General features: G+C 67.8%; 44 protein-coding genes and 3 pseudogenes. 13 read left to right on the plus strand and 34 right to left on the minus strand.

What is annotated here, in order from left to right; translation table 11 throughout:
• From ACZ418_RS29505 to ACZ418_RS29520, 4 genes are all read right to left on the minus strand, one after another.
• A partial coding sequence (locus ACZ418_RS29505; protein ID WP_468368849.1) for a hypothetical protein occupies positions 1–1,212 on the minus strand: 1,212 nt, incomplete at its 3' end.
• Positions 1,209–1,853 (minus strand): WhiB family transcriptional regulator, encoded by a 645-nt coding sequence (locus ACZ418_RS29510; protein ID WP_208898239.1) that lies wholly within the window; start codon positions 1,851–1,853, stop codon positions 1,209–1,211. The genes ACZ418_RS29510 and ACZ418_RS29505, both read right to left, overlap by 4 nt.
• 158 nt (positions 1,854–2,011) lie before the next feature.
• Complete coding sequence (locus tag ACZ418_RS29515) at positions 2,012–2,695, minus strand: zinc finger domain-containing protein (protein ID WP_364031843.1); 684 nt, start codon at positions 2,693–2,695, stop codon at positions 2,012–2,014.
• A gap of 3 nt (positions 2,696–2,698) precedes the next feature.
• A complete protein-coding gene (locus ACZ418_RS29520; protein WP_468368853.1) occupies positions 2,699–3,610 on the minus strand; it encodes a helix-turn-helix domain-containing protein in 912 nt (303 codons plus the stop codon).
• A 1,440-nt stretch (positions 3,611–5,050) separates the two neighbouring features.
• Here ACZ418_RS29520 and ACZ418_RS29525 point away from each other — a divergent pair.
• Together ACZ418_RS29525 and ACZ418_RS29530 are read left to right on the plus strand one after the other, a co-directional pair.
• The gene (locus ACZ418_RS29525) at positions 5,051–6,346 is read left to right on the plus strand and encodes a helix-turn-helix transcriptional regulator (RefSeq protein ID WP_468368960.1); all 1,296 of its coding nucleotides are present in this window, start codon (positions 5,051–5,053) and stop codon (positions 6,344–6,346) included.
• A 93-nt stretch (positions 6,347–6,439) separates the two neighbouring features.
• Positions 6,440–6,847, plus strand: coding sequence for an acyl-CoA thioesterase (locus ACZ418_RS29530; RefSeq protein ID WP_364031834.1), 408 nt, complete (start codon positions 6,440–6,442; stop codon positions 6,845–6,847).
• 139 nt (positions 6,848–6,986) lie between these two features.
• Here the strand turns inward: ACZ418_RS29530 and ACZ418_RS29535 are convergent, their stop codons facing one another.
• From ACZ418_RS29535 to ACZ418_RS29630, 20 genes and pseudogenes are all read right to left on the minus strand, one after another.
• Complete coding sequence (locus ACZ418_RS29535) at positions 6,987–7,823, minus strand: GNAT family N-acetyltransferase (protein ID WP_468368856.1); 837 nt, start codon at positions 7,821–7,823, stop codon at positions 6,987–6,989.
• A gap of 68 nt (positions 7,824–7,891) precedes the next feature.
• Positions 7,892–8,326, minus strand: a complete 435-nt coding sequence (locus tag ACZ418_RS29540; RefSeq protein WP_468368859.1) for an NUDIX domain-containing protein — start codon at positions 8,324–8,326, stop codon at positions 7,892–7,894.
• Positions 8,327–8,529: 203 nt separating this feature from the next.
• A pseudogene (locus ACZ418_RS29545) lies at positions 8,530–9,114 on the minus strand (class I SAM-dependent methyltransferase); the annotation flags it as partial.
• Positions 9,098–11,026, minus strand: coding sequence for a methyltransferase, FxLD system (fxlM, locus tag ACZ418_RS29550; RefSeq protein WP_468368862.1), 1,929 nt, complete (start codon positions 11,024–11,026; stop codon positions 9,098–9,100). The gene fxlM and the pseudogene ACZ418_RS29545, both read right to left, overlap by 17 nt.
• Positions 11,023–12,984 (minus strand): ABC transporter ATP-binding protein, encoded by a 1,962-nt coding sequence (locus ACZ418_RS29555; RefSeq protein ID WP_468368962.1) that lies wholly within the window; start codon positions 12,982–12,984, stop codon positions 11,023–11,025. Before ACZ418_RS29555 ends, fxlM begins: the two co-directional genes overlap by 4 nt.
• A gap of 490 nt (positions 12,985–13,474) precedes the next feature.
• The gene (locus ACZ418_RS29560) at positions 13,475–14,263 is read right to left on the minus strand and encodes a 3-deoxy-manno-octulosonate cytidylyltransferase (RefSeq protein WP_364031820.1); all 789 of its coding nucleotides are present in this window, start codon (positions 14,261–14,263) and stop codon (positions 13,475–13,477) included.
• Between the two features lie 22 nt (positions 14,264–14,285).
• Positions 14,286–14,852: an NUDIX hydrolase gene (locus tag ACZ418_RS29565; protein WP_468368865.1), complete on the minus strand. Its 567-nt coding sequence runs from the start codon at positions 14,850–14,852 to the stop codon at positions 14,286–14,288.
• 4 nt (positions 14,853–14,856) lie between these two features.
• On the minus strand, positions 14,857–15,978 hold the full coding sequence (locus ACZ418_RS29570; protein WP_468368868.1) for an adenosylhomocysteinase: 1,122 nt from the start codon (positions 15,976–15,978) through the stop codon (positions 14,857–14,859).
• A gap of 26 nt (positions 15,979–16,004) precedes the next feature.
• On the minus strand, positions 16,005–16,985 hold the full coding sequence (locus tag ACZ418_RS29575) for an NAD-dependent epimerase/dehydratase family protein (RefSeq protein WP_468368871.1): 981 nt from the start codon (positions 16,983–16,985) through the stop codon (positions 16,005–16,007).
• Between the two features lie 54 nt (positions 16,986–17,039).
• Positions 17,040–17,876 (minus strand): aminoglycoside phosphotransferase/kinase family protein, encoded by an 837-nt coding sequence (locus ACZ418_RS29580; protein WP_364031808.1) that lies wholly within the window; start codon positions 17,874–17,876, stop codon positions 17,040–17,042.
• Positions 17,873–18,529, minus strand: coding sequence for a histidine phosphatase family protein (locus tag ACZ418_RS29585; RefSeq protein ID WP_364031805.1), 657 nt, complete (start codon positions 18,527–18,529; stop codon positions 17,873–17,875). The genes ACZ418_RS29580 and ACZ418_RS29585 overlap by 4 nt, the downstream gene beginning before the upstream one ends.
• Entirely contained in the window at positions 18,526–19,287 is a 762-nt protein-coding gene (locus ACZ418_RS29590) for a phosphotransferase (RefSeq protein ID WP_364031802.1), read from the minus strand. Before ACZ418_RS29590 ends, ACZ418_RS29585 begins: the two co-directional genes overlap by 4 nt.
• The gene (locus ACZ418_RS29595) at positions 19,284–20,129 is read right to left on the minus strand and encodes a class I SAM-dependent methyltransferase (protein ID WP_364031799.1); all 846 of its coding nucleotides are present in this window, start codon (positions 20,127–20,129) and stop codon (positions 19,284–19,286) included. The genes ACZ418_RS29590 and ACZ418_RS29595 overlap by 4 nt, the downstream gene beginning before the upstream one ends.
• 31 nt (positions 20,130–20,160) lie before the next feature.
• Positions 20,161–20,673 carry a P-loop NTPase family protein gene (locus ACZ418_RS29600; RefSeq protein WP_344016702.1) on the minus strand — a complete coding sequence of 171 codons (513 nt, stop codon included), beginning with the start codon at positions 20,671–20,673 and terminating at the stop codon, positions 20,161–20,163.
• Positions 20,674–20,769: 96 nt separating this feature from the next.
• Complete coding sequence (locus ACZ418_RS29605; RefSeq protein ID WP_468368877.1) at positions 20,770–21,834, minus strand: glycosyltransferase family protein; 1,065 nt, start codon at positions 21,832–21,834, stop codon at positions 20,770–20,772.
• Positions 21,819–23,537, minus strand: coding sequence for a carbamoyltransferase family protein (locus ACZ418_RS29610; RefSeq protein ID WP_468368964.1), 1,719 nt, complete (start codon positions 23,535–23,537; stop codon positions 21,819–21,821). The genes ACZ418_RS29605 and ACZ418_RS29610 overlap by 16 nt, the downstream gene beginning before the upstream one ends.
• An 8-nt stretch (positions 23,538–23,545) precedes the next feature.
• Positions 23,546–24,502 (minus strand): thymidylate synthase, encoded by a 957-nt coding sequence (locus ACZ418_RS29615; RefSeq protein ID WP_364031792.1) that lies wholly within the window; start codon positions 24,500–24,502, stop codon positions 23,546–23,548.
• Positions 24,499–26,352: a hypothetical protein gene (locus ACZ418_RS29620; RefSeq protein WP_468368880.1), complete on the minus strand. Its 1,854-nt coding sequence runs from the start codon at positions 26,350–26,352 to the stop codon at positions 24,499–24,501. The genes ACZ418_RS29615 and ACZ418_RS29620 overlap by 4 nt, the downstream gene beginning before the upstream one ends.
• Positions 26,349–26,978 (minus strand): HAD family hydrolase, encoded by a 630-nt coding sequence (locus tag ACZ418_RS29625; RefSeq protein ID WP_468368883.1) that lies wholly within the window; start codon positions 26,976–26,978, stop codon positions 26,349–26,351. Before ACZ418_RS29625 ends, ACZ418_RS29620 begins: the two co-directional genes overlap by 4 nt.
• A 100-nt stretch (positions 26,979–27,078) precedes the next feature.
• The gene (locus tag ACZ418_RS29630; RefSeq protein WP_468368885.1) at positions 27,079–27,567 is read right to left on the minus strand and encodes an ATP-binding protein; all 489 of its coding nucleotides are present in this window, start codon (positions 27,565–27,567) and stop codon (positions 27,079–27,081) included.
• A gap of 343 nt (positions 27,568–27,910) precedes the next feature.
• On the opposite strand from ACZ418_RS29630, the gene ACZ418_RS29635 reads away from it, so the two are divergent.
• Positions 27,911–29,299 carry a Tat pathway signal protein gene (locus ACZ418_RS29635; RefSeq protein ID WP_468368888.1) on the plus strand — a complete coding sequence of 463 codons (1,389 nt, stop codon included), beginning with the start codon at positions 27,911–27,913 and terminating at the stop codon, positions 29,297–29,299.
• Between the two features lie 75 nt (positions 29,300–29,374).
• The gene (locus tag ACZ418_RS29640; RefSeq protein WP_100829610.1) at positions 29,375–29,860 is read left to right on the plus strand and encodes a TrmO family methyltransferase domain-containing protein; all 486 of its coding nucleotides are present in this window, start codon (positions 29,375–29,377) and stop codon (positions 29,858–29,860) included.
• Between the two features lie 101 nt (positions 29,861–29,961).
• Here ACZ418_RS29640 and ACZ418_RS29645 read toward each other — a convergent pair whose 3' ends face one another.
• The gene (locus ACZ418_RS29645) at positions 29,962–30,357 is read right to left on the minus strand and encodes a hypothetical protein (RefSeq protein WP_468368890.1); all 396 of its coding nucleotides are present in this window, start codon (positions 30,355–30,357) and stop codon (positions 29,962–29,964) included.
• Between the two features lie 148 nt (positions 30,358–30,505).
• Here ACZ418_RS29645 and ACZ418_RS29650 point away from each other — a divergent pair, with 148 nt between their 5' ends.
• From ACZ418_RS29650 to ACZ418_RS29680, 7 genes are all read left to right on the plus strand, one after another.
• On the plus strand, positions 30,506–31,612 hold the full coding sequence (locus ACZ418_RS29650) for a helix-turn-helix domain-containing protein (protein WP_466386183.1): 1,107 nt from the start codon (positions 30,506–30,508) through the stop codon (positions 31,610–31,612).
• 16 nt (positions 31,613–31,628) lie between these two features.
• Positions 31,629–32,297 (plus strand): YdcF family protein, encoded by a 669-nt coding sequence (locus ACZ418_RS29655; protein ID WP_468368895.1) that lies wholly within the window; start codon positions 31,629–31,631, stop codon positions 32,295–32,297.
• Positions 32,239–33,027, plus strand: a complete 789-nt coding sequence (locus tag ACZ418_RS29660) for a WbqC family protein (protein WP_468368898.1) — start codon at positions 32,239–32,241, stop codon at positions 33,025–33,027. The genes ACZ418_RS29655 and ACZ418_RS29660 overlap by 59 nt, the downstream gene beginning before the upstream one ends.
• Before the next feature lie 954 nt (positions 33,028–33,981).
• Complete coding sequence (locus tag ACZ418_RS29665; RefSeq protein ID WP_442687975.1) at positions 33,982–34,188, plus strand: helix-turn-helix domain-containing protein; 207 nt, start codon at positions 33,982–33,984, stop codon at positions 34,186–34,188.
• Between the two features lie 168 nt (positions 34,189–34,356).
• Positions 34,357–35,343, plus strand: a complete 987-nt coding sequence (locus ACZ418_RS29670; protein ID WP_468368900.1) for a tyrosine-type recombinase/integrase — start codon at positions 34,357–34,359, stop codon at positions 35,341–35,343.
• Between the two features lie 184 nt (positions 35,344–35,527).
• On the plus strand, positions 35,528–36,244 hold the full coding sequence (locus tag ACZ418_RS29675) for a DUF4839 domain-containing protein (RefSeq protein ID WP_345576801.1): 717 nt from the start codon (positions 35,528–35,530) through the stop codon (positions 36,242–36,244).
• A gap of 365 nt (positions 36,245–36,609) precedes the next feature.
• Positions 36,610–36,975, plus strand: a complete 366-nt coding sequence (locus tag ACZ418_RS29680) for an HhH-GDP family DNA glycosylase (RefSeq protein ID WP_345576799.1) — start codon at positions 36,610–36,612, stop codon at positions 36,973–36,975.
• 65 nt (positions 36,976–37,040) lie between these two features.
• Here ACZ418_RS29680 and ACZ418_RS29685 read toward each other — a convergent pair whose 3' ends face one another.
• The gene (locus tag ACZ418_RS29685) at positions 37,041–38,165 is read right to left on the minus strand and encodes a DUF4062 domain-containing protein (protein ID WP_468368903.1); all 1,125 of its coding nucleotides are present in this window, start codon (positions 38,163–38,165) and stop codon (positions 37,041–37,043) included.
• Between the two features lie 78 nt (positions 38,166–38,243).
• Between ACZ418_RS29685 and ACZ418_RS29690 the strand changes: the two genes are divergently transcribed.
• Positions 38,244–38,696: a hypothetical protein gene (locus ACZ418_RS29690; RefSeq protein ID WP_345576795.1), complete on the plus strand. Its 453-nt coding sequence runs from the start codon at positions 38,244–38,246 to the stop codon at positions 38,694–38,696.
• 294 nt (positions 38,697–38,990) lie between these two features.
• Here ACZ418_RS29690 and ACZ418_RS29695 read toward each other — a convergent pair whose 3' ends face one another.
• Positions 38,991–42,245: a type I restriction-modification system subunit M gene (locus ACZ418_RS29695; protein WP_468368906.1), complete on the minus strand. Its 3,255-nt coding sequence runs from the start codon at positions 42,243–42,245 to the stop codon at positions 38,991–38,993.
• Between the two features lie 27 nt (positions 42,246–42,272).
• Here ACZ418_RS29695 and ACZ418_RS29700 point away from each other — a divergent pair, with 27 nt between their 5' ends.
• Entirely contained in the window at positions 42,273–42,443 is a 171-nt protein-coding gene (locus ACZ418_RS29700) for a hypothetical protein (RefSeq protein WP_345576792.1), read from the plus strand.
• Positions 42,444–42,551: 108 nt separating this feature from the next.
• Here ACZ418_RS29700 and ACZ418_RS29705 read toward each other — a convergent pair whose 3' ends face one another.
• The 7 genes and pseudogenes from ACZ418_RS29705 to ACZ418_RS29735 all read right to left on the minus strand — a co-directional run.
• Positions 42,552–43,499 carry a hypothetical protein gene (locus tag ACZ418_RS29705; RefSeq protein WP_345576790.1) on the minus strand — a complete coding sequence of 316 codons (948 nt, stop codon included), beginning with the start codon at positions 43,497–43,499 and terminating at the stop codon, positions 42,552–42,554.
• Positions 43,500–43,590: 91 nt separating this feature from the next.
• Positions 43,591–44,538 (minus strand): hypothetical protein, encoded by a 948-nt coding sequence (locus ACZ418_RS29710; protein WP_345576788.1) that lies wholly within the window; start codon positions 44,536–44,538, stop codon positions 43,591–43,593.
• A 55-nt stretch (positions 44,539–44,593) separates the two neighbouring features.
• Positions 44,594–45,148: a hypothetical protein gene (locus tag ACZ418_RS29715; RefSeq protein ID WP_345576786.1), complete on the minus strand. Its 555-nt coding sequence runs from the start codon at positions 45,146–45,148 to the stop codon at positions 44,594–44,596.
• A gap of 1,007 nt (positions 45,149–46,155) precedes the next feature.
• A pseudogene (locus ACZ418_RS29720) lies at positions 46,156–46,548 on the minus strand (KUP/HAK/KT family potassium transporter); the annotation flags it as partial.
• Between the two features lie 24 nt (positions 46,549–46,572).
• Complete coding sequence (locus ACZ418_RS29725) at positions 46,573–47,091, minus strand: hypothetical protein (protein ID WP_468368909.1); 519 nt, start codon at positions 47,089–47,091, stop codon at positions 46,573–46,575.
• A gap of 112 nt (positions 47,092–47,203) precedes the next feature.
• Positions 47,204–49,162 carry an APC family permease gene (locus ACZ418_RS29730; protein WP_468368912.1) on the minus strand — a complete coding sequence of 653 codons (1,959 nt, stop codon included), beginning with the start codon at positions 49,160–49,162 and terminating at the stop codon, positions 47,204–47,206.
• A 489-nt stretch (positions 49,163–49,651) separates the two neighbouring features.
• Positions 49,652–50,706 (minus strand): annotated as a pseudogene (locus ACZ418_RS29735) (P-type ATPase actuator domain-containing protein); the annotation flags it as partial.
• Between the last annotated feature and the right edge of the window lie 149 nt (positions 50,707–50,855).

Here is a 50,855-nt window from a genome sequence, read left to right on the forward strand (position 1 = left end):
GTCGGTCACCGACTCGTCGGTCCCCGGTCCCCGGTGCCATTCAGGGCGTTGTGCAGGCACTTCATCGACCAGGAGGCCGGTCCCCGAGCGGCTCTCGTGCTCCTCACCGGGCTCCGCGTTCACTGCCTTGGTCCCCGGCTCGTGGGTCCCGTGAATCGAGTCTCGGTCCTCGGTCCCCGCCTCGGTCCCCGCTGCCCGGTCCTTGGTCCCGGGGTGCTGCTTGGCGTTCTCGGTGTCTGGTCCCCGGTGAGGTTGCAGTCCCCGGTCCCCGTTCCGAGTGACGACGATGTGGGGACCGTCGTTGGCCGAGCTGCTCTCGGTGCTAGCGGCGGGGACCGTGGTCGCCATCTCGCCGGAGCGCGGTGGGGACCATGGGGAGGGCAGCGGGACGGTGGCGAGCGCGAGCGCGTGTCGGCGGGCGGCAAGCTGGGCCAGCAGCTCGGCTCGCTGGGCGGGGACGGTGGCGACCGAGGCCCGGCCGATCGCTATCGACAGCCGCCGGGTCAGGCGCCGCCCCCGTCGACTCTGCCGCTGCTCGGCTGTGAGTTCGGCAAGCCGGGTGGCCAGGGCCACGGCGCGGGCGGTGGCGCGGTCACGGGTGATCTGCGCAGCGTCGCGGTCCCGGGCGGCGATGCCAAGTCGGGACAGCAGGCGCTCGCGTGCTTCTCGCCCGAGAGTGGCGATCAGGCCGTGGGAGGCGGCACCAGGGGTGCGCAGGCGCAGCTCGATGCCCATGGCCAGGTGCCAGAGCATCGCCGCCATCACCGGTCCGACGAAGGCGCGGACAGTGCCTCCTACGGGACCGCTCTCGGCGTAAGCGGGGATCACCTGCACTCCGGTGATGAGCCACACCAAGGTGCCCGGCAGTCCAGGAGCGCCCTGGGTGTTCAGGTTCTGCCGGGCCATCAGGGCGGTGGCGAACAGGCCCAGTTCCGCGGCAGCGAACATGCTGGCGCGTTCGGCCGTGCCGGCGATGTTGAGATAGTCGGCGGCGAAGCGCCAGCTGGTGTCGGCGCTGTAGGCGGTGCAGCCGAGCGCGGCCAGGGCGGCGACCACGACCGCGGCATTGCCGAGTCGTTTCTGCGGGTTCTGTGCCCGTCGCCGGAACGCCCAGCCGACCAGAGCCAGGGCTAGCGCGGCGGCGGGGACGCCGAGGGCGAGCAGGTGGGAGAGGTCGGGGCTCGCACCGAGGGACAGGGAAGGGTGGGTCATGCGGCCTTTCCGAGAGGGGCGTGCGCCGAGGCCGGCGCCACCGGGCGGGTGACGGGCTGCTGTCTGGCGGGCCGGGCGGACGTAGGTCGGCTGGTCTTGCCGGGTACGGCCTTCCTCTTTGCGTCCTTGCGCCGAGGTACGCCAAGGGTGCGATCGCGGTCGAAGACCTTGTTGGCCGCCTGCCGCAGCAGGTCCCGGGCGTGCTTGGTGCCGATCTGCAGGGCGACGGCAAGCCGGTCGGGTCGCCATCCGCGGACATAGGCGTGGTCGATGACGACCTGCCGCTCGGCCTCGGTGAGGTGGACGTCGCGGCCGTTGAAGAAGGCGATCACGCGGCTGTAGTCGAGGCGATGGGGCAGTCCCTTGTGCCAGGGTTCGCGTTCTTCAGCGGTCAGCCCGCCCCAGACGCCCTCCTTGAGGTCGTTCTCCAAGGCGTAGTTGAGGCAGTCGCGGCGCACGGGGCACATGGCGCAGAGTTCCTTCGCGTCGGCGATGGCCTCGTAGTCCCGGGGCAGGGGAAAGAAGGTGGCGTCGGCGTCGTCGGGGTCCATGCCGTGGCAGGCGCCGTGGGGCTGCCAGCTGGTGTCGCCGATGCCGCGCAGGCCGGTGGCCGGCGTGGTGTGGGTGGTGATGTGGCGCAAGGTGGTCTCCGGTGTGCTGCCGCGCCGGCCGACAGCAGGTCGGCGTGGGTGGACGCGGCGTCGGGCGCCTGCTGCGGCGCGGGACAGGGGCGCGGCAGCAGGGGCGGGACGGTGGTGTTGCGCGGGTGCACCGGACGGTGCACCGTCGTGCGAGTCGGTCAGGCCAAGGCCGCGTGCTGGGCGGCGGCGAGGTCCAGTCGGCAGTGATGCGGGGTGGCCCGCGGGGCGCTACCGCGTGCGAAACCGTCGGGGTCGACGCGTCGGCGACGGCACGGCTCGCCGACCGGTGCCTCGCACCAATCGCAGCGCACCGAGAGAGCGTCGGGCTGGCCCTGGGCGAGGGCTGCCTCGCGGGCGGCGCGGGCGCGACGGAAGGGCGCGAGGGCAGCCCTGGCCTCCGGCGGAATGCAGGAGCCGACTTCCTTCAGCCGGGCTTCCAGCCTCGGGCTGACACGGCTTGCGGCCAGCTGCCGGTACATCACCGGCTGGGCGGAGCCGGTGGCGACCGCACGGCGGGTGCCGACCAGCTCAGCGGTCCATGCCGCCTGGTCGTCGGGGTCGGCCGACGGGGTGGGGTCGGTGTGCCGGTGCAGGCGGTCGCGCTTGTAGCTCTCCCACGGGCGGGCGATGTCCGCGGGCAGGATCTGGTATGGCGAGACGCGGATGTGGCGGCGGGCGACGACGCAGGCGTCCCAGCCGTGCGGCGTGGCCAGCGGTACCTCGTCCAGCAGCTCGTGCCACTGGGCGAGCTGGTCGCGGGCTTCGCCCTGGTCGGTGCGGATGGTGCGGGGATCGAGTCGGCCGATGTAGGCCAGCAGGGCGGCAGTTTCGCGGCGGTCCATGGGCTACTCCGTTCCGGTCGGCGTCGGCTCGTTGAGGGCGGCGAGGAGAGCGGCGGTGTGGGCCTCGGCGCGGGTCATGCCGCCCGTCGGGGCGTGTCCGTTGCCGGGTATGGCGTAGAGCTTCGGGCGGGCCGGAGCGTGCTCCCGGGCGATCCAGGAGCGCCAGTCGGCAGCCCAGGCAGCGGGCGGTCGGGGGGTGTGCCCGGCGCGGTGGGCGCGCCACTTCGCGTCGGCTGTTCGCAGGCCCTCCTCGCCGAGGCGGTCGAGGTGGCCTTGCTGGCGGGCCCAGGTGTGGCTGGCTGGGTCGACCTGCCAGTCGGCAGCCGAGGTGACGGCAGCACCACTACTGCTGCCATTCCGGTTCAACTTAGGTTCTCTACGGTTCTGTGTGTCGGATTCCGTACCGTGCTGGGGTCGGATTCCGGCACGTCGGGGGGTCGGATTCCGACGCGAGGGGCCGGATTCCGTACCGGCCGGATTCCGGCGGGAGGGGCCAGATTTCGCACCCTTCTTGGGCCAGATCCCGTACCGCCGCAGGCCCTTCTCGGCCTCCTCGTCCAGCTTGGGCACCGGATCGGAGTCGGTCGGTGGGTCGACGTACGCCTCCGGGTCCTCGCGTCGAGCGTCGGCGACCTTCGCAAGCCACGCGGCAGCCCGGGGCAGCCGGTACACCGTGGTCCGTTGCGGGCCCTCCAGGTGCCCCAGCACCCTCAGCTCGCCGCTCTTGTCGAGCGCGACCAGCGCGTCCCTCACTGCCGTCCGGCTGGCGTTCGTTCTCTGCACCAGACTCGTCAGCGAGGCCCAGGCGACGCACCTGTCGTCGGCGACCCGGTCGGCGATCGACAGCAATACCAGCCGCGCGGTGCCCCGGCTGGAGCTGTGCTCCCACACCCACTCGCGTGCGTTGACGCTCATCGGACACCCCCGGCCGCGACGCACGGCCGGCTGTTCACCGACGCCGGGCTGGCGTGCAGCGTGCCCAAGCGATGCGACGCCAGGGCGAGAGTCGATGCCGCGCAGGCCGGATGACGGGGCCTTTTGCGTATGGCGGGAGGCATGGAAGAATCCCCTTTGCAGTGTTGCCACGCTGAAGCGCCCGTCGGAAAGGGATCAGCGTGGTGATGGTGGGCAATCTCCGCCCTCTCTGGCCTAGCCGGGCCGGATCGGGGCGGTACGTGCCGCTACGCGTTCGGCGTCCAGGAGTAGCCGCTCCTGGGCGCCGTCGCTGTATACGGACCTGCGCGAGTCGTTGGGTTCCTGCCCTCCTCCTCACGCTCGATGGGCACCAGGCGGGGTGCCCGGGGGACGACGAACATACGCACCGACCCGTGTCAAGATCCAGAGTTGGCTCTAAAACTCTGTACTTGTTGCAGAGAGTGACGAGGTCGCACGTCCGGTCGACTGGTGGCGATCGACCATGTACTGCTGAGCCGCTGCGGGGCGACTGCCGCGATTACCGGCAGTACTCATAGACACGAAGCCGTAATTCGAGGCGCTAAAATCTGCGCAGAAAATATGAGGTGGTCAATTCCGGCGCTTGTCGTCGCCCTCATAGCACCGAATGGCGAATCAATAACCGTCGCGCTGCGCGTACCGCTATCCGGCTTCGGGTTGTTGTTTCAGTGGGCCGGCTCGACGGATGTTCCGGGTCGTCGTCGACGTCGACAAGCAACCGGCTAAGCGGTGGACACAGACCGAAGGACCCGAGCGTCTTGGACATGATCCTCACTGCGACCCCCTTGTGTCTCATGCCACATTGATGGGCGGAACTGCTGGCCAGAGCGATTTAAGTCAAGCCCGTCCGACCCCGTCAACGGCGATCATTTGTCCAGTTTGTGGGGGTAGGTGGCCAGGGTCTTGCAGTAGTTGGTGCGTACCTACGACGCCGTAACTCACGTATCAGGTAAGGGAAATGCCAGCAGCGGTGCCAACCGAATGTCCGCTAAGAAGTGTGGTCTAGACCGTTCATCGCTCCGCTCAGCGAAAAGCGGCAACGTTTTGCCGATTTGCCGGCCACCTCAAGGAGTGGATCTTGAGGCATGTCCGTTTAGGGCGTGAACGTGCCACCATGTCGCGCCTCATTTGTTCGACGTTGAACCATGTGGCCGCCTTTCGCGGGCGACCCACCCGGTTCAAGATCGTTAAGGATTGCGTATGGTTCTTCCGGGAGGCGAAGGGCGGGTCCAGCGCATTCGCTGCCGCTGGGCCCTTATGTGCGCCCAGAACGTTGCGTCTCCTGAGAGTCAAAGGCAGGATTTTCGTGGTCACGCAGGAACAAAAGCCCAGCGGGAATGACGCTACGGGCGGGCAGATTTCGGAGCGCGACGGCAGCGGACAGCAGTGGCCGGCCACTACATGGGCTTCGGTGCCCTCCTGCGCAGGTGGCGCAAAGCGGCAGGGGTAACGCAGTACCGGACGGCCAGGGCTCTGGGCATGAGTGAGCGCACGTATCGCAAGATCGAACGTGGCGCGACGCCACCCCGGCTGTCCCGCACGCAGTGCGAGGCCCTCTCCGAGCTACTTCGGCTGGACCGCGACGAGCGCCACGCGCTGCTGCTCTACAACGTCGGCTCGATGCTCGTTCCGCCGAGCGGGTCCGGCCAGCCGGAGCTGCAACAGGCTTTGCGTCTGCTCATCGACCGGCAGATGCCCAGCCCCGCGTACTTGTGTGACCAGCACTGGAACATTCTGGCCTTCAACACGGCCATGGCGGAGTGGTGGCCGTGGGTGATGGAGCCGGGCGCGAATCTCATCCGGTGGGCTCTGACGACGCCGGAGGCCCGCGCTCAGTACCAGGACTGGGACAAACACGCCTCGGCGTATGTGAAGATCCTCAAGTTCGCCCAGGCCACCAGGCCGAATGATGCCGAGCTGCGCCGGCTGATCGAGGACGTCAAGAAGGACCCCGACGTGCGGCACGTCTGGGAGACCGAGCACGACATGGGGGAGACCCGCGATGGCCATGTCTTCCGGATGAACGTGCCGACGCTGGACTGGGAGACGATCGAGGTCGTCAGCCACGTCCTCTATCCGGCGTCGATGCCCGACTGTCGCTTCGTCGTGATCACCTGGATCGAAGGCCACGGCGACGACGAGCGCGACGCGCTCGGCGGCGTCCGCGACGCTTGGGCAACCATGACCGCGAACGAAAACGACGTGGCGACGGCACAGCGGCACGCGCAGAACCGTGCGGCCGAGGACGCCGCCACCCGTTGGCGAAGGGAAGCGGCAACCCTCGCGGCCCGCATGGTTGTCGCCACTGCAGAGGAAGCAGCAGCACTAGCGGGGGACAACGGCGTCCCCCTGCCGGCCATCAGCGGGACCGTGGGTTCCGACGTCCACCTGACGCTTGCGCCGGACAAGCGCACCGTGGTCTGGGCCACCGAAGAGACGACCGGTAGTTGGTCCGTCACCCATGTCTCGCCAGCCACCGTTATCGCTCGCGTGCCCAGGCACGCGGTAGAGGGCGCGTGCCTCCTTGAGATGCGTCAGCTGGTGCGCGCTGCGCTGCCGGCCGATCCTGCGGCGGCAAGCGTTCGCATCGGGCAGCTCCTCGACGAGTGCGACACCGAGCAGCGTGTGCTCCGCGATGTCCTGCAGCAGGTTCAGGAAGGCAATGCCGAGTCGCCGAAGAGCTGCATGGCAGGCTGAGGGACCGCGATGGACGGCCTTGCTCAGAGCCGCCCGCCGACAGCATCAGTGGCCCCCATGCCATCCGCCCCCACACACAGGAAGACCTTTCTCGTGAAGAAGTACACCTATGCCCTCCCGTTGCGCTGGGCCGACGCGGACGCGTACGGGCACGTCAATAACGCACTCTTCCCCCGATACATGGAGGAGGCGAGGACCCGGATGTTCCAGGAGATGCTGCCCACCGACGAAACCGGCCGCCGCCAGCACGCATTCGTGGTCAGCCGCTCCATCGTGGACTACCGCGCTCCCCTGTCCTACCGCGAGGAGCCCGTTGACGTGCACGTCAGGGTCGTCACCTGCCGGGGGGCGAGGCTGGAACTAGCCTACGAAATCCGTGACGCGGACCATCTGTATGCCGAAGCCACGACCTTGATGGCCGCGTACAACCTGGAGACCGGCAGGCCGCGACGGATCTCTCAAGCCGAGCTGGACTTCCTCGCTCGCTACACCGAGTCCTGAACCGCTGCGCTGTCTCTGCATGCATGCAGGCCCCGGCTGACGACGTCCAGCCGGGGCCCATGCGTCTCTGGCCGCATCCGTCACTGCCGGGAGAGGCGGTTGAGCACGTCGAGAAGCGGGAGCACGTGGCAGGGCTACGTCAGCGAAGCAGCTCGTCGCCGGAATCCTGTGGCGGAAGGAACTTCGCGGCTTTTCGGGCCAGGACGGCAGTGAAGTATTCACGTGCGTCGGGACGCAGTCGTGCGAGGGCGACCATGCCAGTGATGACAGCGTCGGCCACCTCGTCTTGGACGTCTGTCCACGTGTGGCTGTGCCCTTTTCTCGGGTTGGTGCCCCGGGCTCCGATGACGGCCTGCGCAGCCTCGCCAACCTCTTCCGCGAGCTTGAGCACTTGCAGGGTCCATTGCTCCTCTGGCGCGAGTCCGTTCTCGGCATCGAGACGGCTGAACGTGTCGGCCAGACGCTGGATCGTGTCCCAGTCGTCGGTCAGAGCGCCGCACCTGTGCTGACCGCGGGATTGCGGAGGTAGTGCGGTTCTGCGCATCAGTGCTGGATCGCTGACGAATCCGAGCCCCTCGTACAGAGACCTGGATTCGTCACTGGCGTGCAGTTCGAAAAGGGTGATGTCTTCCTGCTCCAGGTCGTTGAGGAGCGCGGTGAGGGCGGCTTTGGCGTAGCCGCGACGTCGGTACCCGGGCCGGGTGGCCACGGCTTGGATGCGTGCGGCCAGTCCCTTGGGATACCGGGGTGCGGGCAGTACGGGGCTGACGAGTGCCAGGGCGCAGGTGACGAGTCCTCCCTCGGGTGCTTCGACAACGTAGGCCCGGGCATCGCCGTGAGCCTGGAGGCGTTCGGTCAGTTGGTCTCGGCACAGGGCCAGCCAGTCAGGGGTGAGCGGCTGGGAGAGGATCAGCTCGGACCGCAGGCGGGTGATGCCTTCGGCATCGGCGGGCGTGGCACGGCGTGGAGTGGTCACGGGATCGGTCCTGTTGATTCGGCGATGGGTGAGGCGGTAGGGGGTTCACCGGGCGAGGCCCGCCTCAGTCAGGGCTGGGATGACGCGGAGACGGTCGTGTGCGGGTCGGTGATGGGCGAGAAGCGGGCGGGGGCGTGGTCGATGGGGAGGTCCGGGCGCCAGGTTGTGAGGATCTGGGCGCTGCACTCGAACAGGTCCGGCGGCAGGGCATCCAGCGGCCACCAGCGCCAGTCTCCGACACTCTCGCCAGGCTGGTCGGCCGGCTCGCCTTGCCAGTGGGTGACGAGCGCGCCGAAGGTGATGCGGACGACGTCGCCGACCTGGTCGAGGAACATGCCGAGAAGACGGACGTCGGCCGGGTCGGCGCACAGACCGGTCTCCTCGGCGAGTTCGCGCACGACTGCCTCGTGCAGTGACTCGCCCGGCTCCACGGTCCCGCCGGGCAGCTCCCGTGTGCCCAGCCGGTGTCGGCCGAGGAGGAGGCCCTCGGGTCCGAGGAGCACTGCCCCGACGCCGACGGCCGCATGGGCGACGGGTGGCTTCGCGGTGGGGGACGGGCGGTGATCCGGGCCGGCCGGTGGACCTGGAACAGTCGGTAGGAGGCGTGGTTGTTCTTCTCCGGCGCGTCGAGGACGGTGATGCCCTGCACGCGGAACCCGTAGTGCACGAGCAGGTCTCCCCACAACTCGGGTGTGAGCACCCACATGTGCACCGTGAGATCGTCGCCGCCGGCCATGCGCAGGATCTCCGGGCGTGGGGTGACGGTCGAGGCGGGGCCATCGCCGGCGGAGTTGGTGTGCAGCACGGTGAAGTACAGCCGTCCGCCCGGCTTGACAGCGGCCGACAGGGCGGGCAGGAGCCGGTGCGGGTCGATGAAGTGGAAGGTGCTGAGGGAGTAGATCACGTCGTACGGGGCTGTCGTGCCGAGGTACTCGACGGCGTCGGCGTGCACCAGCCGCAGGTCCGGTACATCGGGGTAGCGGGCACGCGCTCGCTCGATCTGGCTGAGGGAAGCATCGACGCCGTCCACCTGCGCTCCGTAGGTGCGGGCCAGGTGGGCGGCGTGCCGACCAGGGCCGCAGCCGATGTCCAGGACCCGCAGGCCCTCGACGTCCCCGAGGAGGGCGTCCCCCGGCCCGCTCGCTGCAGGGCCCCAGCTGATCCGTTCCACTTCCGGCAGGGGAGTGGCGCGCTCCAGGTGGTGCTTTCCATAGGTGTCCCAGGCGAGGCGGGTCTGATGCTCGATGTCCAACACGTCGACCTCCGTGCTCAGTTCAGGGATGGAGTGCATAGCAGCGCAGCACGTCGAGATCGGCGGTGCGTACGACCGACCAGCCCGCGGTGAGGATTTCGGCCTCGGCGGGTGTGATCCCGAGGTGCCTGTACGGATCGTCCTCCTTACGGCGGCCGGCGAGTTCGGTGACGACCCAGAAGGTCCCGCCGGGCGCCAGGACCTGTCGGACGCGGTCGAGGAAGGCCGCCTTGTCGTCGATCCACCGGTAGACCAGGCGGCAGGTGATGACCGCATACGCGGCATCCGGCAGGGCGCTGAGGTCGTCGGAGACGAAGTCCATCAGATGCCAGGCCGGCCCGTCGCCCCGTTGGGTGTTGCGGGCCGCGGCGATGGCGCTGGGCGCGAAATCGATGCCGATGGTGCGGTATCCGAGCTGGTAAAGGTGGCGGGCGAGGGAACCCTCGCCGGTGCCGATGTCGAGTGCCGGGCGTCCGTGGCCCGGTCCGACATGGTCGGCCAGCATCGCTGCCTCGGTGCGGGTGACCTCGCGATACCGGCGTCCGCCGGCCCAGAGCGGCTCCCAGTAGTCGGCGGCGGGCGGCACGGTCGCCCCTCGGCCGCTTTGCGAGCGGGCAGGACAGCAGGGCTCATGGTCTTGGGCGTCGGCAAGGGCTGCAGGCGCTGCTTCGCCGGGAATGACGGGCCAGTCGATCTTGATCCGCGTGTGTTTCTTATGGAACACGTGCAGGCCGTCGGTGTAGGCGCCGGTCGGTCCGGTGGCGTCCTTGGGCTGGACCGTGATGTGCGGGCAGGGTGCGGCGCGGTGGTTGCGCTGCCAGTGCCGGACGTGCTCGGCCATTTCTGTGGCCGCCAGGTGACCGGCCGGTCCGTAGCCGTGGATGACGAACTCGTATAGACCTTCGCCGTTTTCGCCGTCTCCGATCCGCTCGTGTGCCAGACGGGCGAGTGACCTCCCACGCACCATGGCCGCGCCGGGCCAGTGCGGGGGTGGGGGACTGACGAGGCCGGTGTCGTGGTCCGGGTCGACGGACAGGCGGCAGAAGCCGGGGAGAGCCCCGGCCAGATAGAGGGTGAGGGAGTCGAAGGGTTCCTCACCCCCGACGGTGACGTGCGTACGGACCGTTGAGGGCGCCATACCGAAGGCCGGGGCCAGCTGGTCGACGGGCATGGGCGTTCCGTCCTCGAAGGCAAGGCGGATGCCGCAGCCTGGGATGGTGCGTAGATTCGGTTCCCATGCGCCGGCGCCCTGCATGGGGACGAAGCCGCACACGGTGAGCGGCTCCTCACTGACGAGCGCACCGTCGCGTTTCGTGAACCCAATGGACCAAACGTACTGGTGGAGGCGTAGCGGGGCGACGAGGCGTCCGCCCTCCGCGACCATGGTGATCCACGGCAGATCCCAGGTGTCGACCGTGACGATCACCGCGTCGAATCCGCCTTCGGGGACGGCATCGGCGGGCAGATACTCGGCGTCCGCGGTCAGGACACGGACACGGTCGTATCCGGCGGCGGCGAGGAAGCGGGCGGCGCGGTCGGTGACGCCTGGGTCGATGTCGACGGTGGTGACCTGGCCGGTCCGGCCGACCAGTTCGGCGATCAAGGCGGCGTTGTAACCGCCAGAGCCGACCTCCAGGACACGGTCGTCCGGCTGGATGCGGGCCGCTTCGAGCATCACGGCCTGCAGCCATGGTGCGCTGACGGAGCTGCTGATCCGGCCGTCGGGCGTGTGACGGGTGGGGATGATGTCATCGGCGTACGCGGTCTGCACGGGCACGTCCGGTGCGAAAGCATGGCGGGGAACCCTGCGCAGGGCGGCCTCGACACTGGCGGTGCGGACGTGGCCGGCCGCGAGGAGCTGATCGACGAGCCGGTGCCGCAGTGCACTGGGATCGTGTTCCTGCGCGGTAGTGGGGGGAGCCGTCACCCTGGGGCCTTTCGAACGGGTCATGCGGGATCTGCGACGGTGGGGGAGCCGGGGCGGGGGATGGTGCCCGCGGGGGCGTACTGGGCGGCTTGCGCGTCGAACATCGAGGCGTAGCGCCCTTGGGCGGCCATGAGTTCGTCGTGGCTGCCGTGCTCGACGAGGCGTCCGTGGTGCAGGACGTAGATGCGGTCGGCGTGGCGGACGCCGGACATGCGGTGGGTGACCAGGACGACGGCCCGGTTCGGGGCGGCGAGCCGGCGGATGCGGTCGAAGGCGGCGATCTCCGCTTCCGGGTCGAGGGCGGAGGTGGGCTCGTCCACGATGAGCACGCCGTCGGCATCCGAGGTGGCGCTGCGCCAGTGGGTCCGGGCGAGCCCGATCTTCTGCCACTCGCCGCCGGACAGTTCGCTCGCGCCGCGGAACATCCGGGCCAGCAGGGTGCGCAGCCCGTCGGGAAGCTTTGCGATGACGGGACCGGCACCCGCGTAGTCCACCGAAGGCTGCAGGTGCTCGGGATCGGCCGGCCGGGCGGGCCGGCCGATCCGGATGTTCAACGCCGCTGTCACGGGCCAACGTTGGAAGTCCTGGGTGAGCAGTGAGACGCGGTCGAATACCTCGCAGCGGTCCAGGGAAGCGATGTCCGCTTCTCCCCACCACACGGTCCCGCTCTGCGGCAGCAACAGGCCCGACAACACCTTCATCAGAGTGCTCTTGCCGGAGCCGTTCTCGCCGACCACGGCGGTGACCGAGCCCATGGGCAGCGTGAGGGAGACCTCGTCCAGGGCGGGGACTTCCCGGTCCGGGTAGCGGTAGCTCACTTTTTCCAGAACGACCTGCCTCACCCGTGCCGGGACGGGCTCACCCCCGCTGGGGATGGTGCGCCGTGCCGCCTCGTCCAGGAACCGGGCGTGGTCGCGGACGTAGAGGGACTCCTCGTGCAACTGGTTCACATTCATCACCAGCGCGCCCAGGCTCGCCGAGCCGGACCGGACGGCGATGACGGCGGTCCCGGCCACGGCCAGACTCATGTGCCCGCTCATGATCAGCCAGAACATGGCCGCGTACGTCGCCGCCATGGCGAGTCCGGACAGCGCGGCGGCCACCCACTCGGTGACGGCTTTGCCGGTGGCCAGCCGCTCCTGCTCGGCCTCGGCGCTCTCGGCCATCCGCTCGTAGCGGCTGAGCAGGAACGGCCCGACGGCATGGATGCGCACCTCCTGTGCGGCGGTGCGCTCGGTGAGCAGGTTGCCGATGAGGCGGCTGGCCCGCACATGCTCGACCCAGCTCATCACCGACACGTACCGTTCCTGCGCCACCCGCATCGCGCCCCAGCCGCGCGGCGCCGCGATGAGAATCAGCATCGGCAGGAGGACCGGGTGGAGGATGGTGAGCACGCCGGCCGTGGAGATCAGGGAGATGGTCCCGTTCAGCGCGGCCACGCAGGCACTGATCATGCGGCGGGCGGATCCGGCGCCGTACTGGGCGACGTCGATCAACCGCCGGAACTCCGGGTCCTCGATGGCCTCCAGTTCGACCGACGCGGCGGCGGCCAGGTACTGGGTCGTCGCGATCCGCTCCACCAGCGGCTCCAGCCGGCCCGCCCGCGAGGTGGACCATCCGGCCAGGCCCGAGTTGACCACGGCTGCTCCGGCGGCGGCGAGCAGTCCGGGCAGAACCGCGTGCAGCCGCTGCCCGGGGGTGCCGGAGCCGAGCAGCGCGTGCATGACGGCGTTGACCGCGAGCAGCCCGATGGCTGCGGCGAGACCCTGCGCGACCTCGCTGATCGCGACCGTGAGCAGCGCGCGGCGGTCTGCCTGCCACGCCATCCGCAAGGTCGCCCCGACCAGCCTGGGCATGGAGCGCAGAGCCGACATCATCGTCAAGTCCAGCCGGGCACGCTCGTGTTCCGACCAACCCAAGTCGTAGCGCAGAGGACCGCCGAAGAGTTCCTCCTCGGCGTCGGAGACCTCCGGCTCCGCCATCCGCACGCGTCCGAAGAACCTCTTCACCGCGCGCCTCCTGGCCCCGGCCGGCTCAGCGACCGGAGAGCCGGCGTCGGCAGCCACCGCGCCATGGTGGCGACCGTGATCATCCGCACAGGGGCCACGCCGCTGGACTCGTCGCGGTACGAGTACCCATCCCCTCGTGCCACGTTATGAGGAGTCGCATGTGTTGGTGTTCTGGCCGAAGTCAACGTGGTCCCCCTTGACGGTTGTGCGGCTGGTTCGTGTGGCTCAACGAGCCGGCCGGAATTTCGAACACATGTGTTTCGGTCGTGTTGGTAACCCTGGGATTCAGCGTGCGCCGGAGCTTGCGGGTGGCATCGACCCTTGCGGCCCCTGGGTCAGGGGTCGGAGCGGCGGTGGCCAAAACGCCGAGCATGCTGCTGCGGCGCCGGGGACGGGCGCGGTCTCGTCGAAGCGTGTGAGCAGAGCGCCGGATCATCCAGGGAGCGGCGGTCGACCGCGGTCATCAGGAGAAGCGGGCGATCGCCCGCCCGGTGTGAGTCCGCAACAAGGTGCCGGCCCTCGCGAGGTCCTCGGGAGTGTCGACCGCCAACCCATCGTCCGCGACGCCGAGCATCCGTACGTCGTGGCCATGCTCGATGAAGCGCAGCATCTCCACGCCTTCGGTACGTTCCAGCGGCCCCTGAGGGAGACGCCGGAACGTGTCGAGGGCCGTTCGGGTGAAGCCGTAGAGACCGAGCTGACGCAGGTACCTCGGCCGGTCACCGCGCGGGTAGGGGATCGGCTGCCGGGAGAACATGAGGGCGTTGTGCTCGGCGTCGACGACGACCTTGACGACGTTGTGGTCCAGGACGGCACCGGCGTCGTCCAGCTCCGTGTATGCGTTCACTGCCAGGGCTCTGGGTGCCAGGTGCTCCATGGCTTGGGAGACAGCGTCAATCGCGGTGGGGGAGATGAACGGCTCGTCCCCCTGGACGTTGATGTAGGCGTCTGCGGGCAGGCGTTCTGCGCACTCCGCGACGCGGTCCGTGCCGGTGAGGTGTTCTCCGGTCCGCATGCACTCGATGCCCAGGCGGTGGCACACCTCCTCGATGCGCTCGTCATCGGTGGCGACCACCACCCCGTCGAGGCGCTCTGCCTCCAGGCAGCGCTGGTGGACGTGCCACAGCAGCGGCTTGTCCCCGAGCTGCGCAAGGGGCTTTCCTGGAAATCGGGAGGCTCCCCAGCGGCACGGGATAACCGCTATGTGGTGGCGGCGCGCGGTGCTCGGCGGTGCGGCGGTGGTGGCTGCCACGGCGTACTCCCGTCGGTGAGTGTCAGGAATGGGTGGGGCGGGGGAGGAGGGCCAGCTTGGCGCGGACAGTCGGCGAGGCAGAGTCCTCGAAGGACCGCCACTCGTATCCGCTGGCCTCTTCGGTTTGAAGCGTCACGGCGTGTTCGGCCCGGAGGAGGAAGGCCCAGCGGAAGTCGACGTGCTGGTGTGCCGGCTCGCCCTTCGCGGGGTTCGCGGCGATGTCGTGTACGTCGATGTCCAGCGGCACGGTCTCAAAGCCGGGGAGGGGGACGACGGCATCGCGAGGAATGCCGGCTTCCTCGCCGAGTTCACGAAGGGCGGCACCGGGAAGGTCTTTGTCCCCTGGCTCGTTGTGGCCACCGGGCGCGAGAGCCTTGCCCGTGGCGTTGTGCTGAATGTGGAGCACCCGGTCGCTGCTGTCGATGACGATGGCGCTGCACGTGACGTGCGTGGGAAAGGTCTTGCGGCTGGTCGGATCGTCCCCGCCGGCAAGGGCGACGAAGAGCGCAGCCAGGGCGTCCCGCTCGGACGGGTGGCGGGTGAGGTACCCCTCAACGGTGGCACGGATGTGGTCGGGTGAAGGCGGCATGGAATCACCTGTCGAAGTAGTCGAACCAGATCCTGGCGATGGCCTGGCGGTCGGGTGCGGGCATTTCATGGAGACCGGACTGGAAGCGGCCGTGGCTGAGGGCCGCGGTGGCGGCGAGTATCTCGGCCTGAACGAGATGGATGTATGAGCCGACGGCGGCGCCGTGCACGAAGTTGACGGCGCCGCCGTCAGCGAGGACGTAGAAGTAGTGGCCCGTGATCTCGTAGCGCGTCAGATGCTCGCTGACCGGGGTGCGCTTGTAGAGGCCATGGAGGCTGCCGAGTTCAAGTTCGTCCTCTGAGGACGTTACCGAGGCGAGGTACGCCCCGTTGCGCAGGGCGGAGAAATCGCCCTGGCGGAGGGCGAGGTTGCCGGTGGCACACAGGACGAGTTCCGCCTCCCGCAGCGCCTCAGCCGTCGACGCGCTCGTACGGAAGCCATGGGAATGCGCCTGCACTCTCTTGACTGGATCGGTGTCGTGGACGGTGACGCGTAGGTCTTGGGCGCGCAGCGTCTGAGCGATGGCCCGGCCGACCTTGCCGAACCCGATGACGCAGGCATTTCGGCTGGTCAGGATGTCGCCGCGGGCGCGTACGAGGGCGTCGGTCGAGAAGACGATGGACCGGCCCACTAGGTGGTCCTCGCAGTCCTTCAGCGGGGAGCGGGCCACCGAGACGACCGGGCAGGGCAGGCGGTCGAGTGCCGCGTACCGCTGGTGTCCGTTCTCGGTGTCCTCGACGACGCCGAGGACGCGACCGGAGAACTTCTCTACCAGGGTGTCGAGGCACGGCGCGAAGTAGCCGCCGATGTCTATCAGGATGACGTTCCGGCCGCCTGCTGTGTCCTCCAGGTACTCCAACGCCCAGGTCGAGTCGGCAAACAGTTCCCGGTTCAGGTCATGGATGGTGAAGGCACGTCGGACCTTCTCCAGCGTCGGCTGGTCGACGGACCTGGGCTTGGGCAGTACAGCACCGACCGTGGACGTCGCGGCCATCGCGCGGAGGAACGCAGGCCGCTCGGAGAGCAGGTGCGTGATGATCAGCGTGGTGACGTGCTCGCCAGCGGGGAACCGTGTTGTGATCTGCCGGAAGAAGGCTTCCAGTCGGGCCCTTTCAGGACTCTCCACTGCAACTCCTCCTGGTGTCCCGCTGGTTATGCCGCGCGGCCGTACGCGGCGGTCTCGGCGGCCAGCGCCTGCATGTGGGCTCGCATGCCGTTGTGAAGGTCGACCTGGGGCTGCCAGCCCAAGACCTCATGGGCGCGGCCGGGGTCGGCGCGGGTGGTGAGGACGTCGCCGCTGCGGGGGTTTTCCTGGTGAACCTGGATCTCGCGACCGGAGAGGCTGTTCGCAATGTTGATCACTTCCAGCAGTGAGGCGCTCGAACCACCCCCGACGTTGATCACTCCGCTGGCGGTCGGGATCGTGGCCGCGGCGATGGTGGCGGCGACTGCGTCGTCGATGTACGTGAAGTCCCTGCGCTGGTGACCGTCTCCGTACAGACGCAGTGACTGGCCGGTCAGGGCGGCCGTGAGGGCGCGGTGCGTGAACATGTCGGGACGCTGCCGGGGGCCGTAAACGGTGAAGTACCGCAGAGCGACGACGCTGGTGGGGCAATGGGCCTGGGCGGAGTGCGCGAGGCAGAGCTGCTCCTCGGCGAGTTTCGTGACCGCGTACGGGGATGCCGGCTGTGGCCGGTCGGTTTCTACGCTCGGACCGCCCTCGGTGGGGCCGTAGACGCTGGAGGACGAGGCCACCACCAGCCGGGGAACACCCATACGGGTGACGGCGTCCATGACGCGGTGGGTGGCGAGGATGTTGGAGGCGACGTACTCGCTGAACTTCGGCCCCCAGGAGGGGCGTACCCCGGGGATGCCGGCCAGGTGAAAGACGGCGTTCGCGTCCACGAGCAGCGGCTCGATCGCGCAGTTGAGGAGGTCAGCGGTGACGTGCATGTACCCCGGGAGCCTCTGCAGGGCGGCCAGGTTGGCTGCGGCCGTGGGGTCGGTGGCAGGGTCACGACGGTCGACGCCGATGACGACGGCGCCGGCCTGGACGAGGGCCTGCGCGAGGTGGGAGCCGATAAAGCCGGCGTCGCCGGTCACCACAGCCCGGCGGGGCACGGTGGTGGTCATGTGGGATGCGTGCTGTGACACGGAGTTCTCCAGGAATCCGAGGAGGGTTGTGGTTCAGGCGAGCCGGGCGAGAACGGTGCGGCCGTGGCTGCTGAGGGCGAGATCGTCCTGCTCGTGTCCGCGGACCAGGGCGGTGACGGCCTCGATCGCACCGAAGGACTCCAGCAGTCGCTGTTCGGTGTCGTTCAGCGGCGTTCCGTATCCGGCGAAGAAAGCCGTGCGTAGGTGGGGAGCGGCCTGCCAGCGGCGGAATTCCAGCCGGGCGAAGTCGCGGATGCGGGCGTCCCGGCGCATGTGCTCGAAGTCGCACATTCCGAAGGCGTCCCCAAGGAGCCAGTTCCGCGGCTGGTAGTCGAGGTGGCACACCGCGCTGTCCATGAGCGTGTTCGCCAAGACGTCCGCGCTGTGGCTCATGCGGTCGCGTTCGGCCGTGGAGATGAGGCCGGCCCCATCTGCACGGGCGATCCAGTCGCGTAGCCGCTGGGCGAGTTCCGTGCCGACGGCGCCGGTACGCGGTACCGAGGTGGCGTGGTGCAGCTTGCCCAGGACGCGCCCGGCCTCGTAGTGAGCCTGTTCCTCCTCCGGCGACCCGGGGGCGACCGCATCCGCCCGTACGCCGCGCACCGCGGTGAGCAGCAGGGTGCATGTTCTGTCCTGTCGGCCCACCACTCGGGGGACGTGCCCGATCAGGTGAGCTCCCCAGGCGAGATAGGCATGGAGTTCTCGGATGTATCGGTCGCGTTCGCTGTGCTGCTTGGCGAAGAACTCATTGCCGTCGGCGTCGACAAGACGCAGGACTCGGGGCGGGAGAGTCGGATCGTGCACGATCCGGACCGCTCCCAGCGCGCCGCGTGCCAGGCTCAGCCGCGGATCATCGGACAGCGTGATCACGCGACAGCCTCCTGCGATAAGGCGGCCAGGTGCTCGGTGTCGTTGTGGCGGTCGAGCATCCACCGTCTCTGCCCAAGCCGGTTGAGGTGGTGTTGCCACCGGGTGATGGACCCGTGAGAGACCGTGAACCCGGCCGGAGATCCGAGCGGGATTCCCAGGAGCAGCGTGTGGGCGACGATCACGGTCTCGCCGTGCGCGGCGAACAGGATGCGCTCACCCTCGTGATGGGCGATGAGTTCCCGTAGGAGGCGGCCTGCCCGCTCCAGGTAGCCGTTCCACGTGTCGGATCCAGCAGCCCACGGCCTGTCCGGGTGGGCGTGCGGCCCGCCGTCGGCGGCGGTTTTCACCTCGGCCCAGGGTCTGCCGTCGGCGGCACCGTGGACCGGACCGTCGAGGCGGTCGTCGGTGAACATGGGGAGGTTGAGGGCCTGGCTGATGATCTCGCCGGTCTGGCGCAGGCGGAGGCGCGGGCCGGCGTATAGGGCGTCGAACGGCTTGTTGTGGTGCTCGGTGGCGAGGCGAAGCGCGACTCGTTCGGTCTGGGCGTATCCGCGGTTGGTAAGTCCGGTGCAGGTGCGCGGGCCGCCTACCAGGCCGTCGACGTTGCACTGGGCTTCGCCGTGGCGGACGAAGACGAGTTCGGTGGTGATCATGCGGATCCTCGGGGGCAGGGTCGGGGCGACCAGCTGTAGCGGTAGCCGTTGCGCCCGGCGTACGGAGCGGTCAGCACGGCGTGCAGGGCGAGGAAGTCGTCGAGCCGCTCGCGATCCGTGATGCCAAGATCGGGGTCGTGGCGTACGGCGGCCTCGTTGTAGGCGCGCAGGGCCGAGTCAATGGTTGGAGCCGGCAAAGGCCCGTACGTCAGGACCAGCGTCGCGATCAGTTTCGCCAGGTCGTAACCCATCGGCGCCAGCGTCAGATCGTCGGTGTCGACCGTGTAGATCTCGCCGGCCTCGGTGATGATGAAGTTTCGCGGGTTGCTGTCCTTGTAGAAGGCGGTCGGCCCCTCGGCGGTCTTCTCCAGCAGCGTCAGCAATGCGTGCAATGCCCCGCGGTCCGGCAGGTACCCCTGTTCCAGCCTTCTTCGCAGGGCAGCCTGCCGGGGACCGATGTAGTCGCCGAACGCGATGCCGTCACGGAAACGGTGGGGCCTGTTGAGCGCGGCCGGCCGGAGGTCGGTGGTCCAGGCGGCCCCGTGGACATCGCCCAGCAACCCAGCCAGGGCCGGCAGGTCCGCGGTCCGGGCAGGACGGCCGTCGATCCACTCGTATGTCAGGCTCGTCGGCCCCACCACCGTCAGCGCCGGAAGCCGCAGCGGCGGTGCGTGCTCGACGAGCCAGGCGTGATGGCGGGCTGCCGAGGCCACCCGGCCGGGGGTCTCGTAGTGCTTGGTGAACTGGCGAACGCTCATGACCGTCCTCCCCCTGACTGGGCCACCACGAAGGTGACGAGGGACTTGGTGGTGAGGGGCCGGTCCGGCAGGAACTCATGCAGTGTTGCCGCGAGCGCGCCAGGATTGCCGTAAAGGCCCGGGGCGAGGTCGTACTTCGGGTTGGTGGCCAGGTACTCCGCCACGTGGTCGTGTCCGTCGAAGGTGAAGCGGTGTTCCTCGTGCTCCACAGCGAGTACGTCGAGCGACACGGCGGCCAGGTGGGCGAGGTTGTCGCTGTGCGCCGAGATGTACAGGCTCTCGTGCTGCTCGGCCCGCGGGTCGAGGCCGGCGGCAGCGACCAGCTGGTCCATCTCCCGGTAGCTGTCGAGCCCCTTCGTGACGAGCACGGCCAGCCCTCCCGGAGCCAGCACCCGCTTCATCTCCGCGACCACCGTCTGAGGCTGCGGTGAGTGGTAAAGGCAGAAGGCTGCGACAGCGACGTCGAATGACTGGGCAGGAAGCGGCAGTTGGTGGAAGTTGCCCATGAGGAAGCTGACTGGGACGTCGGGGAGCCGTTGAGCGCGGTGTAGGGCCTGTTCGATCAAGGCCGGAGCCGCGTCGAGACCGAGTACCCGCTGCGGCCGGAGTTGCTGGGCCAGGGCCAGACTGCTTGTACCGCGACCACAGCCGACGTCCAAGACCAGGGCGAGCTTGTCTACCCGCTCGTGGTGGGCGCGCACCAGGCGCACGATCGTGTCTGGTACCGGGCGTCCGGAGGTTTTCGCCCGCATCAGGGCATTGGACCGGCCGGCCAGCCGCGAGGCGTGCCCATACAGCTCCGCTTGCCGCGCGGGGTCCAGGAAGGGGTTGGCGCCGCTCATGCCGCACCCTCCCCTCGGGGGCGCGGAGCGCTCAGCGGTGCTCGGCGGCGACCTTGCGCAGCCAGCGGTGCGTCTGTCGCCGGTTGCGCAGCAGTACCACCTCGGCACGGCCCGAGGCGAATTCCTCGATCTTGGCCATGACGCGCGGGCGCATCTTGCGGCGGTACGTCGCCACGTACTTGATCACGCCCCAGTGGATGCGGTTGTGCACCCCGTTGCCCTTGTGCCCTGCCCCGTGCCGGACCTGACGGGAGAAGATCCCGTACAGCGCGGCCACGGTCGAGACGTCCATGAGGACCACCGTGTCGCAGGCTTCGAGCCGGATCTGCAAGGTGGAGTTGTAGTTGCCGTCGATCACCCACTTCGGCTGCGCGACCAGGTCCCGCTGCAGGGCGGCGAACTTCTCCATGGGCAGCGCGTTCCACGCGTCGTCGTAGAACGCGGCGTCCAGGTGCGTGACCGGGGCGTCGAGGATCCTGCCCAGCTCGCGTGCCAGGTAGGACTTGCCGCTGCCTCCGCAGCCGACGATGGCGACCTTCTTCATGGTGCTCCAGCGTAGAGGCGCTCGGGTGCCCGGTCGGACCGGCCGGTCGGACACGTTCGGATGATCCAGGTGCCATGGTCTGGGAAGTCAGCTGCATCACGCCGCTCCCCGCTCCACATTTACGGGGCTGGCGGCCGTGTCCAGTACGGCTTCCAACGCGTCTACCTGCCGACTCAGGCGGAACAGGCCCAGGCGGTCCAGGCAGGTCGCGATCAGGTCCGCGTGCTGCTGGGAGCCGGCGATCCGCTGGAGGTGGGCGAGCCGCTCGATCACCTCGCTGCCGGAGCTGACGATCAGTTCCTTGGGCACGAAGCGGTCCGCGTGCAGGATGTCGGCAGGGGTGAGCGGCAGGCAGCCGGCGAGGACGGCCTCGAAGATCCGCTGCGTCATCTGCCCGACGACGGCGTATCGCTCCGGCAGCATCAGCACGGTTGCCAGAGACCTGCCATACACGGCGTGGACCGCCTCGAAGGGCAGCCTGCCGAGGAACCGGACGTGCGGCCAGCGATCGGTCTTGGTCCACTTGCCCCCGACCAGGTGATCGAAGCGGGTGGCGGCCGACGCGAAGAAGCGGTCGAAATGCTCGTCGCGGTCGTACTGGTTGCCGACGTACCCGAGGACGAGATCCCTGGGCTTCTTGGCGAGCACGATCGGATCCGCCTCGTCGAGGAGACGGTCGTCGACCGGGAAGAGCAGGCGGTGGGCGCCCGCCGTAGGTTCGAGAGCGGCCTCGCACACAGTGGTCTGGCGGATACGCCGCCACACGCTGTCCGGCCGGAGCTGGCGGTCCTTATCCCAGATCACGGTCGGGGTTCCGAGCCGAACTGTGTACCAGGTGACCAGCTCTGTCTGGCGGTGCAGGTCGCAGGTGTGCCCCTCGGTGCCGCACGGGGTGGTGTTGCGCCCGTCGATTGCCCAGCGCCACTCCAGGAACAGGACGTCGATGTCCGGGGTGCCGCTGTGGAAGGCGTAGGCGTTGCCGAGGTCGTCGCCGGCCTCGATCAGGTCGCGGTCGGCCTGTAGGAAGACGATCTCGTGGCCGCGGCCGAGGAGGGCGTCGATCAGGGGGCGGCGGTGGCTGCGGCCCCCGTCCGGGGTGTCGGTGATTCCGTTGCCGAGGAATCCCCAGAAGCTGTATCCGATCTTCACTTTGTGATCCACCGACCTTCCAGCAGAAGGGCGTCCAGTCCGGAGTTGGCCAGGCAGTCCAGCGCCATCTCCGGTGTTCCGCAGATCGGCTTGCCCTTGACGTTGAGGGAGGTGTTGATCAGCACCGGCACCCCTGTACGGCGGGCGAAGGCGCTCAGCACGTCGTGCATGAACGCGTTCTGCGACCGGGTGACGGTCTGGAGGCGGGAGGTGCCGTTGGCGTGCACGATGGCCGGCACGCGCTCGCGCGCCTCGTCGGTTACGCCGGACGCCATCGACATGTACGGCGCCTCTTGGCCGAGGGTGAAGAACTCCGCGGCGCGTTCGGCCAGGACCATGGGGGCGAATGGGCGGAACGGCTCCCGGAACTTCACGGTGGCGTTCAGGCGCTCGACGACCCCGGGCTCCAATGGAGAGGCGAGGATCGAGCGATTCCCAAGGGCGCGGGGGCCGGCTTCGACTCGTCCCTGGAAGAGCCCGACGATCATGCCGTGGGCAAGCTGGTCGGCGAGGAACTCGGCGGACTCCACGCCCAGCGTCTTCTGCTGGAGCCCGGGCCATGGCGTGAGGTCAAGGGCCTGGTGCTGGTACGACGGGCCGAGATAGCAGGCCCGGGCGACGCCGGACACGGGCCGCCGGCTGCGGCTGCCGGTGTGTGCGGCGATGGCGGCCCCGATCGCGGTGCCGGCGTCGCCCGGGGCGGGCGGGACGAAGACTTCGTCGAAAATTCCGGCCTCGATGATCCGTCCGATGCTCACGCAGTTCGTGGCGACTCCACCGCCGACACACAGGCGGCGCGATCTGGTGATCGTCCGGGCCCTGCGGGCCAGATGCAGCATCACCTGCTCGGTGCGCTCCTGGAGGGCGGCGGCCAAATCCCGGTGGACGTCCTGGATCGGCTCGCTCGGGTGGCGCTCGGGGCACGTCTCGTCCATGAAGCGGCGAGAGGTCCTCGGGTAGCCCGAGGTCAGCACGCGCGGCGGGAAGTAGGCGGGGTCGACCGAGAAGCCCGTGGGAGTTGTGCGCAGGGCCCGGGCAAAAAGTGGGCGGAACCGCTCCGGATCGCCGAGGGCGGCGAGCGCCATCACGGTGCCCTCCTCGTCACCACGGCGCCACCCGAGGTGCTCGGTGACCGCGCCGTACACATAGCCCAGGGAGGCAGGGTCGTTGATCGCCTCCAGGGTGCGGGTGGAAGGGTGGAGCGCGTTGTGTCCACAGGCGATGGTGGTGGTCTGCCGTTCGCCGAGGCTGTCCACGATGAGCACGGCGGACTCGTTCCACCCTGAGGCGGCGAAGGCCGTCAGCTGGTGAGCCCGGTGGTGCAAGACAGGGATGACGCCAGCGGAGGGGAACCGCCGGCCGAGGGCGCGGGTTCGCAGATGGGTGCGCAGCGCCACCTTGGCGAAGCCGTGAGCCCTCGGCAGCGCCCGCTCACGCGTCGTCGGCGACAGAGACAGGCGCAGGGCTGCCGGGGACTCGGCCAGGTAGTGGGCGGGCTGGAAGTTGTAGGCGACGGCGTCGACGTCGGCCGCGGTGAGCCGGGCCTCGTCGAGCAGCCACTCGACTGCGTGGCCGGGGTAGTCCTTGGTGTGTTTGTGCTGGGAGAGGCGCTCCTCCTCCACGAAGCCGATCAGCTCCCCGTCTACCAGCAGGGCAGCGGAGGAGTCGTGCGTGAAGGAACACAGCCCGAGGATGACCGAGGGCGCGCGGTCCATGGTGGCCATCACCGCGTCCCCGCCGTCTCGCGCGCGGTCGAGGCGCCGGCATGGCGATTCAGCTCGCCGTACCAGGCGATGAGCGCCTCGCCCAGCGGCCCGTCGATCTTGTCGGCGACCCGCCACGCCTGCTCACGCGCGCCGTCCTTCCATAGGCGGTAGCTGCGCAGTGTCTCGGCCATCGTGTCCCAGCCCGGGTGGCCGGTCACGTCCCGGGCCTCGACCTGGTCGAGCAGATCGTCGAAGCCCCGCCACGGTGTGGTGAGGTCCGGCATGACGGGGCTCGCGGTCACCGCGGTCAGCTCTTCCGCCTGGTCGAGATGGTTCTCGTAGATGTGCAGTGATCCCACGTGGTGGTGGAACTCGCCCAGATCGGCGCCGAGCCAGCCCGCGACCAGCTCATGCAGCACGGTGTAGAAGAACAGGTCGTACGGCATGCCGATCCACACGTCCTGACCACGCATGGTCGTCGACATGTGCAGGCGGCCGGTGCGCAGGTGGAAGCCGAAGCCCAGTGTGCAGGGCACGTCCTTGTGCCCGGCGGCGTCCTGGGCCGGGTCGTAGAGCTGGATCAGGGCCCGGCGGGAGTCGGGGTCCTCTTTGAGGATCTCGACGACGCGGCTCAGCTGATCCACTTTCCCGGCCCACTTCCGCATCCGCGGCCCGTACGCGCCCCGCAGGACACCGTCGTCGGCGTACTGCCGCAGGCGTGCGTTGTAATCGAAGATCCACGGGGCGTCCGAACCGGAGAGGTGCCACACGGTCTCCGCCACGGCGAACGCGGGGTTGATGACGCGTGCCGGCGGCGTGTACAGCAGTCGAGCCCGCGGCTGCGTCAGCCGCATGTGGACGTCTCGCACCTCACGGGTCGCCATGCCGCGAGGGCTGACCCTCTCGCCGCTCTTGGCCAGGGCGACAGCGCCGACGAAGAGTTCGGCGACGCTGTCGGCGGTCAGGTGTGTCATCGGACAGGTACTCCTTCGCCCTGCGGCCGTCCGGACTCGGCGGCGCGGGCATCGTGGTTGATGTGGTGGGAGTGCATGGCATGGCCGCCCGAGCGGCGGGTGATGAGGCATGCGACTTGGGCTGCGCTGTCACCGCGCCACCGGCACACCGCGTCCGTCGCCACCCGGTCGGGAGGCGGGTGCGGACCGCGCAGTGCGACGAGAGCGTCGGCGATGTCATCGGCGGTGCTGCACCGCCGTGCAAGGCCGTGGTCGGAGAGTCCGAGCGTGCGCTCGCCGGGCGAACCCAGTTCGAGCACCGGCACGCCCATCAGCGCGGCTTCGATGCCGCACGTCGAATAGGCGCTTGCCAGGGCGTCGGCACCGGCGAGGCAGCCACGAGCGCCGACCCGGGGATCGGCCACGGCCACGAGCGGCCGACCGTGCCGTTCGAGCAGGGGGGCGAAGACGTCGATGCTCTGCGCCGGGTGCGGCGCGATGACGAGGCCCCAGTCGCTGCCGGCCTGCCACAGACCGTCCAGCAGCAGGTCGGCCTGGGCCTTGAGCCGGTCAGGACCGAAGGGCTGGCAGGCCCACACCGCGATACGGGCAGGACTGCGACGCGGGCCGTGGGCCAGCAAATGTTCCAGGTAGCGCCGCTGGGTATCGCGGCCGAGGCCAGCGAGTACATCGAAGCGGGGCTGGCCCAGGACATGGACTTCGGCGTCAGGGTGGCGCACCCACTCCTTTGCGAGGGGGAGGTCCCGCTCACCCATGACCACGATGTCGCGGCTGTGCAGCGCGGGCCATGCGACCGACTCAGCCGTCCAGGCCCCGTGCTGGACGTGCACCGTGTTCACCCCATGGCGCTCTGCCACATGTACAGCCAGCGCACCCAGCGGGCTGGTGTCGTTGCTGACCAGGACGGTATGCGGCCGTACGGCGGCGAGAACGCCGTCCAACCATGTCTCCGCCCGGACCACGGATCGCCAAGACGGCTGGGTGCACCCGCCGCTCGTCTCCAGAAGTACGGACACGAGGCGGAGCAATCGGGCCAGTCGGAGCTCGTGCTCGTCGACTCGAACGACGGGGCCGTCATCCTGCGGCCTCAGCCCGTCCACGGTGCCGGAGAGGTCGAAGAGACTGGGCGGAGGCGAGCACAGGTTCACCCCCGCGACGCCCGAAGCCGGGCACCGCTCCGCCGGGTCGGTCGCCAAGTCCACCACGAGGCTGGGGCGCCCGTTCCTGGCCAGCTCCTCCAGCACTGGCAGCAGAGTGGCCGCGTGACGGGACGACCACGACAACGCCACCACCTCGCTCACTGGAAGCTCCGAGGGCGCCGAGCTCGGCACCGATGCGGCCGCCAGGGCAGGAGGGAGGTTGCGTAACTGCGCGGATCGGAGGGGATTGTGAAGGGCTGCGGCTCCGAGCAGGTAGGCAATGCCCGACCAGGTGACCGTGTACGCCCGGTACTCGCGGGAGCTGCTCGACCGCAGCCCGACGAGTCCTTCGTAGGGCGCGAGTCTCAGCGGACCTGGGGCCTTGGCGAACGGCTCCCACGCGCTGAGCGCCGCCAGCTTACGTACGACCTGTGCCACCAGGCGCCGCGCCGGCACGTGCTGGACGTACAGCCACCCCGCGCCACCCGGAGTCCTCGCGAGGTCGGCGCCGTACGCTTCGAGGGCCTCCATCACATGGTTGACCCGTGCTTCAGCATCGCGTGGGTCGAAGGGCAGGGCCTCCAGTTCGGACGTGGCGATCCGGTCGGACTTCATGGTCGCGAGCGCGCCCTCGCCGACCAGCGCCCACAGGGGCTTGCCATCGGAGTCGGTGCGGGCGATGCCCAAGGCGCTGCGCTTGGTCGGCCTCATACCAGGCTCCCTTCAAGGATCGGCCCGGTGTCCATGAGCCGCAGCAGGTCCTTCGGCGATTCGGCGACGACGGGGGCCGGGGAGCTCGGGGTGCCGTAGCCCCAGCCCGCGTGCACATACGAGACGCCGGCGCGACGGGCTGCCTCCTGGTCGACCGCCATGTCTCCGACGTACAGGGCATCGGCCGGGTCGGCGCTCAGGTCGATCAGGGCGAGCAGGATCGGGTCTGGCGCGGGTTTCCCCCGCCCTATCCCGTTCGGCGTGCGCACCGTGGCGAAAGGGACTCCGAGCTGAGCCAGGAGAGGGGTGGCTCGCGCCAACGGCTTGGACGTGACAATCCCCAGCCGCCAGTCGGCAGCGGCGAAGGCATGGAGGACCTCCGCGACGCCGTCGAACTGTCGGGCGAGGTGAGAAGCGGCCGTTGACGCCTTGGCGTAGGTCTGATGGATCGACTCGGCTTCAGCGAGCCCGAGCTGCTGCATGATGTCGGAGAACGGGCGGCCCAAGTGGCGTTCGTACTCCCCGAACGGCACGTCGAGGCCGTGGTCCTCACAGACCTGGCGCCACGCGCGCTTCATGACCGGGCGGGTGTCGACGAGCACGCCGTCTAGGTCCAGCAGCAGCACCCGTACGGCTTCGGTGTCGAGGCCCAGCCTCGTTCCGCCGGAGGTGGGCGCGGGTAAGGACGTAAGCCGGGATGACATCAGGGATCTCCAAGGGAAGGGGTTAGGAGGTGAAGGGCGACTCGGTGCGCCTCACGAGAGCGATCACTCTCTTGCCGCGTCCGTCTTCCTTGGGGCAGGCAGCCCAGGCGTCGGCTGCTGCCGACACGAGGTGTAGGCCCCGTCCACTGGTGGCATAGAGCGAGGCGATCTGAGGCACTGGGGGCTCAGGGGAGTTGTCTTCGACCTCGATCCCCACAACACCTGCCTGCAGGGCTAACGTCAGCGTGATCTCTTCGACGGGCTCGCCTTCCCCTCTGGATGGAAGGCTCAGGTCCACGCCCGGAGTTCGGCCGTGCCGCTCGGCGTTGGTGGTGAGCTCGCTGACGATCAGTACAGCCTGGTCCAGAAGGTCTTCCACCCCCCACGCCATCAGCGCCTCCCGGGTGAAGGACCGCGCCTTGCCCGGAGCCCTGTCGTTGGCGGCGAGCGTCAGGGTCTTCTTCTGTTCGGGAGCGCTGATCACACTCCCCAGACTTTCGATTCGGTCCATGCTCGCCTTCTCACAACTGGTGCTTGAGCCCGCGGAGGACTCGATCGGCGGTCTTGTCGGAGTGGTCGAAGCGGCGGAGGTTTTGCACGAGCACGGCCACCGGCGGGGGGTGGTCGAGGTGCCGTACGCCAGACGTCGGAGCGGGAGCGCGCCCGTCGCCCGGCACAGTCCGGGTGGCGGTGCCAGTCGTGTGGCTGGTCTTCACCGGTTTCCTCCCGGGCAAAGGCAGTTGGTGGTTTCGTTGACCACGAGCGAACCGTGGATCACATCGCGGCGGTATCTCCCGGCGGCTGTCGGGGCCGTCAAACCCGTCAAAGATCGTTTTGGTGAACCGAGGTAGACGATGGCGCGCGAGCGGAACGTGAAGCTGGCCGACGCGATCGCGGAAACAGGCTGGTCGCAGCAGAAAGTGGCGGCTGCCTTCGTGAGGGTCGCGGCTGAGGTAGGAGCAAAGGAACTGCTGGGTACCAGCCGCTCCCACATCGCCATGTGGGTGGCGGGAACGCAGCCCTCGGGCAGAGCGCCCCTTATCTTGTGCGAGACGTTGTCCCGGCGACTGCAACGCCCCATCACACCAGCTGAGATCGGGTTCTCCGTGCCGGGCGCGGGTGCAGTGGCGGCATCGGAGTGGCACGTCGATACGCTGACTGCGCTGGTAGACCTTGGGAGAAGCGACGTGGATCTCGAACGCCGCCGATTGCTGGCCGGCGCCGCCTACTCGGTGGGTGGCCTGGTTCTGCCTGGACAGCAGTGGTGGGATGAGGCTCCCCAACGGGCAAAGTCCCGCCCCGCCGCGACGAGCCGCAGGGTCGGGGCCGCCGAAGTCAGCGCTGTGCGTGAGATGACAGAGTTCTTCTCTCGAAGAGACCAGCGACACGGCGGCATGGATGGCCGCACGGCCCTCTACCAGTACCTCGTCGACGACGTTGCCAGGTACGTCGGAGGGGTATTCACCAGCGACGACACTCGTCGCGCCCTCCTCGCCGCTGCCTCCGAGTCGGTGTACGTCGCCGGCTGGATGAGCTTCGACGCCTCTCACCATGAGGCCGCACGGCGCTACTTCACGCTGGCGCTGAAGCTCGCGGCGGAAGCCGACGACGCTCCCCTCGCCGGCCACATCCTGCGGGCGATGGCTCACCAGGCAACGGATCTCGGCCACCCACGGGCTGCCGTCGACCTCGCCACGGCTTCCGTGGAGCGTAAGCGGTACACCCTCGCGACGCCTCGCGAGCGGGCACTGCTCGGAGTGGTGCAGGCACGCAGTCTTGCTGCCAACGGACAGAAGCGGGCCGCGATCGCAGCGCTTCTCCGCGCCGAGGACGACCTGGCTGCGGCTGACGTCGGTGACGAGGATCCGAGTCGGGTGTGGTTCTTCCAGCGGGCTTCCCTGGCCCACGAGACCGCCCGCACCCTGTGGACGCTCGGCGATCTCGACGGAGCGCTCCAAGAATTCAACAACAGCGTGCTGACCAGGAAGGCCGACACCTTCAGCCGGACCCACGCGGTGACGTTGGGCTACATGGGCACTGTGCAGGCCCGCAAGGGGAACGTGGAGGCCGCGTGCCACACATGGGCACAGGCCCTGGACGCGATGGAGGGCGTCCAGTCGGGCAGAGCACGTGAGGCAGCCGTGAACATGCGCCGGGTGCTCTCCCCTTTCCGCAATCGGGGAATCAGCGTGGCGGCGGAGATCGACGAGCGCGCCAAGGCCGTACTCGAACGAGTAGCCTGACGGCGCCATGGTGGTGAAGGCGGGCATGCTGTGGCTGACCGCCTTGCCGTGCCGCGAGCGGAGAAGGGGGAACCCGTGTCCACAAAGTCCATCGAGGTGCCGGTGATCGCCGAGGTGGTCGGGGGCCACAAGGGGCGCCTCGACGACTTCAAGGGCGGTGTGGAGTCGATCATTCGGCTGCGCCCGGAGTACCCGGAGGAAACCCTGCAGGGGATCGAGGAGTTCTCTCACCTCCAGGTCACCTGGTTCTTCAACTTCGGCTCTCCTGAGGACGTTGCCCTCCACGCGCGCAGCCCGCGGGACAACCCGGACTGGCCGGCGACGGGAACCTTCGTGCACCACAACCATCGGCGTCCGGCTCGCCTGGCGACCTCGTTCCCGCGGTTGCTCCGCGTTGACGGACGGGATCTGCATGTGACGGACCTCGACGCTGACGACGGCACACTGGTGGTGGATTTGGTGGCGGTCTTCAAGGAGTTCCTGCCGCGCGGCCCCGTCACCCAGCCCGCCTGGCCCGGCGAGATGCTGAAGGACTACTGGAGGCACGCCGCCGAGCGCTGACTCGAGGCATCTTCCGTAACCGAGGCTGGCGGCCGGCCGGGACGTAGCCGCCCGAGCGGGCGCCAACCACGGTCGCGCAGGGCTGTACCGGCAGGCACTCATCACTCGGTGCCTCCGGCGGCGACGGCTGCGGCGCTTTCGCCTGGGGGAGCCGTCTGTTCACCACGGATCAGCAGCAGATGGACGCCGGTTTCGATCAGCTGACTGCGCCGTTCAGCCGCTATGAGCTTGGGGCCGAGGTGCGACGGGGTGGGAAGTACCACCCCATAGGACCGAGTGGCCGTGAGGGCATCGAGCATGCCCACGAACGCGGACGGCGTGGAAGAGCAACGCTCCATGTAGACGCCGGCCAGTGTCAGCTCGTGACGACGGCAGTAGTCGCTGATCGCTATCGTCAGGGCCAGCTGACGAGCACGCGAGACCCGCACCAGGCGCAGGTAGCCGAACACGAGCGGACCGGTGACGTGCCGCTGTTCGGTGAGGGGTTCCAAGATCATGACCGTCCATCAGGCCGTCTTCGGAGGGGCACTTCGAGCCTGATGGCGGCCGGGCGGTCGGGGAATCCACGGCCGTCCCACTTCTGTCCCACTTCCGTCCACCTGGCGCGACTCAGCGTGCTTCGATGGCGACGGAAAGGAGTGGCACGTGGCGACCGTTCATGAATGGACCGGCCTGGAGGCACTTGCCCTCCGGAAGGCTCTCCGCTTGAGCGTGCGCGCCTTCGCCGAAAGACTGGGCGTCTCGGTCAATACCGTCAGTAACTGGGAAAAGTTTCTGGCCAAGCGGCGACCCAATACGGAGAGCCAGGCCATCTTGGATACAGCGCTGGCCCAGGCGAACGCGCAGACACACGTGCGTTTCGAAACAGAGCTCGCCAAACTCGCCGAGGGGGACACCCCTCCGGAAACGACCGGGCGTGTCACCATTCCCCGCCCACGAGCTTGGGACTACGAGACGTGGGCCGACGACCTGGAGCGCGCAGTGGTGGCCCTTGCCCGCCAGAACTTTCCCTTCGCAGAATCACTTCTGCACCGCTGGACCTCTCGCTACAAAGCCTCGGAGCTGGATGAACGGGGCTTGTCCCTGCTGGCACGTTCCACCGCGCTGCACGGAGACCTGATGCGAGACCAGGGGGCCGTCGTAGGCCCACTCTCGGCCCAGCGCGCATACGCCAACGCTCGTTCGCTCTACATGCAGTTGGCGATCCCGCGCCGCGTAGCTCAGCTCGATCTCTCCCTAGCCGTCGTCACGGAGATGGTCGGCGAACTTGAGACAGCGGCGCGCCAGTACGAGGACCTGGCAGCCGACGATCGACTGTCCCCTCGTGACCGTGCCCGCGCTCGTCTGTGGGTGGGCACGGCTCTGAGCAAGGACGGCAACCACGACTATGCGGTCAGCGTGATGGAAACAGCGGTCCATGTCTTCGAGGACCTCGCCGAACAGGAGGACTGGTCGGTCGCGCAACAGAAGCTGGCCCTCGCTCACCGCGGTTCCGGAAACCTCGATGCCGCCCTGCGCCTCATCGACCTTGCACGCAGTACGGGCGTCACGGAATCGCCCATGCAGCGGGTACGCCTGGACACCGCATATGGCCACATCCTGCTCTCCGATCCCGCCACCCTGGATGATGGGCTACACGTCCTCGATGACGCTGCCAGGGAGGCGGCCCAGTATGGGCTGAGCCACCAGCTCCGCAGCATCACGGACATCCGGAGGACGGCCGACGGGGCAGCCCGCCCCACACGACGGTGACCAGGGAGATAAGCAAGTGACCGACAACCAGCCGGCCATCACCGAGGAGCAGATCAGCAAGGCCAAGCTGGTCTGGGACTTCCACCAGATGCATCACGACGTGGGCCCCGTCGATGTCGCGATCGGGCTCGGCAGTCACGACCTCGGCGTGGCCGCCTTCAGCGCCGAGCTGTACCGCGCCGGCCTGTTCCCCACTCTTGTGTTCACCGGCGGCAACAGCCCGACCACAGCCAAGGTGTTCCCCCGTGGGGAAGCCGTGCACTTCCGCGAGCACGCCCTCGCCCTAGGTGTGCCGGATAGCGCAATCCTCGTGGAGCCGAACGCCGGCAACACCGGCCAGAACATCACCCTGTCCCGCGAGGTCCTCGCATCCGCCGGCATCACGCCGAAGTCCGTGCTGCTTGTCTCCAAGCCCTACATGGAGCGCCGCTCCTTCGCCACCGCCCGCAAACTCTGGCCCCAGGTCGAGGTGACCTGCGCCTCGGAGCCCATGGAGTTCGACGATTACCTCAAGAGCATCGGCGACGAGAAGCTCGTCATCGACATGCTCGTCGGCGACCTCCAGCGCGTTATCGAGTACCCGAAGCTCGGGTTCGCCATCGAGCAGCATGTCCCGGAGGATGTACATGCCGCGTACGAGTCCCTTATCCGCGCCGGATTCACCAGCAGACTCATCGCCTCATGACCTCCTTGCGCCCGGTGGGCTGTGCGCGATCCACCAGCCGAACTACCTGCCGCGACTGAACACTCTGGCCAAGCTGTTCGCGGCGGATTACTGGATCGTGCTCGACGACGTCCAGTTCGCCCGCCGCGACTACCAGCACCGTGCCCGGCTGGCCAGCATGTCCCACCCAAGCCGGCGTCAATGGCTTTCGATCCCTACCCACCCTCCTCATGGTCGGTCGACCCTCATCCGGGATGCTCTTCTGGTCGACCCGGAACGCTCACGTCGACGAGTCATGCACATGCTCGCGCAGCACTACGGCAGCTCCACTGACTGGCCGCTCTTCCGGCAGGAACTGGACTCCGTGCTCGACGAGTTCTGGCGAACGGACAAGACTGCTGATGTGGCCGAGGCATCCACGCGGATGCTCCTCGAACTGATGGGGTGGAAGGGCCGCATCCTGTACAGCAGTCGTTTGCCCGCCCGCTCTGAGCGGTCGCAGCGACTCGCCGACCTGGCAGCGGTAACCCAGGCCCGGAGCTACATCTGCGGTACCGGCGGTACACGCTACCTCTGTGTGGTCCCCTTCACCGCTCACGGGATAAGCGTGGTTCCCTTCCGTACGCCTGCATCTGGGGTGTGGGATGACGGGCACGAGCTAAGCGCCGTGCACCCCTTCATGACCTACGGCATCCGGGCCGTAACCAAGGAAGTGCGTGCCGTTGCCTCCCTGCATCGCTTCGCCGATTAGCACGCAAACTATTTGCATGAGGTCGGTGACAAGACGGGCTGCGACGGTCCTACTCCCTCGGGCGGTCAATCTACGGCCGGGCGGTCATTTTGCCCGTACTGGGGAAAATCGTAGCCAGCGGCGAGAACACCCCAGAAAGGGTCCGCAGCCCGACCTGGTAAGTGCATCCGGGCATAAAGGGGCCTGCGGCTTTCAGTATTCGCTCATGGCAGACGCGAAAGCACGCCCAAAGACTGGAACGCCACGCGGGGCTATGTCAATCTACATGTCTCGAAAGTATGTGGGCAGGTGAATGGCCCACCGATTACGAGGCGAGGAGATTCTTCTTAGACGTGCTAGCCCATGTCATTTTGGTTGACCATCCAGTCCACCTCTCCTTTTGTTGCCTACCGCTTGGATTACGCCCAAGAGGTCCCGGCGCCGGGGCGTCTCAGTGGCCATCTCTTTGTGTGGTGAGATAGCTAGCTGGCCAATTCGGGAAAGATCTAGTGCAGCACGAGTATCGCCTTCTTCCTCTGAATCCCGGCCGTTGGGTAAGGATCTCGGATCGACAGGCCGAGTCACCGCAGCTCAGGCCGGCGGCGAGGGTCATGTTGTTTGGGGAAGGTTCAGCGGCGCTGCGAACACAGCTAGTGGTCAAAGTGCCGTGAGTGCCAGCCGATGGTCGGCTTCTTGCCCGGCACGACCGGAACATAGACCACGATCGCCGGTTAGCCAAACCGGCGATCGTGGCGACCATTGAGGGTGTTCGCGGTCGGCTTTGCTTGGCGGTGGAGCCGCAGCGAACGCAGGACAGCGCTTGGGCCTGAGAGGAGAGCGAGAGCGTCGCTGGCCTGTGACCTTCTGGCATCAACAGCACGCCTCCGCTGAGGGGTGGCAATGCCTCTTCCTGCTCAACAGGCCAGCTGAACCGATGCGTCGGCTCCTTTCGCATCCCACTATCAAGGACTCACCATGCCTGCCCGTCTGCTGTCCATTCCCGCTGTCGCCGCCGCCTTGGACGTCGATCGCCGCACTGTCTACCGCTTCATTGCGGCCGGGGAACTTCCGATCGTCGACCTGCGCACCGGAACGGGCCGCTCGCGGGTCCGTGTCCCCGCATCCGGCTTGGAGGAGTTCATTACCAGCAGATCAGTCCCTTCCCCGCGCGCCCGCCGCTGACCTTCGCTGTCAGCCTGGTCCTTACCGTCCCTGGAACAAAGGAGTAGTGCCGCGTACCTGCGCAAGTTGAAGTCCGGCAAGTGGCAGGCGACCGTACGCAACCGGACAGGAGACCGGTTCAGTGAGTCATTCCCTCTCAAGGCTCAGGCGCGAGCTTGGGGCATTGAGATGGAAACCCAGTTCGCCCGCGGAGGCATGCGCGATCCGAGGGCCGGCGAAATGGCGTTCCGTGAGTGGCACGACCGTTGGTGGAGCGCCCGCGTGGTCGAGCGCCACACCATGCGAGGCGACGCTTCCTGCATCAAGAACCACGTCATGCCCTACTGGGCGGACTGGGAGATGCACGCCATCACCCGAATGGACGTCCAGAGTTGGATCCGCTCCCTGGTCGAAAAGGGCGCGGGTGCTGCCGCGATCAAGCGGGCCTACAACCTGACGTCCTCGATCATGCGCGCGGCCGTCGACGACGACGTGATCACGGTGAGTCCTTGCCGCAGCATCGACCTGCCCAAGATCGCAGTTAAACCGCCGCAGTGGTTCACACTCGATCAGGCGCAGAGCGTCCTGGACGAACTGCCGTCCCCCTGGCGGACGATGTGCCTGCTCGGCTTCTACACTGGGCTGCGCTGGGGTGAACTTTCCGGCCTTCACCGACACCGCATCGACCAGCGTCGCTCGCGACTGTTCGTGGTGGAGGTCAACACTAAGAGCGGCATCAAGGAGTACCCGAAGAGTTCCAAGAGCCGCCGGGAAGTTCCGCTGCCACCCCATGTCCTGGAGGCACTTGAGCGCCACATCTACGGGCTAGACCGTGATGCGGTGGTATTTACCACCATCACCAAGGGCAGGGCCGGACGACTCCTCGATGACGGCAACTGGCGGAGGCAGACCTGGTGGCCGGCTGTAGAAGGCGCCTACTACTTTGACGGCGACGGTGAGCAGCAGCTCGTCCCGCACTACCCGCCGCACTCCATGCGTCACACCTGCGCCTCGTGGCTGGTGCAGCAGGGGGTCTCGCTCTATGAGGTCCAGCACCTCCTCGGCCATGAAAGCTTCCAGACCACGCAGCGCTACGCCCACCTGCAGCCGGACGCTCACAAGGCAGTCCTGGGAGCCTGGGAGCGAATGGAAGCCCCGCTCACTGTAGCTGCATGAACGTTCCTCCACCCCTGTCCCTGCCGGACAGGGGTGGAGGCGTTTGAAAGTAGGCCAGGCCCGGATCGCGGCGGGGTGTAGATGCGGTGATGAACCGACAGTTCCTGGCGCCGTGCTACTCGCGGAGTCATCTATGCTCGCGCCCAGTTGGAATGACGAGTTCGCTTCAGGGGCGGGGAGCCGCATGGCCGACGAGATCAAGTACGAGTACAAGGTCGTGCAGACCCTTCGGGGCACCGACGGTTTGGTCATCTCGAAGATGCAGAAGGACGGCTGGGAGCTCGTGGAACAGCTCCCAGGCCGGCTGCGCACCACCCTTAAATTCCGTCGGCCGAAGAGGCCGCTACCGTGGCGTCTGATCGGGGCGGGGGCTGCAGTCCTCGTGGTCTTGGCCGCCATCATCGTCACTGGCGTTGCGCTCGGCGACGGAGCCGAGGAGAAGGACGCGTCAGCCAGCTCGACGGCCATCGGCGAAAAGCCTTCCACTACGCCCCCCGCAGATGAGCCGACTGCCGCTGAGATGATCACGGCGCAAAACGATCGCGAGTTCGCAGCGTTGCTGAAGGCGGACCCGTGCAGCGAAGCGAGCGCGAACTTCGCAAGCAAGCATGAGGGGCAGACGATCGCGTTCGACGGGTCAATCAGGCACATGGCGTCCTATGGGGGTGATCAGACCCGCTACGACTTCCTTCTCGGCCCAGGCGACAAGGGACCGCAGACGACGGACGGCCCGAACTTTAAGTACGAGGACGTCAACACCGGCGACCTGCACCTGGCTGGTCAGCAGGCCCCTGCAACCGTTGCAGTTGGCGATAAGTTCCGCTTCGTCGCGGAGGTGATCGAGTTCAACACGGTCCAGTGCGTCTTCCGCCTCGCCCCGGTCTCGACGGAGGCCCGGTAGCCGAAATGGGGAACCCTCCCATCAGGGAGGGACTGCGCGAAGGAGCGGCACCTCCATCCCGCCATCCATGCCGGAAATTTGCACGTAGCCAGATTGTCAGACCGCAGCGCCATCATTGGCCCATGCCAACATCCAGCCCTGCCCGACGGCTCGCCGATCACGTTCAACATCTACTCGGCAGCGGTCCGTTTCCCCAGCCCGGCGGATGGACCCACATGGGTGCTGTCATCTGCGACGTCAGCTTCCAGCCCCGGTGCAACTACGAGAGGACTCTCCGACAGCGGCTCCTCCATCTGCAGTTGAGTTGGCCTGATGCAAGAACGGTCGGCGGCTTCCAGCGTCGGCTCGCCACGGAGGACCTTGCCGTGGCCATGAAGTTCAACCACGCCCAGAAGGTCGCGACGGCCCACGCCATCACCGACCTCCTCGCTGCCCATGGGGTCGATACCCGCGAGGACCTCCACGCGTGGCTCGATCATCAGGACAATCGCGCCGCTCTGCGCACGGTGAAGGGGGTGGGGCCGAAGAGCATCGACTACATCGGCAATCTCGTTGGCCGTTCGCATGTGGCCGTTGATGTACATCTGCGCGCCTTCGCCGTGGATGCTGGCGTTCCGGACCTCCCATACGACCAGTTGCGCGCTGTGTATGAGGAAGCCGCCGCGCTTCTCGGGCACGACAAGGCCGGACTGGAACACGCCGTTTGGCGGCACAGGTCGAACGGCGCGTAGCCACCCAGCGCGCCACGTCAAACCGGAGCAGGCGGCGGCCGTGCCCGTTTGGTGTCGAGACGGCTTCAGGCAGCGGAGGGGTGGTGCGCGATCAGTGCTCGCGCGAGATGTTCGGCGACTTCATCGGCTCCGGTCTGCAGGGCCGCCAGGGTGACGGACTCGTCTGGTTCGGTACGCAGGGCGAATGACCTGCCGAAGCCGACGAGACTGGCTGTGCGCCGTGACTGACGTGGGTCGAAGGTATCGATGCTGGTCATGGCGGGCTCCGACACGCCAGCAGCCACCACGATGCGGTCCTGCCTGATGATGTTCAACGCGCCGACGAACTTGAGCAGTTCGGCGATCTGCTTGGGCAGGTCATTGGGATCGAGGATCGGCCCCATACTGTCCTGGGGGAGCAGAGCCCGGGTGGAGAGCTGGCCCGTCTTGTACAGGCGGACCTCCACGAGCTGGCCCGGACGGGGCGTTTCCCACGAACGGGGGCGGCTGGCCGGGATGGAGACGGCCATATGGTCCTGCGACCGGGAAGAGCTGAGAGGGACATCGTCCTCGACCATACCGGTGAGGCGCACACGGCCCGGGAGCGAGTGGCCGAGCGCCTCCAGCTCCCTTGCCGAGTAACCAGCAGAGTCCAGCGGTAGGACGTGCAACTCCAAAAGGGTGGTCACGCCGGCGGTCTGCAGACCGCCTGTACCCTCCTCGAGCGTCCATTGCAGGGTGGGTGGCTGGGCCAGCTTGGCGTAGGCCAGGGGGGACGGGCCTGACTCCAGCTCGCGGATCTTCCCGGCGACCTTAGGGAGCAGGTCCGCGGCCGTGCGGAAGCTGTCGCGGAATACGCCGGTGGCGTACGCCTCCACTACGCGTACGAACTCGTGCTGGCTGGGCTCGAAGGTCACGTCCAGCTTGCGATAGACGAGGCGGGGCATACCTGCTTGCTGGGCTGCTACCCACTCGTCATGGGTTGCTGACTTCCCTGTCTCGGGGAACACGTGGCCGTAGTTCGGGCCTAGGAGGAAGAGGCACGCGTCGGCGGTCGACAGAGCTTTCAGGCAGGCTTCCCGGCTCGGCGTGGTCTGAGCTGAGAAGTCCTCGAACCGGACCGGGGTGTGACCGAGAGCGCGGACCAGCCCGTCAAGGGCGTCACGCTCCTCCTCCAGACCCTTGCGGGCACTGCTGATGAAGATCCTCACGCTACGGTGTCTCCACTGCTGAGGGTTCTGCTGTGAGGCGAACCGGGTGGCTGGTGCCGGCATTCAACTGGGGGTTTGATGGCCGAGACGTCGGAAGAGGCGATACGCGCATATTGGAAGGAGCACCGCGAGCAACTGCGGCAGTGTGAGACCCAGCGCTCCACATTGACGAACCTCCTGCTCATCGTCACGGCTGCCCTGAGCGGTCTGATCGTCCAGCAGAAGTTCACGCTGAACGTCATGCCTTTGTGCCTCTTCGTCGCGGCGACTGGAGTCTACGGGGCTGTGGCGGTGGCCAAGTACTACGAGCGGGCCTCCTACCACCTCACCCAGGCACGGGCGTTGACCCGAGACCTCGCGGACCGGGGCGTGCTGGGGTCCGATGAAGGGCTCGCCCGAGCACGCGCGGCACACTACCGCGAGTTTCCCCGGCTGCACCGCATCCGGCTTCACCGCCTGTGGGTAGGGCTGCACCTTGCTATAGCCCTGTACGGGCTCTCCCTCCTTCTCGTCTGTGTGATTGTCGCCTGACGACTCAGGGAGAAGGAGCACAACACACGTGCGGCGATCTGGTGCGGTCAATTGCCGCCTGAGCAGAGGCTGTCACGCTACCTGCCTGGATCCTGTGGTCCCCCCGCTCCTTCGCGGCACCGCCAGGTTGTCGGAGTTTCTTGTTGACGACGAGTTAGGAGCGCCCTGTTCCCGGAGCAGCGTCGCCGTGGAATGGCAGAATTCGTGAAACCGGATCGGCCGGAGGTGGGCGTCGCCTAGAGCCGGTCCCGCACCCGGCGCAGCCGCGCCAGGTCGCTCAGCCTGGCCCTGCCGCTACTCGGGCGGGCCGTACGTGATCTCCAGCGAATGCTCCTCCAGGCTGCGGAGCGTCAGCTGGTCGCCCCGGGCCTCATTGAGCAGGAAGAGCTCCCGGGTCCGACACTCCTCGCACAGCCTGACGACAGCGAACGGCCAGAGGTCGACCGGAGCCCCGTAAGGGGCACTGTCCACGTAGATGCGATCGGGCCGAAGTGGCTGGGTGCTCGACCGCTCGAACGGTTCCCAGCTCGGATGGCTGCCCCTCAGCCGGAGCCCGACTATCCGGTACGAGCCCTCGTCGAGGTACTCGCACCGCTCCACCCAGTCCCAGTGCGTCCCAGAGAGCCAGCTGACCGCACTGATCGCCCGCACGATGTGCGGTTCCAGCCGCTCGACGTCCTCCGCCAGCTGATGGCTGGCGCGGACGCCGTGCGCGTGGTGCGAGGTGTTCCTGAAATCCTTGATGTGGCCCAGTAGCGCGCGTGCGTTTCCCCGGTCGCGCACGGTGGCGAGCTGTTGGATGCGGGGCTCGATTCCCTCGGCCTCCAGCCGATCGAGGATCCAGAGCCAGGTGCCGAAGGTGGCGCCGGTCCGGTATTGCTTGCGCAGGTTCAGGGAGAAGCCGTTCGATGCGGCGAGCTCGGTGAGCGCCAGCACACCTAGCACCCGGGCCAGGCCCTCGCCCAGCTTGAGCAGTCCGTCCTTCCGCTCCGCCGGGTGTGTGCTGACCCGGTACCGACGGGACAGCGCGGCGGCGTGGTACGGAAAGCTCCACTCGGCGCGCGAGATTGGGTCGTCCAGCGGGCGCACGAGTTCGCCGATCAGGCCGGCCTCGTGGGCGGCGGCCCTGATCTCGTTCCGAACCCCCTGGACGTCCCGTTCGCCGCTGCCGAAGACGTTGGGCAAGATTCCCGACATCGTGGTCCGCAGTGCGCGCCGCCCCTCCTGCACTGTCTCCAGGAGGCTCTCCACCTCGCTGTCGGTCACCAGGTCGACGGGGACGTGCGTGTCCAGCAGATCACGAGCGCTGGGGTACTGACCGTTGTCCTTGCGGGAGTTTAACCACTCGCAGAGCGCCTGGCCGCTGCCTCGGAGCGGCTGCAGCACGAAGAGCGAGGTCGCCGCCTCGCCGAAGCCCTGCGGCAGCAGGCGCCAGTTCCCCGGCCGTCCGACGAGCATGCCGCCCGAGCACAGGGTCAGCGCCCCCCCATCCTCCGGCGCGTCCGGGAGCTCAACGGCCGAGTCCGCCTCGTGGAGGTCCTGGGCGCGCAGGTGCTTGGGCCGGTCGGCGCCGTCCTCCTGCTCCTCGCCGCGCTGCGGCGGGTGGACCCGCGTGGTCTCCAACCTGGCCAGGTTACGCAGCAGTTCGAACTCGCCGTCCAGTTCCGGCCGGTAGAAGAGCGCGGATGGGATCTCGCAACCCACCCGCGTCCTGCTGTCGTCGATCCAGGCATCCGGAGCGGTCGGGTGCACTTCGCGTCGGAGGTAGTCCATCGGATCCACCTGCAGCGGCAGGTGGACGAACTCGCGCAGCTCGGGATCCGGCTCGTACGCCTCGCCGATCCGCTGCGGCTCTCCGTCGCCATCGCGTACGCCGACGGCCTTGCGGACCGCCGCCTCGAAGACCTTCCCGCGCGGCCAGCTCACGCCGACCGAGGTGACCGCCCGGCGTAGCGCTGTGACGGCCTCCTGGCCCCTCGTCCACGTCGAGCCGACCAGCGGACGCAGGGCGGCCACCAGGGCAGCGGGATCATGGGTCTTCTGGATCACGCGCGATTCGGCGAGCCGAGTCAGGACCTCCTCGGACAGCTCGTACCTGAGCCGCAGCGGTTGATCGATCGTGACGCGCTGGTACATCAGTTCGTGGGTGGAGACGACGCGGACCCGGTCGTCCGGCTGCTGGGCGGGGTCGGCGGATATGGTTTCCAGGTAGAGCCCGGTGATCTCGGCGATCTGATCCGACGTGATGTATTTGCGCTTAGAGCCGATGGAGCGGCGCATCCGCTGCCACTGGTCCTGAGCGTTCAGCAGCAGCACCTGGCCCCTGCGCTGTGCCGGCTTGCGGTTGCTGAGGACCCACAGGTAGGTGCTGATGCCGGTGTTGTAGAAGAGGTGGTCGGGCAGCGCGACCACGGCCTCGAGCCAGTCGTTCTCCACGATCCACCGCCGGATGTCCGATTCGCCGGACCCCGCACCTCCGACGTACATCGGGGAGCCGTTGAAGATGACCGCGATTCGGCTGCCGCCCTCGCCCGAGGCGCTCACCGGCTTCATCTTCGCCAGCATGTGCTGGAGGAAGAGCAGTGAGCCGTCGTTGATCCGGGGAAGACCGGCTCCGAAGCGGCCCGCGAAACCGAGCTGCTCGTGCTCCGACCGGACCGCGTACTCGCTCTTCTTCCAGTCGACGCCGAACGGCGGATTGGCGACGAGGTAGTCGAAGGCGGTTCCCTGGTGCCCGTCCTCGGCGAAGACGTTCCCGAAGGCGATCGTCGAGGCCCGGCGACCACTGGTCATCATGGTGGCACGGGAGATCGCCCATGACTCCCGGTTGATCTCCTGGCCGTACAGCGTGACGTCCGCCTGGGGGTTCATCAACGCGATGTACGAGGCAGCCTCGGTCAGCAGGCCGGCCGTCCCGCAGGTCGGATCCAGGATGGTGCGGACGGCATGCGGCGATGTCAGGAGGTCCGAGTCGGCGGAGACGAGGAAGCCGGCCATCAGGTGGGCGACGTCTCGGGGGGTGTAGTGCTCCCCGCTCGCCTCGTTGCCGCTCTCCGCGAACCGCCTGACGAGCTCCTCGAAGAGGCTCTCCATGTGGTCGTCGGTGATCATCTGCCCCAGGTCGATCGAGACGAACTGCGCGACGACGCGGTACAGGAGTCGGGCCTGGTGCAGGCGGTTGACGGTCCGCTCGAACTCGAAGCCGTCCAGCAGTTCCCTGACGTTCCGGGAGTACCCGTCGACATGGGCCAGGAGTAACCGGTCGGCGTGATCCGGCTCGCTGAGCACGCTCTCCATGGAGAACCGGCTGGAGTTGTAGAAGGGCCAACCCGAGGCGGCCGTCAGGCGCTGCTCACGCTCCTGCTCACCGTCGGTGCGCTCGGCCTCGTCGAGCACCGCCTGCCGGCTCGGGGCCAGCAGGCAGTCCAGCCGGCGCAGCACCGTGAATGGCAGGATCACCCGCCCGTACTCGGAAGACTTGAAGTCGCCGCGCAGTAGGTCGGCCACCGACCAGACGAGCTTGGACAGATGCCCGGTGCCGTCACTCATGCTGTCCTCCGCAGGCCGGTGCCCTCCATGGGACTGATCATCCCATGGCGGTGGCCGGGTCGGCCCACGAACGACGACGCCGAGGACGAGCAGGAGGGCGAACACGCCGACCATGCCGTACTGGACGAGGCTGCCGAGGATCGTGCCGACATCGGGTCCGCCGCTCGCCTCTTCGGCTGCGGCCAGGAGCGCGATTAGGTCAGGGGTCTAGGGGAGCTCCTTGCGTGGGTGTGCGCAGGAAGATCCGGCGTGGGTCTGGGCATGCGAAAGGCCCCGGCCTGGGGACCGGGGCTTCGGGGGAGAAGATCAATCCAGATCGACAGTTTCGGTGCCCAGGAACTGCTCAATCTTCATGCGGAAGGTCTTCTCTGAGGGCACTGCACCATCGAAAAACGTTGAGACCTGGAACGCGGCCAAATCATCAGCATGCTTGACGTCGACCCCAGAGGCTTCAAGCTCATCCCGAGTGGCCAGCTTCAAATAGCACATGGGGCAACGCAGGGCAATGACCGTGAAGTGGGGGGTCTCCTCCGTGCCCTGGTTCACTGAGAGAACGTGGGCTGCGCTCCTACAAGCTGGACACGGCTCGCGGATCGCGATCTCAACGCCGTTCTCCGCGAAGCGCACCCCGAAGCCGCCCAGCTCCAACTGCTCGACTGCAAGACGGTCCTGAAGATGTTCAGGAAGGTCCGAGAACCGATCGTCATACCGGTGTTTCGCCTGCCTGATTCTGACCTGCACGTTCCGATAGATCTCGCCGCGCTTGTTGTCCACGGCCATGCGGGCAGCGGTCGTCCACCGGCCCCAGAAGGCGTCCAGCGGGCCTCCGAGGTCCCCGAGCAGCGTTTCGACGGTCTTGGCGAGGATCGGCAGGAAGTCCTTGGCGTCCTCTTCGCTCCCCGTGTGGGCAACGCCATTCCGCACATCGATCAGCATGTCCAGCTCCTTGTCCAGAGCCAGGACCTCCAGCGTTCGTAGACGAGATATCGCCTCTGACGCCCCAATCGTGCGGACTTTCTTCGCCTTTCGGTGACCGCCCATGTGGAACAGCATGTCCACGCTGGCGTTGCCCCTGATCTCCACGATGTAGACCGGATTCTTCGAAACCAAGACGGCCTTGGCGAGGCGCTCCACGGCCACACCGGCGTGCAGCGCGAACTCGTCGTACTCCTCGCGCCCGTGGTCCTCCATGGCCCGGTGCGCGGCCTTCTTGGCACCCTCGCAGAAGCTCTCGAACGAGAGCGAATCGTCCATGAAGGGACGGTATCCACCCCTGTAGTACAGGGCGATGGAATTTAAGAAGACGCGGCCCCGACTCTGGGAGCCGGGGCCTTCGACGTGACGATCAGCCTGTCCTGGTCTCGCCGATCACGAGGCGTGCCTGTTCCTCCGGGGTGAGGGTGGGACCGTGGGATACGGACACCGTGGTGGTCAGTCCGGGGGTGTTGACCTTCCGCAGGGCGGCCATCTCGTCCGGACCGTGCACCTCGAAGTTGCACAGGTAGCAGCCGAAACCATTCGCGGTGAACGTCGTCTCCGTGGCCGTATGGCCAATCGGCTCGAAGGTGAGGAGGCCCTGACCGCCACAGGCCGGGCAGTTGCCGCCCGAGGTCTTCAGGACGAGCAGGTCTCCGTCCCTGACCTCCATCGGCTTGGCGAACCACTCCTCCTTGCGGGGCTGGGGTGCCTTGAGAGCGCCTTCCTTTACCTCCGCCGGGAGACCCACGAACCGGTCCTCGAACGCGTGCCGGGCCTGGACCATCCGGAGCTGAACCTCGCGGAAGACCTGGTCCTCCTGCTCGTTCACAGCGTTCTTGACCGGGTCCGTCCACCGTTCCCAGAACTCGACCAGCGGCTTGCTGAGCTCGTCAAGCAGCGTCTCGATCGTCCGGGCGAGTGGAGTGATCATCCCCTTGGCCAGGGTGCTGTCCGATGCAGCATGGGCTGCGCCGTTGCGTATCTCGATCAGCAAGTCGAGATCGGTATCGGCCTTGAGCACACCGATCTTTCGGAGTCGCCTGATGGCCTCCGTGGCCCCGACAGTGCGGACTTTCTCCTCGTCCAACTGAACATGTCCGCCGAGATGCATGACCATGTCCGCACTGTTATTACGGATCTCCGCGACGTAGACCGGATTCTTCGCGGCGAGGGCCGCCTTGGCGAGCTTCTCGACCGCGACACCGGCGTGGAGCGCGAACTCGTCGTACTCCGGGCGGCCATGGTCGTCCATGGCCTTGTGGGCGGCCTTCTTGGCGCCCTGGTAAAAGCTCTCAGACGAGAGCGAATCGTCCATGTCGGGACGGTAGCGGCACCTGTGCCACACCCGCGACGGGTTACGTGCGGTCCATCTAAGCTGACGGCTGCCCCACCTGAATCGGCAGAGTGGGCGGGCAGGCGATGGCCGCCATTTGGGCTGCTGGCAGCGGCTTCAGCGGTGGCCACGTCAGCGTGGCGCCGACAGGCCACAGCGGATGGAACATGGGATGAGGGTCGAAGGGCGCGAGAACCTGATCGTCACTGAGGGACCCGGCCCGGACCAGCTGAATCAACAACCAGCCGATCCTCAGTGTCGAGATATACGTCGGGTTCGCGGTAGGGTCTGGCCCGCTGTACTGAGGGCAAACGAATTCCACCATGGCTGAACCCTCGTCGTTCTCCCAGGGCTCCATGGCACCGATTCTGGCGATCATGAAGCGACTAGGCTCACGATCGTGATAGAAGGCGGCACAGTCCTTCAGTGGCAGCATCTCCAACCTGGGATGCTTGTTCTGGCCTGAGAACATGAACATGGTCTTTAGGGACCAAGAGGCCAGCGCCCTCTGGTCCTCTGGGGTCAGCGTGACCGCTCGTCCGTTGATCAAGTCGGGCAGGAACGGACGCACCTCGTTTTCGAGTCTGTTCATCCATCCGTTGTTGCAGGATGCACAAACGATCTTGACTGTGGCGTCGAGAGCCGAGGCGACGTGTTGGACCCGGGTTGATTCTGTCTCTCTGATGTGGAGGGCCTGAGAGCCGCCGGGCGGCAACGCAGACTTGAGCCACCTGGGGAGTGTGTGCTCCTTCGTCAGCGGAGTGGCGCCACAGAAGACACAGGTACGAGCCATGCCGAGGACCGTACCGCCGCCTGTAGTACAGGGCGATGGATTTTAAAGACCCGGCCCCAGGGCGAACCACACCCAGGAACTCCCCAGGGCCGGGGGTGGGGGGCAAACCTCGGGAGAGCTGGCCGGCTCGGTGAGCTCGGGCACGAGCTGGGCGTCTCCGTTGGCGTCGCCACTGTCGTCGGTCGTTCCTCGGCAACCGTCGATCAGCCGACGGGACGTCAGCCGTCATTCTCTCTCAGTGAAGCCGCTCCACCTGTCGAGACCTCATATCTGCAACGTGCTCCGCACCAGACATAAACGCCAGACCTGATGAAGCACTGCTCGCTGAATTCCACCCGTTCCCTCTCGTCCGCCGCAGCTGGCGCGTTCGGGCGCGGGCGGCCTGTCCCGAAGCGCGAGTAGAAACTTTCTGGCGTGACGCTCGTTTGACGCTCCGAGTTCCCGTACGCGGGACAGCGGGGGGATAGACTGCCTCTGACCTGGGCTTTTTCGTGACCCGTCCAGGTCGATCCCTTTCCGATGACGCATCATGTGGAGTGCGTGGCGATTCTCGAGCCTGCTGCAAAGGGGATCTGACCCGCGCTTTCTTCTGGTTTCGCAGGTGGGCGACTCGGAGCCAAGCGCGGCTCAGTGGTGCTGGCGTTCGCACTGACCACCGCCCTCCTCCTGCGCCACCACTCGGTGTGGCTCGCCCTGGCGGGTGGCGACGGCAACCTGGAGCGGGCAGCGACGACCCCGGAACCGAAGGAGCTCGTGCGTAGTGCACCTCAGGCCCGCTGCGCCGGGCGGTCAGCGGCTGGACGCGTCTACACCTCGATGTGTGAGCCCATGATGACGGTGCGGTCGCGGGGAAGGCCGAAGTACTCGGCGGCGTCGGCCGTGATGTAGGAGGTGGCGATGAACAGGCGCTTGCGCCAGGGCGCCATCGTCGGTGTCTTTCCGCGCCGCAGCTCGATCTTCGACAGGAAGTAGGACGCCTGGTCGAGGTGCAGCGGCCCTTCGGTCTGGGCCGGGTCGAGCATGGCGAGGGTGCCGGGCACGTCCGGTGTCTCCATGTAGCCGAACCGTGCGGTGACATGGATGATCCCGTCGTCGGCGTAGCCGAGGTCGTCGACGACGATCCGCTGGTCGGCCGGGACTCGGGGCACGGGTTCGGTCGCCAGGGAGAGGATCACGACCTGGTCGTGGCGCACGTGGTTGTGCTCGACGTTGGCCCGCTGAGATCAGGAGAGTCCCGAGGCCCGGAGAACCGCCCGCAGCGCCTCGTCGTCGATGAGGTGGCCCAGCCGTTCCAGAACGTCGGTTCCCTGACGCAAGGTGCCGCGTTCCAGGGAGCGGCGGACGCCCGTGTCGAGTTCGTGCCAGAGCAGGGGGTTGGCGGTGAGGACGCGGGGGTCGAGTTCCAGGCGGTGGCCGTGGATGTCCCGCAGGACCAGGTGGGAGGAGACGCCGTCGTACTGCCGTACGGAGGTCAGCGCGTCCGTGCGGACCAGGTGCCGGCGCCAGGGGGTGCGGACCGCGAGCCAGCCGGGGCCCGCGCTGACCCGCTGGGGGAGCAGGACGGCGCACACCCCGGCCGACAGGGTGACCCAGAGCAGGGCGCGCAGAGGCGTCAGGCTTCCCGCGTCCCAGTCGACCAGGAGGCACAGGGCGCAGAACAGCAGGGCGCAGCTCGCCGCGAGCCGGGCGCTGCCACGCCAGTGGCGGTCGCCGGCCGAGCCTGGCGGTCCGCTCCGTCGCATGACGCCGACGCTAAAGCGGCTGTACGCGGGACGGCGACCGCTGCTTACGCGGTCCTAGCGCCGTACCGGCGAATCTTGACGGAATCCTGACGCCCCTCACCGGAGCCGGTCCTCAACCAGTGTGGACGCGAGGGCGCCTGGCCCGGTTCGGTTCCGCCTCGCGCAGGACCTCGCGCGTGACCGGGGCGACCTCGCCCTGGCCGAAGAGGAAGAAGCGGAGGAAGTTGGCGAAGGGGTTGCCCTCGGTCCACTCGAAGTAGATGTGCGGGGTGCAGCCCGTCATGTCCCGGACGTGGAGGAGGAGCGCGGCGAGGGCGTTGGGGATGGAGGAGGACTCCACCGTCAGCACGCGGTAGCGGTTGTGCAGGACCTCGCCACGTACGGTGAGGCCGGCCTCGAACTCGGACGGGTCGGTGACCGTGACCTCGACGAAGACGAAGTCCTCCTGCTCCGGCATGTCGTTGTCGGCGCGGATCTGCTCGACCTTGTCGCGGTACTCGGCCTTGTCCCGCACTCCGGGCTCGTTGGCGATGAACCGGATCTTGCGGCTGGACATGTCACGGATGAATCGTTCCGCCATGTCGTCCAGTTCGACGTGCGTGACGCGCAGCTCGAAGGCGCGGGCCAGCCGGGAAGCCAGGGAGATGAGGATGATGCCGACGATGAAACAGGCACCGATCTTCACACCGTCCGGGCGCTCGATGACATTGGCGACGGTGACGTAGAGCAGGACGGCCGAGACGACCGCGAAGCCGATGGTCCAGCCGCGCTGGGCGGCCCTGCGGGCGGCGATCGTCACCGCGATCGCCGCGGAGGACATCAGGACCAGCACACCGGTGGCGTAGGCGCCGCCCTGCGCGTCGACGTCGGCGTCGAAGATCCAGGTCACCAGGAAGGCGACCAGGGTGAAGACGATCACCATCGGGCGGACCGCCCGCGCCCAGTGCGGGGCCATGCCGTAGCGCGGCAGATAGCGCGGCATCAGGTTGAGCAGGCCGGCCATCGCGGAGGCGCCGGCGAACCACAGGATGGCGATCGTCGAGAGGTCGTAGACCGTGCCGAAGGCGTTGCCCAGGTACTCGTGGGCGAGATAGGCGAGGGCTCGGCCGTTGGCCTGGCCGCCCGTCTTGAACTCGTTCGCCGGGATCAGCACCGTGGTGATGAAGGCAGTGGCGATGAGGAACACGCTCATGATCAGCGCGGCGGCCGTGAGCAGCTTCTTGGTGTCCCGGATCCGGCCGGTCGGCTTCTCCTCGGTGTCGTCCGGGTCGCCCTGGACGTGCGGCATGACGGCGACGCCGGTCTCGAAGCCGGACAGACCGAGGGCGAGCTTGGGGAAGACCAGCAGGGACACGCCGATCATGGCGAAGACGTTGCCGTGCTGGGTGGTCAGGGCGCCGGTCCAGTCGGTGACCACATGCCCGGCGGTCAGCACGTGCCACAGCCCGACCACCACGACCACGGCGTTCAGGGCGAGATAGACCACCACCAGGGCGACCGCGACGCCGATCGCCTCCAAGAAGCCCTTGAGGAACACCGCACCCAGCAGAGCCACCAGCAGCAGCGTGATCAGCATCTGCTGGCCGTGCAGCACGTTCGTCAGGTGCGGGTTCTCGATCAGGTGGGTGGAGGCGTCGGCGGCCGACAGGGTGATGGTGATCAGGAAGTCGGTGGCGGCGAAGCCCAGCAGCGTGAGCACGAACAGCTTGCCCTTCCAGAAGGACAGCAGCCGCTCCAGCATGGCGATGGAACCCTCGCCGTGCGGGCTCTCCTCCGCCACTCTGCGATAGACGGGCAGGGCGCCGGCGAGAGTGACGACCACGAGGACCAGGGTGGCGATCGGGGAGAGCAGACCGGCCGCCAGTGCCGCGATGCCCGGCTGGTAGCCGAGGGTGGAGAAGTAGTCGACACCGGTCAGGCACATCACCCGGTACCAGCGCTGACCCTGGTGCGGGGGCTCGGGCTCGGCGTGCGGGCCGGTGTGGCCGCCGTGCTTGCCCATGTCGGACAGGCCCTCCAGCATCCAGGCGCGCAGTCGGCCGGTATGCGGAGGGTGTTCGGTGGTGGCCATGGACGTTGCTCTCCTGATGTGCGGCTCAGCGTGGGGTTCCGGCCATCACACGGACGGCGGCACCAGCGTATGCAAGGAGTGACGCATGGGCCCACATGGATGTCCGCTTAACGCGTCAAGACCGCGTTAAGGCCGAGCGCGTCGCGTGCTGCGCCTTCAGGGCCGGACACCCAGCGTCATGTCGTACGACGTTTCCCTGCCGCCCGGCAGCCAGGTGATGCGGACCCGAAGGCTGCTCGCGTCCGTCGTCGTACTCGTTGCCGAGACGGCCTTCGAGGATCGGCAGGGTGAGGAGCGGGGGCTTCCTGGGCACAGGAGTCTCCTCTTTTCCGGGTGATCGCTAGGCACTGAGTCGATGGTGTGACACCGGGCTCCCCGCCGCGTATTGGACGTACTCGCGGACGAGGCGGAAACCGGCGTTCCAGGCCAGGAGGCGGCTGGCGCGGTTGTGTAGGGAGCAGTTCCAGCTGGGTGTGTGGCCGCGGGCGGTGATTTCGCCAACTCGCCCTCCGCGGGGGCCCGCAGGCCGTACCGGTTCTTGGCGAGGACGACGACGGAGCGGCCCTCCAGTGTCTCGTCGGCCAGCGACGACAGCTGGGCCGCGTCGGCGAGCTGCCGCTCGTCGATCCCGGGCAGGGGTACGAAGGCGGCGGCTTCCCGGTTGCGGCGCCGATCGTCGTCGGGATGAGCGTGACGAGGAGTGCGACCAGCACGGTCGTGGACTGGGCGGCGCCCGCGTACTCGCCCATCGGCTGCAAGGCGACCACGACCAGGACGAAGATGATCGTGAGGGAGGCGAGCAGGATGTTCAGCGCTATCTCGTTCGGGGTCTTCTGCCGGGAGGCTCCTTCGACCAGTGCGATCATCCGGTCCAGGAAGCTGTGCCCGGGGCGAGCGCTGACTCGTACGACGATCCGGTCGGACAGGACCGTGGTGCCGCCCGTGACCCCGCTGCGGTCCCCGCCCGACTCCCGGATCACCGGCGCGGACTCACCGGTCACCGCGGACTCGTCGACGGCGGCGACCCCGTCGATCACGTCACCGTCGGCGGGGATCATCTCGCCCGCCTCGACCACCACGACGTCCAGCCGCTTCAGTTCGGTGGCGGCGACGGCCTCCGTGCGGGCGGCGGCGGGATTCGTGCCGTAGCTCCAGTGCTCCGGCCGCAGCGCCACCGTGTCCGTACGCGCCCTGCGCAGCGACTCGGCCTGTGCCTTGCCGCGGCCCTCGGCGACCGCCTCGGCGAGGTTGGCGAAGACCACCGTCAGCCACAGCCACAGGCTGATGACCCAGGTGAAGACGGCGGGATGCAGCAGCGCCGACAGCGTGGTCAGGACCGTCCCGACGGACACCACGAACAGGACCGGGTTCCGGACCAGGGTGCGCGGGTGCAGTTTGCGCAGTGCCTCGGGGAACGAGCGGACAAGCTGGACGGGTTCGAACAGCCCGCTCGGTGCGCGGCGTCTGCGCCGTCTCTCGGGTCCGGGCCGGGCCGCGCGCTCGGGACGGGACGGGGGAGTCTGCTCGGGGGCAGCGGGAAGCATGGACACCTTCGTGTCTTGTCGGGGAATCGGACAGAGGCGGGCGGTCCCGGGGGGGGGGGGGGGGGGGGGAGGGGAGGGAGGGGGACAGATGAAAGGGAGGGGGGGGAGGAGAGAAGGTCTCCGCGGGGGAGTGTCTCCCTTGGAACACA

The organism is Streptomyces sp. NPDC030820, from assembly GCF_055572075.1.

What these genes read in the sequence shown, in the direction of transcription:
- ACZ418_RS29515 (WP_364031843.1), bottom strand. Translation starts at nt 2,695, where the DNA reads ATGGACCGCCGCGAAACTGCCGCCCTGCTGGCCTACATCGGCCGACTC.
- ACZ418_RS29520 (WP_468368853.1), bottom strand. Translation starts at nt 3,610, where the DNA reads ATGAGCGTCAACGCACGCGAGTGGGTGTGGGAGCACAGCTCCAGCCGG.
- ACZ418_RS29525 (WP_468368960.1), top strand. Translation starts at nt 5,051, where the DNA reads ATGGGCTTCGGTGCCCTCCTGCGCAGGTGGCGCAAAGCGGCAGGGGTA.
- fxlM (WP_468368862.1), bottom strand. Translation starts at nt 11,026, where the DNA reads ATGACCCGTTCGAAAGGCCCCAGGGTGACGGCTCCCCCCACTACCGCG.
- ACZ418_RS29555 (WP_468368962.1), bottom strand. Translation starts at nt 12,984, where the DNA reads ATGGCGGAGCCGGAGGTCTCCGACGCCGAGGAGGAACTCTTCGGCGGT.
- ACZ418_RS29565 (WP_468368865.1), bottom strand. Translation starts at nt 14,852, where the DNA reads ATGCCGCCTTCACCCGACCACATCCGTGCCACCGTTGAGGGGTACCTC.
- ACZ418_RS29575 (WP_468368871.1), bottom strand. Translation starts at nt 16,985, where the DNA reads ATGACCACCACCGTGCCCCGCCGGGCTGTGGTGACCGGCGACGCCGGC.
- ACZ418_RS29585 (WP_364031805.1), bottom strand. Translation starts at nt 18,529, where the DNA reads ATGATCACCACCGAACTCGTCTTCGTCCGCCACGGCGAAGCCCAGTGC.
- ACZ418_RS29590 (WP_364031802.1), bottom strand. Translation starts at nt 19,287, where the DNA reads ATGAGCGTTCGCCAGTTCACCAAGCACTACGAGACCCCCGGCCGGGTG.
- ACZ418_RS29595 (WP_364031799.1), bottom strand. Translation starts at nt 20,129, where the DNA reads ATGAGCGGCGCCAACCCCTTCCTGGACCCCGCGCGGCAAGCGGAGCTG.
- ACZ418_RS29600 (WP_344016702.1), bottom strand. Translation starts at nt 20,673, where the DNA reads ATGAAGAAGGTCGCCATCGTCGGCTGCGGAGGCAGCGGCAAGTCCTAC.
- ACZ418_RS29610 (WP_468368964.1), bottom strand. Translation starts at nt 23,537, where the DNA reads ATGGACCGCGCGCCCTCGGTCATCCTCGGGCTGTGTTCCTTCACGCAC.
- ACZ418_RS29615 (WP_364031792.1), bottom strand. Translation starts at nt 24,502, where the DNA reads ATGACACACCTGACCGCCGACAGCGTCGCCGAACTCTTCGTCGGCGCT.
- ACZ418_RS29620 (WP_468368880.1), bottom strand. Translation starts at nt 26,352, where the DNA reads ATGAGGCCGACCAAGCGCAGCGCCTTGGGCATCGCCCGCACCGACTCC.
- ACZ418_RS29630 (WP_468368885.1), bottom strand. Translation starts at nt 27,567, where the DNA reads ATGGACCGAATCGAAAGTCTGGGGAGTGTGATCAGCGCTCCCGAACAG.
- ACZ418_RS29635 (WP_468368888.1), top strand. Translation starts at nt 27,911, where the DNA reads ATGGCGCGCGAGCGGAACGTGAAGCTGGCCGACGCGATCGCGGAAACA.
- ACZ418_RS29645 (WP_468368890.1), bottom strand. Translation starts at nt 30,357, where the DNA reads ATGATCTTGGAACCCCTCACCGAACAGCGGCACGTCACCGGTCCGCTC.
- ACZ418_RS29660 (WP_468368898.1), top strand. Translation starts at nt 32,239, where the DNA reads ATGCCGCGTACGAGTCCCTTATCCGCGCCGGATTCACCAGCAGACTCA.
- ACZ418_RS29665 (WP_442687975.1), top strand. Translation starts at nt 33,982, where the DNA reads ATGCCTGCCCGTCTGCTGTCCATTCCCGCTGTCGCCGCCGCCTTGGAC.
- ACZ418_RS29670 (WP_468368900.1), top strand. Translation starts at nt 34,357, where the DNA reads ATGGAAACCCAGTTCGCCCGCGGAGGCATGCGCGATCCGAGGGCCGGC.
- ACZ418_RS29675 (WP_345576801.1), top strand. Translation starts at nt 35,528, where the DNA reads ATGGCCGACGAGATCAAGTACGAGTACAAGGTCGTGCAGACCCTTCGG.
- ACZ418_RS29690 (WP_345576795.1), top strand. Translation starts at nt 38,244, where the DNA reads ATGGCCGAGACGTCGGAAGAGGCGATACGCGCATATTGGAAGGAGCAC.
- ACZ418_RS29695 (WP_468368906.1), bottom strand. Translation starts at nt 42,245, where the DNA reads ATGAGTGACGGCACCGGGCATCTGTCCAAGCTCGTCTGGTCGGTGGCC.
- ACZ418_RS29700 (WP_345576792.1), top strand. Translation starts at nt 42,273, where the DNA reads ATGGGACTGATCATCCCATGGCGGTGGCCGGGTCGGCCCACGAACGAC.
- ACZ418_RS29705 (WP_345576790.1), bottom strand. Translation starts at nt 43,499, where the DNA reads ATGGACGATTCGCTCTCGTTCGAGAGCTTCTGCGAGGGTGCCAAGAAG.
- ACZ418_RS29710 (WP_345576788.1), bottom strand. Translation starts at nt 44,538, where the DNA reads ATGGACGATTCGCTCTCGTCTGAGAGCTTTTACCAGGGCGCCAAGAAG.
- ACZ418_RS29715 (WP_345576786.1), bottom strand. Translation starts at nt 45,148, where the DNA reads ATGAACAGACTCGAAAACGAGGTGCGTCCGTTCCTGCCCGACTTGATC.
- ACZ418_RS29725 (WP_468368909.1), bottom strand. Translation starts at nt 47,091, where the DNA reads ATGCGACGGAGCGGACCGCCAGGCTCGGCCGGCGACCGCCACTGGCGT.
- ACZ418_RS29730 (WP_468368912.1), bottom strand. Translation starts at nt 49,162, where the DNA reads ATGGCCACCACCGAACACCCTCCGCATACCGGCCGACTGCGCGCCTGG.